Below are 57,671 nucleotides of genomic sequence, written 5' to 3'. Positions count from 1 at the left end.
GCTGGTGCATGAGATTGATGCCTACGCGCCGGACGTGGTCGTGCTGGCGGGCTATATGCGTATTCTGAGCCCGGCCTTCGTCGAACACTTCGCCGGTCGTCTGCTGAATATCCACCCTTCCCTGCTGCCAAAATATCCCGGCCTGCACACCCATCGCCAGGTTCTGGAAAACGGCGATGATGAGCACGGCACCTCCGTGCATTTCGTTACCGACGAGCTGGACGGCGGTCCGGTGATCCTGCAGGCCAAAGTTCCGGTCTTTGACGGCGATAGCGAAGAAGACGTGACCGAACGCGTGCAGACCCAGGAACACGCCATTTACCCGCTGGTGGTCAGCTGGTTTGTCGACGGGCGTCTCGAGATGCGCGACGGCGCAGCCTGGCTGGACGGCGTGAAGTTACCCCCGCAGGGTTATGCGGCGGAAGAGTAGTTTGTTACGTCGGGTGGCGCTGCTGCGCTTACCCGACCTGTTCATTGCATTACCCGATATTCCCTTCTCCAACCTTCTAAAATCCCCAACAAAAAAAATAACTGTCATACTTTTCTGGCACTGTTGGACATATCGTGGAAATGCTCGCCATAATAAGGACGAGACGGATTTACCACGTCCTGTGATTGAACTGGAGTGTGAGCTGTAATGGGTCAGGAAAAGTTATATATTGAGAAAGAGCTAAGCTGGTTAGCATTTAACGAACGTGTACTCCAGGAAGCGGCAGACAAAAGTAACCCGCTTATCGAGCGCATGCGTTTTTTGGGCATTTATTCCAACAACCTGGATGAGTTCTACAAGGTTCGCTTTGCCGAGCTGAAAAGACGCATCATCATCAGCGAAGAACAGGGCTTAAACTCGCACTCGCGGCATCTGCTGGGCAAAATCCAGTCCCGCGTGCTGAAAGCCGATCAGGAATTTGACGGCCTGTATAACGAGCTGCTGCTGGAGATGGCGCGCAATCAAATCTTCCTGATTAACGAACGCCAGCTTTCCGTTAACCAACAAAACTGGCTGCGCCACTACTTCAAACACTACCTGCGCCAGCACATTACCCCGATTCTGATCAACCGCGAAACCGATCTGGTTCAGTTCCTGAAGGATGATTACACCTACCTGGCGGTGGAAATTATTCGCGGTGAGTCTATCCGTTACGCGCTGCTGGAGATCCCGTCCGACAAGGTGCCGCGCTTTGTGAACCTGCCGCCGGAAACCCCGCGCAGACGCAAGCCGATGATCCTGCTGGACAACATCCTGCGCTACTGCCTGGACGACATCTTCAAAGGCTTCTTCGATTACGATGCGTTAAACGCCTACTCGATGAAGATGACCCGTGACGCCGAATATGACCTGGTGCACGAGATGGAAGCCAGCCTGATGGAGCTGATGTCCTCCAGCCTGAAACAGCGCCTGACGGCCGAGCCGGTCCGTTTTGTCTATCAGCGCGATATGCCGGACGCCATGGTGGAGATGCTGCGCGAGAAACTGACCATTTCGCGCTATGACTCCATCGTGCCGGGCGGTCGTTACCACAACTTTAAAGACTTTATTGGCTTCCCGAACGTCGGCAAAGCCAATCTGGTGAACAAGCCGCTGCCGCGCCTGCGCCATCTGTGGTTCGATAAATTCCGCAACGGATTCGACGCCATTCGCGAACGCGACGTGCTGCTTTACTATCCGTATCACACGTTTGAGCACGTGCTCGAACTGCTGCGTCAGGCCTCGTTCGATCCGAGCGTGCTGGCGATCAAAATCAACATTTACCGCGTGGCAAAAGATTCCCGCATCATCGACGCGATGATCCACGCGGCGCACAACGCCAAAAAAGTCACCGTGGTGGTTGAGCTGCAGGCGCGCTTCGACGAAGAGGCCAACATTCACTGGGCGCGCCGTCTGACGGAAGCCGGTGTGCACGTCATCTTCTCCGCGCCGGGGCTGAAAATTCACGCCAAGCTGTTCCTGATTTCCCGTAAAGAGGGCGACGATGTGGTGCGTTATGCCCACATCGGTACCGGGAACTTTAACGAGAAAACGGCGCGAATTTATACCGACTACTCGCTCTTAACCGCCGACGCCCGCATCACTAACGAAGTGCGCCGGGTCTTTAACTTTATCGAAAACCCGTACCGTCCGGTGAGCTTTGACTATCTGCTGGTCTCGCCGCAGAACTCGCGCCGCCTGCTGTACGATATGATCGATAAAGAGATCGCCAATGCCCAGAAAGGGCTGTCGTCCGGCATCACGCTGAAGCTTAACAACCTGGTCGACAAAGGGCTGGTGGACAGGCTGTATGCAGCGTCCAGCTCCGGCGTGCCGGTTAACCTGCTGATCCGCGGCATGTGCTCGCTGATCCCGGAACTGGAAGGCATCAGCGACAATATTCGTGTGATCAGCATTGTTGACCGTTACCTTGAACACGATCGGATCTATATTTTTGATAATGCGGGTGATAAACAGGTCTATCTCTCTTCGGCAGACTGGATGACGCGCAATATTGACTACCGTATTGAAGTCGCGGCACCGCTGCTGGATCCGCGTCTGAAGCAGCAGATCCTCGACATCATCGAGATTCTGTTCAGCGATACCGTGAAAGCACGCTATATCGACAAAGAACTCAGTAACCGCTATGTACCGCGCGGCAACCGCCGCAAAGTGCGGTCGCAACTGGCGATTTACGACTATATCAAATCACTCGAGCAACCCGATTAACCTATGCCGATAAATGATAAGACCCCACGCCCGCAGGAATTCGCCGCGGTCGACCTTGGCTCTAACAGTTTCCACATGGTCATCGCCCGTGAGGTGGATGGCGCGCTGCAGATCATCGGTCGTCTGAAGCAGCGCGTACACCTGGCGGATGGTCTTGATGAACGCAGCATGCTCAGCGAAGAGGCGATGGAGCGCGGGTTAAACTGCCTGTCGCTGTTTGCTGAACGCCTGCAGGGCTTCTCGCCCTCCAGCGTGTGCATCGTGGGCACTCACACCCTGCGCCAGGCCCTGAACGCCCCGGAGTTTCTCAAGCGGGCCGAAAAAGTGATCCCCTACCCGATTGAGATCATCTCCGGCAACGAGGAAGCGCGTCTGATTTTCATGGGCGTTGAGCACACCCAGCCGGAAAAAGGACGCAAGCTGGTTATCGATATCGGCGGTGGCTCAACGGAGCTGGTGATCGGCGAAGACTTTGAGCCGCGTCTGGTGGAAAGCCGCCGTATGGGCTGCGTCAGCTTCGCGCAGATGTATTTCCCGGGCGGCACCATCACCCGCGAGAACTTCCAGCGCGCGCGTATGGCGGCTGTCCAGAAGCTGGAAAATCTGGCCTGGCAGTACCGTATTCAGGGCTGGAACGTGGCGCTGGGCGCGTCGGGCACCATCAAGGCGGCGCATGAAGTGCTGCTGGCGATGGGTGAAAAAGACGGGTTTATCACGCCAGAACGCCTGACGTTGCTGACCGAAGAAGTGCTGAAGCATAAAAGTTTTGACGCCTTAAGCCTGCCGGGTCTTTCCGACGAGCGTAAAGCGGTATTCGTGCCGGGGCTGGCTATTCTCTGCGGCGTGTTTGATGCCCTCGCCATAAAAGAGCTGCGTCTGTCGGACGGCGCGCTGCGTGAAGGCGTGCTGTATGAGATGGAAGGCCGCTTCCGCCATCAGGATATTCGCAGCCGCACCGCGCAAAGCCTGGCCAACCAGTACAACATCGACCGTGAACAGGCGAAGCGCGTGCTGGACACCACGGTGCAGATGTACGAACAGTGGCAGGAGCAGAATCCGAAGCTCGCGCACCCGCAGCTTGCCGCGCTGTTGAAATGGGCCGCGATGCTGCACGAGGTGGGGCTGAACATCAACCACAGCGGGATGCACCGCCATTCGGCCTACATTCTGCAAAACAGCGATCTGCCTGGCTTCAACCAGGAGCAGCAAACCATGATGGCGACCCTGGTGCGTTATCACCGCAAGGCCATCAAGCTCGACGACCTGCCGCGCTTTACGCTGTTCAAGAAAAAACAGTTTCTGCCGCTTATTCAGCTGCTGCGTCTGGGCGTGCTGCTCAATAACCAGCGTCAGGCCACCACCACGCCGCCTACGCTGAAGCTTAAAACCGACGACCATCACTGGACGCTGAGCTTCCCGCACGACTGGTTCAGCCAGAACGCGCTGGTCCTGCTGGACCTGGAAAAAGAGCAGCAGTACTGGGAAGCGGTCACCGGCTGGTTGCTCAAAATTGAAGAAGAGAGCGCCGACGTCGCCGCGTAACGGCTCAGGCGTCCGCGGTGGACGCCTCTGCTTCCAGCAGTGACTCAAGCGGTGCCGGTCTGCCAATCAGATAACCCTGCACATAATCGATGCCTAGCGCGTGAACCGCGCTACGTATCTCTTCGCTTTCGACATACTCCGCCACCACCAGCATCTTTTTCATGCGCGCCAGATGGCAGATAGACGCCACAATCTGATAATCCAGGCTGTTGTTGACGATATTGCGAATAAAGCTGCCGTCAATCTTGAGAATATCCGCGTCCACGCTTTTCAGCCGCGCATAGCTCGCATAGCCGGTGCCAAAATCATCAATTGCAATACGTACCCCCATTTTCTGCAGCTGCCGGAGGATGTGTAGCGCCTGCTCCGCATTGCAAAAGGTGCTGCACTCCGTCACTTCAAAGATCAGCTGCCACGGCTCAATGGCGTATTTCGCCAGCAGGCGATTCACCTCAAGCGGAAACTGCACCCGACACACGGTCGACGGGGCAAGGTTAATGGCAAAGCGCTGGCCGGGCAGTCTTTCGCGATGCGCGGCGAGAAAGCGCAGGGTGTGCTCGAGCACCCACAAATCTACCCGCGAAGAGAGACCAAACTCCTGCGCGACGGGCAGGAACTGGTCGGGGGAGATCAATAGCCCGTTTATATCCGGCATCCGGAGCAGGACTTCGTGATAGCAATCGCCACGCATGCCGCGAACGGGTTGAACCAGCAGGGCGAATTCGTCGTTATCGAGCGCCTTTTGCAGGCGGCTCATCATCGCGACTTTATCCTTCAGGTTGCGCTGCAAATGGACGGCCCCACGCTGCTGAAGGTTTTCCGGATGGTTGGAGGAGAGCGACAGGTCGGCAACCACGCCCAGTTCGCCAAGCACCAGATAAAGATGGTTAACCGGGGACCGGACATAGCAATAGCTCACGCCCACCTGCGGCTGCAGCGGCATGCCGTCCCAGACAAAGCGGAACTGCTTGATGTGCTCGTCCAGGGCTTCAATCCGCTGCTGGTGCGATTCCGCGTTAAGCCGTACCGCCAGGTCATACCCGGTCAGGTGATACACCCGCTCATTGGGCTGGAGAATGCCATTCACCCACTGCGCCAGCTGCTGTTTGTACTGAATCCTCAGCAACACGCCGTAATTTCGGCCCAGAATTTCCAGCTCCGGAATGCGCAGAAGGCAGAGCGCCGACCACGGGTTTTTCGCCAGATCGCGCGACAGCGCCCGCAGGTTAGGCATATGGACGACCGGGTCGAGCAGCGCCAGCCTGCGGGAGCGTTTGTTCGCCGCGCGCTGCCGGGTCGCCAGCATCGACATATAAATCACCACGAACGAGAAGACCAGGTAACTGGAAGAGGTGATCGCCAGCTGTATGTCATACCCCGGATTTACCGGGATATAGCGGTAAAAATAGTGAATAGACACCAGCAGTATCGGCGTCCAGATAAGCGAAATCAGCTTATAGCCAAAACGCATCGCGCCCCAGAGCATCACCGGCATCAGCAGGGAAAGAGTGTAGTTGGTGGTGAAAATGGAGCTGTTCTCATTCATCGGAATCAGCAGCAGCGAAAGCAGCCCGCCAAGCGCGATAGCCCACACCAGCAACTCAACGACCGTCACCTTTTTGTCTATCTCGGAACGGATCTGCGAGAGAAGGCTTTTGATATAACGCGGATGTCGAAGCAGGCGGATCAGCAGATAGCTCAGCGGCACGCCCGTTAGCCCGCTGACCAGCAGCGTCTGATAGTTGATGAGCGTGCGAATATTGAGGGGATTTAATCCCGCAAGGCTCTGACGGCTCTCATACACGCCTAAATACACCGCAAACTGAAACAGCACCAGAAACAGCGTCGCGGGGCAGAACGCCTGCCAGAAGATGCGCTGCGCCATCAGCCGCACGTCGCCGTACGCGGTCATATTCCGTCTGGGCGCAAACACCCGGTAGCCTCCCCAGCTGAGCACTAAAGGGACGACAAAATGGAGGATCCCCGCGACGGTTTCAAACATCCCGACCGACGGGTAATAGCGGATAAACAGCGACAATACGATCCCGGGCAGCGCTTCCAGGCCAAAGAACATCATCAGCGAAAGCAAAAATGAGAGGGGTAAATAATAGAGTGCCGCAATGCCGTCGCCCAGCTGCGTGAATGTATTCGCAATGCTCAGCACAGGAAGTAAAACCACCGGTAAAATAAGCGGTAATGCCCACCAGCGGTTTTCATTTTTTTTCAGGAAAGCCAGAATGTTCATAGATGCCCGGTTAAACCCCTTTCGCTCCAGAGGGAAAATAAAGACAGGCATCCAACCTGACGTACGCGCCGCCCGGCAAGGTAAGGGGCGAACTGTATGGAGGAAGGATTTTAAATATCAGGGCCGGGAAGCCGTTGACTTAAATCAAACTACTTTACGCAAATAACTTTTTGCGGCGTTTTTTTGAAATTATTTTCTTCATATTATCAATATGGTAAATGCATTAATTAATTTCAATAACATTAATCAATGTAAACATTGACGGTTATTTACACACAGCAGAATTGACCCCGCCTTCCCGCTGTGCCTTAATATCCTTGTCGCCCAAAAGGGCTTATCCAGGAAAAACAGAGTGAGTCAGGTCACGCGTATGCGCAAACGACATCAATTTAATACCCGAATGACCCGCATCATACTGCTCATCAGCTTCCTGTTTTTCTTTGGCCGCTTCGTTTACTCTTCAATTGGCGCCTGGTACCACCATCAGGACAAAACCCAGTCGCAGCAATCCAGCCTGACCGTCGACACCGCCGACCGCTAAACTGCCGTAGGATCTTGCACGAGCCGAATAATGGCCGCGATCCCTTTGCTGAGGATTTTATCCTGCCGCATTACCACCGCCAGCTGCCGCTGCAGCATGGGCGTAAGCGACATCACGCATAGCCCTTCGCGATCGGCATCCTGTTCGACCGCCATTCGCGGCACAATACTGTAGCCCAGCCCCGCGCGAACCATGCGTTTGATCGCCTCGATGCTGCCAAGCTGCATCACCGGTGCGATCGCTAATCCATTAGCCGCAAACCAGCCATCGATCAGCGCCCGGGTACCGCTGCCTGATTCAAAGGCAATCAGCGGCTGAGCGTGCAGCGCCTCCGGGGTAAAGTCCCTGAACGCATCCTGCTGCTCCCTCGACGCGATAAAAACAAACTCTTCGTCCATTACCGGCATGACGTCCAGCGCTCTGCCGCTCACCGGCAGCGTCACCAGCCCCATATCGAGCCGGTTCTCTTCGATGGCCCTGACGATGTCGAGGGTGTTGCCCGTCGTCACCCCCACGCTCAGGAGCGGATAGTCTTTGCGCAGCTTCTCCAGCAGCGGCGGCAGAAGATGGATGCAGGCCGTTGCCCCCGTGCCAAGCGTAATGGTGCCGCCCACATCGTGGCTGAATGCGCTCACGGACCGGATGGCGTCATCCACCGCCAGCTGAATACGCTCCCCATGCGCCAGCAACGCATGCCCGGCAGCCGTAGCCTTAATCCCCCGCCCGGTACGCTCCACCAGCCGCGTTTGCAGAAACTGCTCCAGCTGACGTATTTGCAGGCTGACGGCGGGCTGGGAAATACCCAGCGCATCCGCTGCCGCTGAAAAGCTGCCGCGCTGGATCACCAGACGGAAGGTGGCGAGATAGCCCAGATTAAGCGTTGTCATTCAAAGTTTCTCTTATACCGCGCATAAGGTTGCTGCCCTGCCAGCACAATAGCGCGCGAGTTATGCTCAGGACAACTGCATAACGGAATGAAAAACAATGGAAACACCTGCCCTGCCTCGCCGCCTCGCCCTCACGGCGGGATGTAATCAACTCATCAACTGGGGGATCTCGTTTTATATGCCCGGCACCTTTGCAATGGCGATTTCAGCCGACCGGGGATGGTCATCACCGCAGATTTACCTCGGCCTGACGCTGGCGATGCTGGTGATGGCGGCGGTTTCCCCGTTTGTCGCCCGCCTGCTGGCACGCTTTGGCGGTCAGAAGGTAGTGATGAGCGGCACGTTGCTGATCGCCGCAAGCTGCGCAGGGATGGCATTTACCAAGACGCTTTTTGGCTGGTACTGCGCCTGGCTTATCGGCGGCGTAGGGATGCGCCTGTCGCTGTACGACGCGCTGTTCGCCGCGCTGGTAAACCTCTACGGGCAGCAGGCGCGAAGAACAATCTCACGCGTCACGCTGGCGGGCGGGCTGGCCTCCGCCGCTTTCTGGCCGCTGGGCGATGCTCTGCTTCAGGTCATGAGCTGGCAGGAGGCGCTGCGCGTCTACGCGCTCTTCGGGCTGCTGAGCGCGATGCTGATTCGAACGCTTCCCCAGCAGCGGCTGACGGTGACGACAAAGGTCACCGCGCCGCCTCTTAACAACGAGCGGCGTAACGCCTGGCTTTATGCCGCCTTCATTGCCCTCATCACCTTTGTCTCTAACGGCACCTCCACCCATCTGCCGGAGTTTATTGCCCACTTTGGCCTGCCGGTCGCCATCGGCATGCTGTGGGGGATTGGCCAGACGGGTGCCCGCTCGCTGGAAGTGCTGGCGGGTGCCCGCTTAACTCCCTTCAAACTCACGCTTTTTACCGCGCTCGCCATGCCGCTCTGCTTTCTACTGGGGATAAGCAGCTCCCTGTTTATGTGGTGTGCAGCCGGGTTTGTGCTGGGCTACGGCGCCATCAACGGACTGGTCACCATCGTGAAAGCCACCCTGCCGCTGGAGCTGTTTAGCTCCGAAAGCTATGCCCGCCGCACGGGCATGCTGCTTATCCCCGGCCAGCTGATGGCGGCAGCCTCACCGTTTGCCTATGCGTGGCTGAATAAAACGCTGGGGATCGCAGGTGCAATGTGGGTATCAACGGGATTGACGCTGGTGATTGCCGGGCTGGCGATAGCGATTGTGCGTCGTCCAGGCAGGCAAACTGTATCGCACTGTATCCAGAGCGCCACGCTGACAAACGGGTACAAAACGCCGCCTCCGGCAAATATCTCCGATACATAAAAATGGTTTTCTTTCCCTGTCGTCATTCACAACCGATAAGGAGAGAACCCATGATTCGTCGCTATGCACTTTTCCCCCTGCTATTCCTGGCCTCTGTAGCCCATGCCCGGACCACGCCGCTGGATAACCTGAGCGCAGAGGACGTTAACGGCCCCGCCGCCGTTGCGCCGCTGGCGCAGCCGCAGCCGCCTGCCAGGCTGATAGTCGATCCCCCGCTTGCCGGGCCGCTGAGCAAAGGCGCGGTGTTTATCCAGTACCGTGCCGAAAACCTGCGCATCGAGCCGGTATTCGGCCCCGAAGCGCTCAAGGTCACGCCGCGTATCGGGCACATTCACGTGGTGGTGGATGACGCGCCGTGGCACTGGGCTGACGCCAGCGGAGAGCCGGTGATCCTCGTGGGGCTACCCGCCGGTAAACACAAGGTGACGATTATTCTGGCCGACCCGACGCATAAGCCGCTCGACCACAAAACCGTTGAATTCACCGTCCCGCCCCACGCGGCGGTCCACCATTTTTAAGGAGTCAGAAGATGAAAGCACTGTCTGTAGTGACGGCAGGCCTGCTGGCAGTTTCCGCCAGCGCCTTTGCGCAGGGTAAAACCAGCGTCGTGCTGGTGCACGGCGCGTTTGCCGACGGCAGCAGCTGGAATAAGGTGATTACCCTGTTGCAGAAGCAGCACGCCGAGGTCATTGCCGTCCAGCTCCCGCTCACGTCGCTTAAGGATGACGTTGCGGCCACGCGGCGGGCCATCGCCCGCGCCGAGGGTGACGTGGTGCTGGTAGGCCACTCCTGGGGCGGCACCGTGATTAGCGAGGCGGGCAACGATGCGCGGGTAAAATCGCTGGTGTACGTGGCGGCGTTCGCGCCGGATTCCGGCCAGTCGACGGCGGACCTGGCAGGAAGCTATCCTGCCCCGCCGGGCAGCGCGGGCATTGCTAAAACGGCGGACGGCTATTTATACCTGCCGACAGGAGCTGTCAGAAAGGACTTCGCGCCTGACGTGAAGCCAGACATTCAAGATACGATTGCAGCCACGCAGGGGCCGATTAAGGCCGAGGCCTTTGGTGAAAAGGTCGCCCACGCGGCGTGGCATGACAAACCGAGCTGGTATGTGGTCAGCAAGAATGACCGTATGATCAACCCCGATCTTGAACGGGCGATGGCGAAGACGATCCATGCGAAAACCGCCGAGGTGGCGGCAAGCCACGTGTCGATGGTGAGCCAGCCGCAGATCGTTGCCCGGACGATTGAGCAGGCGATTGAAGCAAAATAATATTTTGTAAATTCCAGGCCGGGTAAGCGCAGCGCTACCCGGCAAAAAAATAGCTTCAGCGCCCGCTGTCCGCGGGATAATCCCGATTAATCCACGCGTGGTCCTCTTCCCAGGTGAACATCCATTTACGCACCGGGCCGGCCATCACGTTGAGGTAGTAGCTATCATACCCGGCCATCGTCGCGACCGGGTGGTAGCCCTTCGGCACCATCACCACGTCACGGTTATAGACCGCCATACACTCATCCAGCGTTCTGTCGTCGGTGTAGACGCGCTGCATGCAGAACCCCTGCTCCGGGTTGAGGCGATGGTAGTAGGTCTCCTCCAGATAGGTCTCCTGCGGCGGGTTATCCGTGTCGTGCTTGTGGCTCGGGTACGAGCTGGTGCAGCCTTCATTGGTCCACACCTCCACCACCAGCAGGCTGTCGGCGGGCTTGTCTTCCGGCAAAATATTATGCACGTAGCGCTGGTTGTGACCTTTGCCGCGCGCTTCACCGTCGATATCCTGCGGCGCAATCAGCCGCGTCGGATACGTGCCTTTGCCCGGCGCGGCGCAGACCGCCAGCTCCAGCGTCGTCAGCGCCTTCACCTGCACCGACTCCTGCGGGGCGACGTACACCGCCCACGGCTTAACGCGCTCGAAGGGGCTCATCCGCTCGCCGATGTCGTTAAACTGCGCGGAAGGCGTGCGGATGGAGGCGCGTCCGGCGACCAGCACCAGACAGCGCTCTTCGCTAACGGCGGGCAGCGTCAGCGTCTGCCCCTCCTGCAGCTCATACGCCTCAAAGCCGACGTACCCCCACCCTGCGCTTTCCGGTGTAACACACTGGGTGCGCCCCTCCGCGTTCGGCTGTTGCCAGCGTGATAACAGACGTGACATGTTCCCTCCTCAAATCAGTCCGGCGTCGCGCGCCAGGCGGCTCAGGTTGTTATACCCCAGACGGGCGTAGGTCAGCGGATGGGCAATCGCCGGATCCTGCTCCGCCTCGACCACCAGCCAGCCGTGATAATCCTGCGCCTTCAGCAGCCGCATAATCGGCGGGTAATCGACGCAGCCGTCGCCCGGCACGGTAAACACGCCGCTCAGCACCGCATCGAGGAAGCTGGTTTTGCGGTTTTTCACGTCCGCCAGCACGTCGGCGCGCACGTCTTTGCAGTGAACGTGGTTGATGCGCGACGCCCAGCGCTGCGCCACCGCCAGCGGATCGGCCCCGGCAAAGGTCAGATGGCCGGTATCCAGCAGCAGTCCGACCGCCTCCCCGGTGTGAGTCATCAGGTTGTCCACGTCCTCGGCAGACTCAATCACCGTGCCCATATGGTGATGGTAGGCAATCTGCACGCCCTGCTGCTGGGTGTAGCGGGCAAATTCGGTGAGCTTCTCGCCGTACTCCTTCCAGCGTTCCTGCGGGAAGCGCGGGCGCAGATGCACCGGGGTCTGCTGCTCGCCGTGAATGCAGCCGCTCACTTCCGCAAACACCAGCACCTTCGCCCCCAGCTCGCGCAGCAGCGTCAGGTGGGACTGCACGGCGGCGATCTCCTCCTCCACGCTGCGCTCCAGCAGGCGGCCGGAGTACCAGCCGGAGACCAGCTGCAGGTCGTGACGCTGCAGGATGGGGCCAAGCAGGCGCGCTTCGCGCGGGAATTTATTGCCCAGTTCGAAGCCGGCAAAACCGGCCTCTTTCCCTTCGCTCAGACAGGTTTCCAGCGAGGTTTCCGCGCCGAGAGAAGGCAGATCGTCGTTCGTCCACGTCAGCGGGTTAATGCCTAATTGCACACTCATTGTCGTCTCCATTATGCGTGTCCGCGCTCGCGCCACCAGGCGATAAGCTGCAGGTAGTTGTCCCGGATGCGCGCCACCAGCTGCGCATCGTCAATATCGTGCTTCAGCCACGCGCGGGAGGCATCGCCAAACAGCGTGCGCCCTACGGCGAAGCCTTTCACCAGCGTCTGCCCCGCTGCGGCTTTGAAGTCGGCGCGCAGCTGTTCCGCCGGAGCGTCCAGGCCGAGGATCACCACCCCGCGGCAGTGCGGATCCCGGCGTTCGATAATCTCGCTCAGCGCCGTCCAGCCGTCAGCCGAGAGCGGCGGCAGCTTCCACCAGTCCGGGTAAATGCCCAGGTTGTAGAAGCGGGAGATGGCGCGCAGGTAGAGCTCGTCGCTGCGCGGCATGGTCGCGGGCAGGATCACCTCCAGCAGCAGCTCGTGCCCGGACCGGCAGCAGGCGTGGTACACCTCGGCGATTTTCTGCTCCTGCTCCAGGCGCAGGCCGTGGGCATCTTCCGGGTGGAAGAAGACCAGGCACTTCACCACGTGCTCCTGCGGCCAGCTGATAAGCTGGGTGCCGATGTTACCGTGCTCCATCTCCAGCGGCCGGGAGCCCGGAAGCTCGATGGGGCGACCAATCCACCACCCTTCCCCGGTAATCGCGTTCAGCGCGTCCTGACCAAAGGTGCCGTCGCACAGCAGGCCGGCTTTGCCCTCCAGCCCGGCGCGGCTCGCCGCCTCGCGGCTGGCCTGCAGGATCAGCTGCTTCAGCGCCGGAATGCGCTTAAGCGACGCGCCGCACTGCATCGCCATATCCTCAAGCTGGCTGCGGTGGTCGAAGGCCATCACGCACAGCTCCGGCCATTCGCGGCGGCGGGTGGTCACCCGGTGGAGATGGTTAAGACGCGGGTCGAGATCCGGGCGCGGCACGTTCGCGGCGCGGGAAAGATAGTCATCCAGCTCGATTTTGCTCGGCATCGCCGGGGCGCAGCCGTGGCGCGAGACCACCAGCGCGCCGCAGGCGTTGGCGTAGCGGCACGCCTGCTCCCAGCCCTCGTCGTTCAGGTAGCCGCGCAGCAGGCCGGACATAAACGCGTCCCCCGCTCCGAGGACGTTCAGCACCTCCACGCGCACGCCGGTCACCGTCAGGCCGTCGTCCAGCCGGGGCGGAATGGCGTCGGTATAGACCGAGCAGCCGAGCGCGCCGCGTTTGCAGACCAGCGTAGCGTCACTGACGGCGCGCACCTGCCCCAGCGCCTGGAGGGTATCCGTGCTGCCGCCCGCAATGTGAAACTCCTCTTCGGTGCCGACAATGACGTCGAAGAGGTGCAGAACCTCCTGCAGCTCGCGGGTGACCTTATCGGCGGCGATAAAGCGCGTTTCCCCGTCGCCTAAGGCGGTCAGCCCCCACAGCACCGGACGATAGTCGATGTCCAGCACCGTGCGCACGCCGTGACGGCGGGCATAGCCCAGCGCCGTCAGCACCGCCTCGCGGGTTTGCGGATGAGAAAGGTGAGTCCCGGTGATGGCAAGACAACGTGCGGAGGCAATGTAGCTTTCGTCCACATCGCTGGCGGTAATCGCCATATCCGCGCAGTTATCGCGATAAAAAATCAGTGGAAAGGTGTCCCGGTCTTTAATGCCGAGCAGCACCAGCGCCGTAAGGCGTTGTTTATCGGTAATCAGATGGCTGGTATCGCAGCCCACCTGGTTGAGCTCTTCCCGCAGGAAGCGACCCATATGTTCATCGCCGACGCGCGCCAGCATCGACGAACGTAAACCCTGACGCGCGGTGCCGTACGCCACGTTCCCCGATGACCCGCCGAGATATTTGGCGAAGCTCGACGCGTCTTCCAGACGGGCACCAATCTGCTGACTGTAGAGGTCTACCGCCACGCGGCCCATGCATATCACATCAAACTGCTTTTCCACGTTGATACCTCATCAGACAATGTCGTTCACGTTCAGCCAGCGGCCTTCCCGGTGCGAGAGCGCAATCGCGTCCAGCACGCGAGACACCTTCCAGCCCTCTTCGAAGTCCGGCCACATCGGCGCGTCGGCGGCTATCCCGTCCACCAGGTCGCGCACCTCCACCGTTTTTTGATCGTTAAAGCCAATCCCGTGTCCCGCGCCCATGCAGAACGCGGCGTAGTCCGGGTGTGACGGGCCGACGAGCAGCGTGCGGAACCCCTGGCGGTTCACCGGATCGTCATGCAGATAAAGCTTCAGCTCCGCCATGCGCTCCTGAGTGAAGCTGATGGCGCCTTTCGTTCCGGTGATGACGTACGACAGCCCCATCTTGCGGCCGCAGGCAACGCGGGAGGTTTCAATCACACCCTGCGCCCCGCCCGCAAAACGCACCATCGCGTGGGCCTGATCCTCGTTTTCAACGGCAATCATCTCTGACGATCCGGCCTTCGCCGGGCGCGCCGGAACCACGATCTTCAGATCGCCGCAGACCTGCTCGATATCCCCCACCAGGTACTGGGCCATGTTGACGATATGCGCCGCGAGGTCGCCCAGCGCCCCCAGCCCGGCGGTCTCTTTGAAGCAGTGCCAGTGAATGGGCGAGAGCGGGTCGGCCATATAGTCTTCGTTGTGGGTGCCGTAGAAGTGGATCACCTCGCCAATCTCGCCGCGCGCGATAATCTCCTTCGCCAGCTGCGCCGTCGGGTTTTTCATGTAGTTGAACCCCACCAGCGTTTTCACTCCTGCCCGCTGTGCAGCCTCAACCATTTCACGCGCGTCGTGGGCGTTCAGCGCCAGCGGCTTTTCCGAGTAGACGTGCTTGCCGTGGCGGATCGCCTCCAGCGCCATCTCTTTATGCAGATGGTTGGGAGAGCAAATATCCACCACGTCAATGGCCGGGTCGGCCACCAGCGCCCGCCAGTCTCCGGTGGAGCGGTTGAAGCCAAACGCCTGCGCGCGCGCTGCCGCCAGCTCCGGCGTGACTTCCGCCACCATCTCGCGCACCAGCCTGCCGCGCAGGTTGAAGACCGTCGGGGCCTGGGCATAGGCGATAGCGTGCGCCTTGCCGATATACCCGGTGCCAATTAATCCAATACGAACCTCTTTCATCGTGATCCTCACAGTGCGCCGCGACGGCTTTTGGCATAGGTATCGAATGCCACCGCCAGAACGATAATTAATCCGGTGATAATCTGCTGGTAGTAGGCCGAGACGTTCATCAGCACCAGGCCATTAATCAGAATGCCCATGATGATGGAGCCGATAATGGTGCCGCCGATGCGCCCGTAGCCGCCCATCAGCGAGGTGCCGCCGATCACCACCGAGGCGATGACGCGCAGCTCAAAGGAAATCCCGGCCACCGCCTCGGCGCTCCCCAGACGCGCGCTCAGGATGAAGCCCGCCAGCCCGGCCAGACAGCCGATCAGCACGTAGACGCTGACCAGCACGCGCTTCACGTTGACCCCCGCCAGCCGCGCCGCCTCCGGGTTGCCGCCGATGGCGTAGACGAAGCGGCCCCAGCGGGTTTTATGCAGCGCCAGATAGCCGCCGACGGCGACGATGGCGAAGATCCAGATCGGAATAGAGATGCCGAGCAGCTCCCCGCGTCCCCACCAGCGGTAGCCAGGGTCGAAACCGGCGATCGGCGCGCCGTCGTTAATCACCAGCGTCAGGCCGCGCCAGATGGTCATCCCTCCGAGGGTGACGATGAACGGCGGCAGGCGCAGGCGGGTGACGCCCAGGCCGTGCAGGAAGCCAATCGCCGTACCCATCGCCAGACAAATTCCCAGCCCGATCAGCCAGCTCATGCCGCCCCAGGCGTTCGGGTCGACGGTGGTGAAGTTATCGCCTTTGATCACGTACGCCGCGGTCATGGCGCACACCGCCAGAATGGAGCCCACGGAGAGGTCGATCCCGGCGGTGAGAATGACGAAGGTCATCCCCACGGCCATGATCCCGTAGATGGACACTTCGGTCAGGATGTTGAAAATATTGCGTTCAGAGAAAAAGTTGCTGTTCTGCGACTGGAAGAAGATCAGCAGCAGGATCATGAAAATCAGCACCCCGAAGCGCTCGAAGAAGGCGATGGGATCGATGCGTCCGGCGCGTTTGACCGGGGCCTGCGTTTTAGAAATCATCTGCGTCATGAGAAACTCCGTTATGCCGCGTTCAGGGCGTTGTGGTTGATGGCCATCATCGTCATCAGCCGTTCTTCGTTGGCATCGTCGCCGTGGATCTCGCCGGTCACCCGGCCTTCGCTGAGGGTGATGATCCGGTCGGACACCGCCATCACCTCAGGCAGATCGGAGGAGATCACGATCACCGCCACGCCCTTTTTCGCCATGTCAAACAGCACCTGGTGCACTTCCGATTTGGTCCCCACGTCGATGCCGCGCGTCGGCTCATCGACGATCAGCACCCGCGGGTTGAGCGCCATGCAGCGCGCGAGGATCACCTTTTGCTGGTTGCCGCCGGAGAGCTTGCGCACCTCCTGCGCGCTGTTGACCATTTTGATCTGCAGCGCCTTGCGGTAGGACTCAATCAGATCGTCCTCTTTTCGGGTGTTTACGAACCAGCGCCACTGGAGCAGCGAGGAGAGACAGGAGAGCGACAGGTTGTCACGAATCGACAGCCCCAGCACCGCCCCCTCTTTTTTGCGGTCTTCCGGCACCAGCGCCACGCCCTGATCGAGGGCATACAGCGGGTCGCGCGGCTGGTACGGCACGCCGTCCAGCTCAAAACTCCCCGAGGTAAAGGCGTCTGCGCCAAACAGGCAGCGCGCCACTTCGGTACGTCCCGCGCCCACCAGCCCGGCAATGCCCAGAACTTCCCCGGCATGGACGTGGAAGCTGATGTCGTGCAGGGCGATGCCGTGCGGATCCAGCGGCGGCTTTTCGCGGCTCAGCCCCTTCACCGCCAGGCGGACGGGTTTGTCCTCGTGATGCGTTTCGCTGGGCGGACGACGGTTAAAGGCCACGTCGCGCCCGACCATCAGGCGGATCAGCTGTTCGACGTTGGTCTCCGCCACCGCGCCGGTGCCGGTGAAACGGCCGTCCTGGAAAACGGTGAAGCGATCGCAGAGCTGGAAAACTTCGTGCAGACGGTGGGTAACGTAAATAATGCTCACGCCGCGGTTTTTAAGCTCCCGCACCACGCGGTGCAGGCTTTCCACCTCGCTGTCGCTCAGCGCGGCGGAAGGTTCGTCCATAATGATTAACCGGGCGTTGAGGGTCAGCGCCCGGGCGATCTCCACCATCTGCTGCTGGGCGACGCTCAGGCGGGCGACAGGCGTGGTCGGCGCAACGTTCAGCTGGAGGTAATCGAGAATGACCTGCGCCTCCTGGTTGACCGCCCTTTCGTCGACGATCAGGTTACGCCTGCGCGGCTCGCGGCCGAGAAACATGTTTTCCGCGACGGTCATGTTGGGCAGCAGGTTGAATTCCTGATAGATGGTGATAATGCCCTTGTTCTGCCGTTCCACCGGGGAGTCGTCCACCGGCAGCGTTTCGCCGTTGAACCAGATATCCCCGCGCGTTTGCGGCTGCGCGCCCGCGAGCGCCTTCAGCAGCGTGGATTTTCCCGCCCCGTTTTCCCCCAGCAGGGCGTGAATTTCGCCGCTGCCGACGGTCAGCTGAGCGCTGCTCAGCGCCCAGACGCCGGAAAAGCTTTTTGCCAGGTCGGTCACTTTCAGTAAGGGTTGCGACATCGGTCTGCTCCTCCTCATGATGAGCCGCCAGAGGCGGCTCGGGACATATTAGTTACCGGCCTCACCGATACGCTCAGCCTGCTGCAGGTTCTCTTTGGTGATCAGCGTCGGCGGGTAGTCGGCCCCGGTGATGGCTTTCTTCTCGCGCACGTTGGCCACCAGCTGGCTCATCGCCGTCTGCACCGCAAAGCCCGGACGCTGATCCGCCGTTACCGCCAGCCAGCCGTCGCGCACGCGGGCCAGCGCTTCCGGCACCGCATCAAAGCCGGTTACGAGAATTTCGCCCGGCTTCACGCCCTGGCTCTGCAGCGCTTCAATCGCGCCCAGAGCCATATCGTCGTTGGCGGAGAGGATCACCTGCGGGCGCTTCGGCAGCGAAGGCAGCACGCTTTCAACGATGCGCATTCCTTCCGAACGCATCCAGTTACCGGTCTGATCGGCGACGATCTTGTATTTATCCCCGCCCGCCTTCAGGCTGTCGCGGATCCCTTTGGTGCGTTCAATATTGGAAGAGGAGCCCGGCTGGCCGGTGAGGAGAATGATGTCCGCGCCGTTGGGGAATTTGGTTTTGACGAAGTCGCCAACCGCCTGGCCGCCCTTGTAGTTGTTGGCGCCAAAGTGCGGCACTTTCTTCTGGCTGTCGACGGAGCGGTCAAGGGTGACGATCGGCAGCTTCGCATCCTGAATTTCATCCACCGCGCTGGAGACCGCGTTGACGTCGTTCGGGGAGACGATAAAGCCTTGCGCCCCGCGGGTGATGGCGTTTTCCAGGTCAGCCACCTGCTTCGGCGAGCTGCCCTGTCCGTCCAGCACCTGAAGCTTCACGCCCATCTCTTTTGCGGCTTTCACCGCCGTGCGCTGCATGTGAACTTCAAACGGCATGGCCAGGTTTGGCGTACTGAAAACAATTTGCTCGTTTTCGGCGAGGGCGGCCCCGGACGCCATGGCGATGAGGGCGGCTACGATCAGTTTTTTCATTATTATGTCTCTCTGTGTAGGGTTGTTGTGTTTAGAGGACGATCTCGCGCTGGCTGCGCAGTGACTCCAGCGCTTTATCCGCAAGGTACAGCGCACGTTCACCATCATCGCCGCTGCAGTCAGGCACCGCTTCGCCGCGCAGGACCGCAACAAAGTGTTCCCATTCCGCGGCGTAAGCGGATTTGTAGCGCTGCAGGAAGAAGTGTTCCGGCAGCGCGCTGGTGCAGCCCTGTTTGCCGTAGTGCTGCACCTGGTTTCAAGAATGTTGCCCGCGCACAGCAGCCCTTCGGAGCCGTGCAGCTCCAGGCGCTGGTCGTAGCCGTAAGATGAACGGCGGCTGTTGACGATGGTTGCCATCGCGCCGGAGGCATATTTCAGAACGATAAACGCGGTATCGATATCCCCCGCCTCGCCAATCGCCGGATCCACCAGGTTGCTGCCCTGGGCATACACCGACACCGGCTCTTCGCCCATGATGAAGCGGGCCATGTCAAAGTCATGAATGGTCATATCGCGGAACATACCGCCGGAGACGCGCACGTATTCCGCAGGCGGCGGAGACGGGTCACGAGAGATGATCAGCAGCGATTCCGGTTTGCCGATGCGCCCGGCCTGCACGTCGGTTTTCACGCGGCGGAACTGCGGGTCAAAGCGGCGGTTGAAGCCGATGAACAGCGGCACGTCATACTCTTTGACCACCTTCAGGCAGTCGCGCACGCGGGCGAGGTCAAGGTGGACCGGCTTTTCGCAGAAGATGGCCTTGCCGTGGCGGGCGGCCATTTCAATCAGATCCGCGTGGGTATCGGTGGCGGAGGCGATCAGCACGGCGTGAACGTTAGGGTCGGTCATCGCCTCGTTCAGGCTCTGCTGGCGGGCCTGGTACTGCGCGGCGAGACGGGTGGCAAATTCCTGATTCGGGTCAACCACGGACCAGAGCGTGGTCGCGCCGTGGCTGGCGATGTTAGCTGCATGTACCTGGCCAATTCGGCCAGCGCCCAGTAAAGCAATGTTAAACATAACGGCTCCCGGTGTTGGTGAATGCTGTGAACTAACGACCCTATAAATAAAACATTTATTTCATTTTTATAAATAGTGAAAATTATGTTTTTGAGTGTGGGTTAACACTTTTGAGATGAATGAGATAAATTTTGTTATCAATCTCACAACATGGCGGGAGGGATGCCCCTCCATAACAAAGGGGCGAGGGAGAAAAAACCGCACCGATCCGTCCCCTCTCCCTGAGGGAGAGGGTTAGGGTGAGGGGAAAAATCAAAATGAAATGAAAATTTCGTTACGGCAGGAAATCTCAATACTGGCGGGCTTTTTTCACCTGCGCCTGCGTTTGTTCCGCAGCCTCACGCACGGCAGAAGACTCTGCCACCTGCGCGTCACCGGTTCGCCACCACGAGGCGTAGTCGTGGGTCATTGTCTTCGGCAGCACCTTGATGTCCAGCAGCGTCGGGCCCGGATGCGCCCGTGATGCCTCCAGCGCCGCCAACAGGGTTTGCTCGTCGTTCACCCGCCACGCGCGGCAGCCGTAGCTTTCCGCGTTTTGCGCAAAGTCGACCTTCACCAGCGGCCCGTCAAGGCGCCCGGTTTCCGGGTTGCGATGGCGGTTTTCCGTGCCAAAGCTGCCCATGCCGTGCCCCATCTGCAGGTTGTTAATGCAGCCGAAGCTGGCGTTATCAAACAGCAGAACGGCGATCTTAATGCCCTCCTGAACGGCGGTTTGCAGCTCGGAGTGCAGCATCATGTAGGAGCCATCCCCCACCATGGCGTACACCGGCAGTTCGGGTCTGGCGAGCTTCGCGCCGAGGGCCGCCGCAATCTCGTAGCCCATGCAGGAGTAGCCGTACTCCAGGTGATAGCTGTCCGGCGTTTTGACCTGCCAGAGACGCTGTAAATCGCCCGGCAGCGAACCGGCCGCGCCCACCACAACGGCGCTATCTTCAATATGCTGGTTGATCAGCCCCAGCACCCGCGTTTGGGTCAGGCGGGTGCTGAGCGTCTCGCCGTATTCCGCCAGCTGCGCGTCCAGGTGTCCCGCCACCTCGGGCGCGTCGTCAGGGCGCCACTGGCGATCCCACAGGCGGCGGCACTCGTCGCGCCAGGCGGACTTCGCCTCGGCTATCGCCTCTCCCCAGCCGCTGCGATACTCCTTGAGCAAGTGGGTTAATGCCGTCAGCCCGGTTTGGGCATCGGCAATCAGCGCGGTGGCGTCCAGCTTCAGGGCATCAAACTCGGCCACGTTCAGCAGCAGGAATTCAACGTCCGGGTGGGAAAAGAGCGCCTTGGAGCCGGTAGTAAAATCGGTCAGGCGCGTGCCGACGCCAATCACCAGGTCAGCCTGTGGCGCGAGCTGGTTGGCGGCCATTCCGCCCGTCACCCCTATGCCGCCCAGGTTAAGTGGGTGGTCACTTACCAGCGCCCCCTTTCCGGCCTGGGTTTCGGCAAACGGCAGCCGCAGCGTCTCGACAAATTCGCGAAACGCCTCATGCGCGCCGGAATAGCGCACGCCGCCGCCGCACACCACCAGCGGACGACGCTTGCGGGCGATCAGCGCCCGTGCCCGCGCCAGACGCTGCGAATCGGGCGGACGGCGCTCGATGTGGTGCACGCGACGCGCGAAGAAGCTCAGCGGGTAGTCCCAGGCCTCTCCCTGCACGTCCTGCGGCAGGGAGATGGTCACCGCGCCGGTATTGGCGGGGTCAGTGAGCGTTCGCATCGCGCTTAGCATCGCGCTCATCAGCTGCTCGGGGCGGTTGATGCGGTCCCAGTAGCGGGAGACCGGACGGAAGCAGTCGTTGGTGCTGATGCTGAGATCGTGATACTGCTCGATCTGCTGCAGCACCGGGTCCGGCTGGCGGCTGGCGTAGATATCGCCCGGCAACAGCAGCAGCGGGATGCGGTTCGCCGTAGCGGTGGCCGCCGCCGTGACCATATTGGCGGCGCCCGGCCCGACGGAGGAGGTGACGGCAAAAATGCGCTGACGGCGGTGCTGTTTGGCGAATCCCGTCGCCATATGGGCGATACCCTGCTCGTTGCAGCCCTGCATCACCTGCAGATGGCCCGGGTCCTGCTCCAGCGCCTGGCCGATACCGAGCACGTTGCCGTGCCCAAAGATGGTGGCCACGCCCTCCACGAAGGGCGTTTCGTTGCCGTCCACGCTGACGTACTGTTGATTAAGGAACCGGACCAGCGCCTGGGCCATGGTCATACGTTCGGTTTGCATAAAACCTCCTGTCAGCCCAGCGTTGGCATAGAGAACGCAGCGCCTGTCTCCTGCTGCATTTCCGGCCAGCGCGCGGTGATAGTTTTCATTCGGGTGTAGAAGCGCGCGCCGTCGCTGCCGTGAACGTTGAGTGCGCCAAAAATAGAGCGCTTCCAGCCGCCGAAGCTGTGGAACGCCATCGGTACCGGGATCGGCACGTTGACGCCCACCATACCCGCCTGTACCTCTTCGCAGAAACGGCGCGCATAGCCGCCGTCACGGGTGAAAATGGCCGAGCCATTACCATATTCATGGCGGTTAATCAGGTCCACCGCGCTGGCGTAATCTGCTACGCGCACCACAGAAAGCACCGGGCCGAAAATCTCTTCTTTATAGATGGTCATCTCCGGGGTGACCTTATCGAACAGCGTAGGCCCGACGAAGTAACCCTGCTCGTGGCCCTTCACGCTGAAGCCGCGACCGTCCACGCGAAGTTTCGCTCCCTGCGCTTCCCCGCTATCGATGTAGCCCAGCACCTTGCTACGGTGCACGGAGGAGATGAGCGGCCCCATTTCGTTTTCCGGCGACTGGTCCAGGCCCGGCCCGACGCGCAGCGCGGCAATCTGTTTCTCCAGCCGGGCGCAGAGGTCATCGGCGGTTTTATCCCCCACCGCCAGCACAACCGAGAGCGCCATGCAGCGTTCGCCCGCCGCGCCGTAGGCCGCGCCCATGATGGCGTTAGTAGCCATCTCCATGTCGGCATCCGGCATCAGGATGCAGTGGTTTTTCGCGCCGCCCAGCGCCTGGCAGCGCTTTCCGTGGGCGGACGCGGTCTGGTAAATGTATTCCGCAATCGGCGTGGAGCCGACAAAGCTCACCGCCTGCACGCGCGGGTCTGTCAGGAGCACGTCAACGGACTCCTTATCGCCCTGCACCACGTTGAACACGCCGTCCGGCAGGCCGGCCTCTTTCAGCAGCTGCGCCAGCGCCAGCGCGAGAGAAGGATCTTTTTCCGACGGCTTCAGCACGAAGGTGTTGCCGGTCGCCAGCGCAATCGGGAACATCCACATCGGCACCATCGCCGGGAAGTTAAACGGCGTGATCCCGGCGCAGACGCCGAGCGGCTGCATCAGCGAGTGGCTGTCGACGCCCGTGCCGACGTTCGCAGAGTGTTCACCCTTTTGCAGATGCGGGATGCCGCAGGCAAATTCCACCACCTCCAGGCCGCGGGTCAGTTCGCCCACCGCGTCGGAGAAGACCTTGCCGTGCTCTTCGCTGATGATGCGGGCCAGGCGCTCCATGTTCTCTTCCAGCAGCGCCTTGAAGCGGAACATCACGCGCGCGCGCTTAAGCGGAGCATGGCGCGCCCACGCCGGAAACGCCTGCTGCGCGGCGGCAATCGCCTGCTCCGTTTCCTGCGCCGTACTCATCACCACCTGGCGGATCTGCTCACCGGTGGCCGGGTTGAAGATCGCCTGAACGCGCTGGCCTGAACCGGTGACACATTCGCCGTGAATAAAATTCGCTACCGTCTCCATCCTTAACCTCTCGCTGTTGATACGTGACTGTTACCTGAACACTGTGTACTGAACACTATATATGAAACAAATATTCCATTTTAAGTTGAAATAAAATAAATGATGATTATTGTGATCAAGGATGGATTTTTATGTTAACAGCCAACAACACTGACGCAGCGTGCGCTATTAAGGGATTTCGGGCGAGGAAATGACTGAAGTTTCTGTTTCATTTTTGCTGCCAGATGGATGGCCGACATTTAAAAGACGCGGTTTTGCGTTTAGAATCATAAGACTGTATTTGGGGGATAAGATGACGACAGCAACCAGCCTGAACGAACTGCAGCAGCAAATCCGCGATCGCTACGATAGCCTGAGCAAGAGGCTGCAGCAGGTCTCCCGCTACGTGCTGGATAACACCAACAGCGTGGCCTTTGATACGGTTGCCGTCATTGCCGAGCGCGCCGACGTGCCGCCCTCGACGCTGATCCGCTTTGCCAACGCCTTTGACTTCACCGGCTTCAACGAAATGAAACAGCTGTTTCGCATGAACCTGGTGGAGGAGACCGCCAGCTACAGCGACCGCGCGCGGCTGTTTCGCGAGATGGAGAGCGAGGCCGTGCCGGAAACGCCGCTCGATATCCTGCAGGAGTTCGCCCGCTCGAACGCCCAGGCGCTACAGCAGCTGGCCGCCCGCGCCGAGCCGGAAATGCTGGAGCGCGCGGTGCATCTATTGGCCGACGCCGACACCATCTACATCGCCGGGCTGCGCCGCTCCTTTAGCGTTGCCGCGTATCTGACCTACGCCCTGAGCCACCTGGAGTGTCGCCCTATCCTGCTCGACGGGATGGGCGGGATGCTGCGCGAGCAGATCAGCCGCATTAAGGCGCGCGACATCGTGGTGTCGATCAGCTTCTCGCCGTACGCGGAAGAGACGGTGATGGTCAGCGAAACCGCCGCCAGCGTCAGCGCTCGGCAGATCGTGATTACGGACAGCCAGATAAGCCCGCTGGCGACGTTCAGCGATCTCTGCTTTGTGGTGAAAGAGGCGCAGGTGGATGCGTTCCGGTCACAGTCGGCAACGCTGTGCCTGGTGCAGTCGCTGGTGGTGGCGCTGGCGTATCGGTTGGGAGAGGGGAAGTAAGGCAATAAAAACCCCCCTGCACAGGCAGAGGGTTTGGTTGTTAATTCAGCGGGAAATTACTCCCACACAATTACCAATAACAATAAAAAACATTATAAAACAACACTATGGTAATCACACGCTACTCAACACCATGAAAAATACCCTTGTAGAAATGCATGGCAGCAAGGATAGCATTGTAACGGAGTGTAATCGGGTTTATGGTCAACGCATAGTGTCACGCATCCGCCAACCACGGGAATTCGCATTCAAGGCCTAATGTCCGGGCCAGTCTGATTGCGGTTTTTAAGATTGTTCCACCAGAAGGAAGATATGCGGCGATTCCAGTCGTTTGCGAATGTCGGCTTACTGGAAGTCATTCTATACAACAGTCACCGGACGTTCGTACACTTCACGTTTGCCGCAATAGAGGTGCATTAAAGCTAACCTTATCTGATACAGCCCTGTGCTAATTGCATGGCAACAAGCTTGGCCCGTTTACATTTATCAAATGACGTCGTACGGCACACATAACATAATATGTCAGCCACTGTTCGATGACTCAACAATTCTGAAAAAGGGAGGCGCATGAATCGCCATTTCAAAAGGGACTTTGACGACCGTGTCAAATTGCCACAAAGTGTATTTGGGCGGGTAGACCATGTCGTTACGTCAGGGCCTCCGGCCAACATTGTGCTAATTGCAGTTGATGCAATTGACGTCAAGTGGCTGAACGACCAGGCAAAACAAGACCCGCGATTTGACATCAATAGTCCTATAAAAGCAGCTGGGGCTTGGAAGAGCCAAGGCTTCCCAACACCCGGAACTCCGAGCATCTTTGAAAGCGCCCCACTATTTCGCATTGAAGTAGAATTAGATGCCAGAACAAATCCATTTGAACTGCCATTCTTGCCTGACTATGACGGACTAAATACGAACAAGGGTACGCAGGCTTTAGAGGGCGCATGGTTTAAGTTCGAGGTGTCTGCAACCCACCGTAAAGGGTTCACGCCTGCGCTAATCTATCCAGGCTTGTTCGCCACGCCAATTTCTGCGTTTGTTCAGGGAACAATGCCGACACCTGTTCACGCCAATGCTCTGGCAGGAATATTTTCGTTGCAGCATTTCCCAAAAATATCAGAAGCTTGTCTTCAAGCTACTCTCAACGAAACTCGCGCAGACAAGCTCGCTGTCTACGATGTTGGACAGGGAAACGCAAACGCTTTACTCAATGCGAATTCACCCATCACTTGTCATCCGCTGCCGTCGCTATACTTTGACCTTGGTGCTGGGGTATATCGTAACAAGCACACAACGCCGACTCCCCTGCTTTTCTGCTTTACACTCTGCCCGCCAATTATACTGTCACACTGGGATGCAGATCATTGGGCTGGAGCGTACGCGACTGGAGTCAGTACTCCGCCAACCTACCCCGCACTTCTGCGCACATGGATTGCGCCACTACAAACCGTCGGACCACTGCACATTGCCTTTGCAAATGACATCATTGCCCAAGGTGGCAAACTATACATCTACAACCCGCCCCCGGGAAAGATTAATAAGGTCGCACTCTCTAAGAGGACTGAACTCCGATTGGCGCTCGGAACCGGGAATGGCAGAAACGACACTGGAATTGTTGCGGTAGTGGAGAACAGAAATCTAAGTCCTAGTAGAACCTGGCTTCTAACTGGCGACTGCAACTATACGCACATCGAGCCCTCATTAGCACCTAAAAACCCTATAGCTGTGGTAGTCCCTCATCATGGAGCAAACCTAAATGGAGGAACCGCTGCACCAAAACCATTCCGCGGTGTAAACGAGTACTGCCGCCTGCTCTATTCGTTCGGCCCCGACAATGCACACGGGGCAACAGGTGTCCGCCACCCGACGCTCAACACGGCGACACTAAATATAGGGGCTGGGTGGGATCATGGAGCATGGCACTTACCCGCTCCGGCTGATAAGGACCCTAACTCCGTCGATGACGTCAGAGCGACCGCACGACATACTGTTGCTGGAGCCGCCGGCGCAAATCTTGGTGGTATCCTGGTGGGCTGGAACGGCCTTCCCGCATTATTCAAGCCCCCATGCGGGGGGGGTATAAGCATCCAGTGCACCACAACACCAGTACTGAGCTAGATGCAGCCCGAATATGTGTGTCTATCGACGTACACGGTCTGGAATCTTGCTTGCTTCTCTGAGTGTAAATTGCATATACGGAGTAGTGGGTGCAGGTCAGGAGTTCACTTGCCGTGCACTGGATCAATGTGCCTTTGAGTGTGGTGTTGAGTTGCGCTTAATCCAGCCGGGCAAGCCAACGCAGAACGGATTTGTTGAGAGCTTTAACGGACGATTTCGCGATGAATGTCTGAATGAGCACTGGTTCAGCGATATGGGAAATCATTAATAACTGGTAGCGGGATTATAACGAGTGCCATCCACATTCAATACTGAATTATCAGACGCCATCAGAGTTTGCAGCACGGTGGCGAAATGGAAAATGTTAAGGTAAACAAACTGCCCCTACTAACTGACGATTGTGTCTAATACTAGGGGCAGATCAATCAGTCCCACAACGATCCCTAGCGGATTTTTACCACTCTAGTCTTTTGAACAATTCCCTTGATGTATAAATGTTAAGCAAAGTATAATTACTGGACGTGGAAAAATAATTGATATGCTATGGATACAATGAATATTGGATTAACTGAAATATTATCATTTGCTGCATTAATTGTATCGGTATTCAGTATGCTGTATGCAAAAAAGCAAAGTGATTTTGCAAAGAGAAATCATTTTAATGACTATCGATCTCATTTATCTCAATCTCATCTGGCATATAGAAAAGCACTAATTAAAACACAAAACAAACATAAAAATGATCTTCTTGAATTAAGTAGACTTGCTGGGGAAACATTAGTAAAAATAGTTAACCATTTCGACCAATATGACACCAATCAACATGCAGAGAGATATCTAAGACATTTACTGCATGAAAGTTCAGAAATGGTTTTCCGTACATTCCAGGGGCAACTTGCCTGGCAAACTGCAGAAAACATATCACATAGATTTCACCAAATATCTTTTATTGAGGATAATCTCAATCCAGTTAAAAATATATTTGGAGATTGCTCTTTCAGGGAGGAAATCAATTTAAAGTATCATTTAGAACCAAATGCATATCTAGAGGCGGATTTAGTGAATGATACTTACTTTTGCAATCTGGTTCTAGAGATGAAAGCAAGACTTGATCAATCTAAACTAAAAGAGTTGATGAGCAACATTCAAAAAGAAATTATTAACTTCAATACGTTGCACAACAATCTAAAAGCCAATCTTTCCATAAGTGCTAATTACCTTGACGATTTAATCCATCAGGGAAATAAAGAGCACTTCAAACTGAGAGAATCCCCACAACTTTACTCTGAAATGAAAAGAACAAAAACACAATTGAGAACATTAGGTTATATAAACATGCCTGAGGGCTTAGATAAGTCTTTAAGTGGGAAGGTTTATTTCTCAATATCCAAAAGTATCCATTTATGTGCTCTCCTTCATGCAATACAATGTTTATATTCATGGGGCTGGGACTATGAATAATAAAGTATTCTTAATTTAATACGGGAATTTAAATCTTTCATATTATTAAAAAGAACACCAATAGATAAAATTTATTGGTGTTCTTTTATCAAGTCAGGCAATTAAAAAGTCACCCACTCACTCCCACTCAATCGTAGCCGGTGGCTTACCGCTGATGTCATATACGACCCGCGATATACCATTGACTTCATTAATTATTCTGTTAGACACGCGGCCTAAGAAGTCATACGGCAGGTGCGCCCAGTGCGCGGTCATGAAGTCGATGGTTTCCACCGCACGCAGGGAAACAACCCAGTCGTACTTACGGCCATCGCCCATCACGCCGACGGAGCGAACCGGCAGGAACACGGTGAACGCCTGGCTTACCTTGTTGTACAGGTCAGCTTTGTGCAGCTCTTCGATGAAGATCGCGTCCGCGCGACGCAGCAGGTCGCAGTACTCTTTCTTCACTTCGCCCAGCACGCGCACGCCCAGACCCGGACCCGGGAACGGGTGACGGTAGAGCATGTCGTACGGCAGACCCAGTTCCAGACCGATCTTACGCACTTCGTCTTTGAACAGCTCGCGCAGCGGTTCAACCAGGCCCATCTTCATCTCTTTCGGCAGGCCGCCCACGTTGTGGTGAGATTTGATGACGTGTGCTTTACCGGTTGCGGAGGCAGCAGACTCGATCACGTCAGGGTAGATAGTGCCCTGCGCCAGCCACTTCACGTCTTCCAGCTTCAGCGCCTCTTCGTCGAATACTTCCACGAACACGCGGCCGATGATCTTACGTTTCGCTTCCGGATCGTTCTCGCCTTTCAGCGCGTCCAGGAAGCGCTGCTCGCCTTCCACGTGAATGATGTTCAGACCGAAGTGGTCGCCGAACATGTCCATGACCTGCTGGGCTTCGTTCAGACGCAGCAGACCGTTGTCCACGAAGACGCAGGTCAGGTTTTTGCCGATGGCGCGGTGCAGCAGCATCGCGGTCACGGAGGAGTCCACGCCGCCGGAGAGGCCGAGGATCACTTTGTCATCGCCAACCTGCTGGCGGATACGCTCAACGGCGTCGTCGATGATTTTTGCCGGGGTCCACAGGGCTTCACACTGGCAGATGTCGCGCACGAAGCGCTCCAGCATGCGCATACCCTGACGGGTGTGGGTCACTTCCGGGTGGAACTGCACGCCGTAGAAGCGTTTTTCTTCGTTCGCCATGATGGCGAACGGGCAGCTTTCGGTGCTGGCAACGGTCACGAAGTCAGACGGGATGGCGGTCACTTTGTCGCCGTGGCTCATCCACACGTCCAGCAGCGGTTTGCCGTCTGCGGTCAGGGAGTCTTCGATACCGCGCACCAGCGCGCTGTCGGTGACGACTTCTACCTGTGCGTAGCCAAACTCGCGCTCGTTAGAGCCTTCTACGTGGCCGCCCAGCTGCATTGCCATGGTCTGCATACCGTAGCAAACGCCGAATACCGGCACGCCAGCTTCGAACACGTACTGCGGCGCGCGCGGGCTGTTCTCTTCGGTGGTACTTTCCGGGCCGCCGGACAGGATGATGCCGCTTGGATTGAATTCGCGAATCTGTGCTTCCGTGACATCCCACGCCCACAGCTCACAGTAAACGCCCAGTTCACGTACGCGACGCGCCACCAGCTGAGTGTACTGAGAACCGAAGTCCAGGATGAGAATGCGATGTTTATGAATGTTTTCCGTCATTGACGCTAATTCCGAGGCAAGTGAAACAAAAACAGAGCGCCCGGCAGAAGCCGGGCGCGGAAACTTATCAGGAGCCCAGACGGTAGTTCGGGGACTCTTTGGTGATCGTCACGTCGTGAACGTGGCTCTCCTGGATACCCGCACCGCTGATGCGTACGAATTCCGCTTTAGTACGCAGCAGGTCAATGGTACCACAGCCGGTCAGCCCCATACAGGAGCGCAGGCCGCCCATCTGCTGGTGAATGATCTCTTTCAGACGGCCTTTATAGGCAACGCGACCTTCGATACCTTCCGGTACCAGTTTGTCAGCGGCGTTATCGGTCTGGAAGTAACGGTCAGAGGAGCCTTTGGACATCGCGCCCAGGGAGCCCATACCGCGGTAAGATTTGTAAGAACGGCCCTGGTAGAGTTCGATTTCACCCGGGGATTCTTCGGTACCGGCCAGCATGGAGCCTACCATTACGGCAGCTGCGCCCGCGGCGATCGCTTTGGCGATGTCGCCTGAGAAGCGGATACCGCCGTCAGCGATAACCGGAATACCGGTGCCTTCCAGCGCTTCAACCGCGTCAGACACGGCGGTGATCTGCGGAACGCCCACGCCGGTGACGATACGGGTAGTACAGATGGAGCCAGGGCCGATACCCACTTTCACCGCGCTGCAACCAGCGTCGGCCAGCGCGCGAGCGCCTGCGCCGGTGGCCACGTTACCGCCGATGATCTGCAGGTCAGGGTATTTAGCACGGGTATCACGAATACGCTGCAGAACGCCTTCGGAGTGGCCGTGCGAGGAGTCAATCAGCAGGACGTCAACGCCCGCAGCAACCAGCGCGTCAACGCGCTCTTCGTTACCGGCGCCAGCGCCAACCGCAGCGCCAACGCGCAGACGGCCATGCTCGTCTTTACAGGCGTTAGGCTTACGTTCTGCTTTCTGGAAATCTTTAACGGTGATCATGCCGCGCAGGTGGAAGCTGCTGTCAACAACCAGCGCTTTTTCAACGCGTTTTTCGTGCATTTTTGCCAGCACCACGTCGCGGGTTTCACCTTCGCGAACGGTGACCAGACGCTCTTTTGGCGTCATGTAGACGCTAACAGGCTGGTTCAGGTCAGTCACGAAACGCACGTCACGACCGGTGATAATACCGACCAGTTCGTTCTCTTCGGTCACAACCGGGTAACCGGCGAAGCCATTACGTTCGGTCAGGGCTTTCACTTCGTGCAGCGTGGTGGTTGGCAGAACGGTCTGTGGGTCAGACACGATGCCGGATTCATGCTTCTTCACGCGGCGAACTTCTTCCGCCTGACGTTCGATAGACATGTTTTTGTGAATAAAGCCAATGCCACCTTCCTGTGCCAGGGCGATAGCCAGGCGCGCTTCAGTCACGGTGTCCATTGCCGCAGAGAGCATAGGAATGTTCAGGCGAATGGTTTTCGTCAACTGCGTGCTGAGATCGGCAGTATTCGGCAGAACAGTGGAGTGAGCGGGAACGAGGAGGACGTCGTCAAACGTCAGTGCTTCTTTAGCGATACGTAGCATGGGCAATATCTCTGACCTGGGTGGTTAAATATTGCCGTGGCATTATACAGAGCGTAACCGATTGCATCTACACTTTTTATAAAAAGCTTGCGATTGCCTCTCAGCAGGTTACTATCGACTGAATAACTTGCTGATTTAGAATTTGATCCCGCTCACATGTTATCCTCTCAATCCCCCTCAATTTATACCGTCAGCCGCCTGAATCAGACGGTGCGTTTGCTGCTTGAGCAGGAAATGGGGCAGGTCTGGATCAGCGGTGAGATCTCTAACTTCACGCAGCCGTCCTCCGGTCACTGGTACTTTACCTTAAAAGACGACACCGCCCAGGTGCGCTGCGCGATGTTCCGCAACAGCAACCGCCGCGTGACGTTCCGCCCTCAGCACGGCCAGCAGGTTCTGGTTCGCGCCAATATCACCCTGTATGAGCCGCGCGGCGATTATCAGATTATCGTCGAGAGCATGCAGCCCGCGGGCGAAGGCCTGCTGCAGCAGAAGTATGAACAGTTAAAAGCCCGCCTCTCTGCCGAAGGGCTGTTCGACCAGCAGTACAAAAAGACGCTGCCCTCACCTGCCCACTGCGTTGGGGTCATCACCTCGAAAACCGGTGCGGCACTGCACGATATTTTGCACGTGCTGAAGCGTCGCGACCCTTCCCTGCCCGTCATCATCTACCCGACCGCCGTTCAGGGTGACGATGCGCCGGGCCAGATAGTTCGCGCCATTGAACTGGCGAACGCGCGTCAGGAGTGCGACGTATTAATCGTCGGGCGCGGCGGCGGCTCGCTGGAAGACTTGTGGAGCTTTAACGACGAGCGCGTGGCGCGGGCAATCTTTGCAAGCCTTATCCCCGTGGTGAGCGCCGTCGGCCACGAAACTGACGTAACGATAGCCGATTTTGTCGCGGACCTGCGCGCCCCTACGCCGTCTGCGGCGGCGGAAGTGGTCAGCCGCAACCAGCTGGAGCTGCTGCGTCAGATTCAGAACGGCCAGCAGCGTCTTGAGATGGCGATGGACTACTTCCTTGCCAACCGTACCCGCCGCTTTACCCAGCTTCATCATCGTCTTCAGCAGCAGCACCCGCAGCTGCGTCTGGCGCGTCAGCAGACCGTGCTGGAGCGCCTGCGTCAGCGCATGAATTTCGCGCTGGATAGTCAGCTTAAGCGCGCGGTATCGCGCCAGCAGCGCGTGACGCAGCGCCTGAACCAGCAGAACCCGCAGCCAAAAATTTATCGCGCGAAAACGCGGATCCAGCAGCTGGAGTATCGTCTGGCGGAGAGCGTCCGGGCGCGTCTGAGCACCACCCGCGAACGTTTTGGCAATGCGGTGACCCATCTTGAAGCGGTCAGCCCCCTCTCCACGCTGGCGCGCGGCTATAGCGTGACGACGGCGACGGACGGCAAAGTGCTGAAGCAGACCAAACAGGTGAACGCTGGTGATGTGCTGACGACGCGTCTTTCCGACGGCTGGGTAGAAAGCGAAGTGAAATCAATTAAACCGGTGAAAAAGACGCGTCAGCGTAAAACCGGATAATTCTTCGCCGGTTACTTACTATACTGCTGCTATTCCCTTTTTTAATAAGGAGAGCAGCATGCCCCATCTTCATAGCGTTATTCCCCCTTATATTCTTCGTCGTATTATCGAAAGCGGTTCCGAGCCGCAGCAGCGCTGTGCCCGTCAGACCTTAACCCATGTCCAGACGCTGATGGCCCATATGCCGGGCAAACCCGCCGCGCCGCACGTGAATAAAGCCGGACAGCTGGAGCGCGATATTTACGACGCGAAGCAAACCCAGGAGCTGCCGGGTACGCAGGTGCGTTACGAAGGCCAGCCGTCGAACGGCGATGTGGCGGTGGATGAAGCCTATAACTATTTAGGTATTACCCATGATTTCTTCTGGAAAGAATATCAGCGTGATTCGCTCGATAATAAAGGGCTTATTTTGACCGGCACCGTGCATTACGGCCGGGAATATCAGAACGCCTTCTGGAACGGTCAGCAGATGGTATTTGGCGACGGCGACGGGGAAATATTTAACCGCTTTACCATCGCTATCGACGTGGTGGCGCACGAGCTGAGCCACGGTGTGACCGAGACCGAAGCCGGGCTTATCTATTTTGAGCAGTCGGGCGCGCTGAACGAGTCTCTGTCGGACGTGTTTGGCTCACTGGTCAAACAGTACCATCTGAAGCAAACCGCCGATAAAGCTGACTGGCTCATTGGCGAAGGGCTGCTGGCGAAAGGGATTAACGGTAAAGGGCTGCGCTCGATGTCTGAACCCGGCACCGCCTATGACGATCCCCTGCTCGGCAAAGACCCGCAGCCTGCGCACATGAAAGATTTCATTAAAACGCGCGAGGATAACGGCGGCGTGCATCTGAACTCCGGCATCCCCAACCGGGCATTTTATCTGGCCGCGACGGCGATCGGCGGCTACGCCTGGGAAAAAGCGGGTTATGCCTGGTACGACACGGTTTGCGATCGCAATCTGGCGCAGGATGCGGATTTTGAGGCCTTCGCAAAACTGACGATCGCGCACGGAGAGAAACGCTCCGGCGCCGACGCTGGTGCGGCCATTAAACAAGCCTGGGAACAGGTGGGAGTGTTGTAAATGCAGGTTCCGGAACTGACGGATGACGCCGTGGTTGAGCTGGCCCGGGAAGGCGGCGTCGCTTTTATTCCCAAGCTGAGCGGACAGCGCACCATCGCGCTCTCCTCGCTCAATGAGGCCCAGCGCCAGCGTCTGGTGAGCATCCTGGAGCAGGCTTTTCCACGCGGCCAGCCGCCCGGGCAAGCCTCTTCACCCGGCAGCGGCGACCAGCGCTATTTCCGCATCCAGATTATCTGGACCGGGCAAAATCAGGCGCACTACGCCGATATCATCGTGCTGGTGCCCGAGCAGGAAGCCCCCGAGTCGCTGGTCGAGCTGTGGCAGAAAGGCGAAGGCTGCGTGTGCGATTAACCTTCGGCCCGAACAAACTCCACGCGTTTTTTAGAGATAAGGCCGTGGCCGTTCTGGCAGAAATAGTCCACCGCCCCGCAGGCTTTTAATACCTGGAGTGGCTGATGGCACTCCGGGCAGCGGGCTTCAAGCGCAATATCTTTATTACAGCTGTCGCAGTGCGCTACCCCGTTCTGGGGCTCCAGCGGTGACTGGCATTCCGGGCAGGTAATCGACATATTCTCTCCTGTTGGGTTTTACCGGGGCATAACGCCGCCCCGGCAAGTCCGAGGTTTACGAGGCGTTAGCCGCCGGTTTAGTCTGCGCATTTTCCAGCATGCGGCGTACCGGCACAATGAGGACGATCAGTACCGCGGCACAAATCAGCAGCGCGACGGAGCAGCGCGCAAAGAGATCCGGCAGCATATCCAGCTGGTCGGCCTTCACGTGGCCGCCAATCAGGCCCGCCGCCAGGTTACCCAACGCGCTCGCACAGAACCACAGCCCCATCATCTGGCCGCGCATTCTTTCCGGCGCAAGCAGCGTCATGGTCGCCAGGCCAATCGGACTCAGGCACAGTTCGCCGAGCGTCAGCATCAGGATGCTGCCCACCAGCCAGAACGGCGATACGCCCGCTCCACCGCTGCTCAGCACGTTCTGTGCCGCCAGCATCATCAGGCCAAAGCCTGCCGCCGCGCACAAAATACCAATAACGAACTTGGTGATGCTGCTCGGGCGAATGTTTTTGCTCGCGAGCTTCGGCCATGCCCAGCTAAACACCGGAGCCAGCAGAATGATGAACAGGGCGTTGATTGACTGGAACCACACCGCCGGGATTTCGAAATCACCAATCATGCGGTTAGTGTAGTCGTTGGCAAACAGGTTAAACGAGGTTGGCTTCTGCTCAAAGGCGGACCAGAAGAACGCCGCGGAGATCAGCAGAATAAAGCAGACCAACAGCCTGGCGCGCTCTTTACGGTTCAGCCCCGCAAAGACAAACAGATAAATAAAGTAGAGGGCAACGGATGCCGCAATCACGTAGACCAGCACGCTGGCTACCGCGACCGGGTTAATCACAATCACGCCCTGCGCAATCAGCGTCACGATCGTTGCCACGCCTGCCGCCAGCGCCAGCAGCCAAACGCCCACGCCGTTACGCTTCACCACCGGGCTGTTCCATGTAGAGTCGAGGCCGACTTCGCCGTCATAGCGTTTCATCGCCGGAACGGCAAACACGCGGAAGATAATCAGCGCCACCAGCATCCCGATGCCGCCAATACCAAAGCCCCAGTGCCAGCCGTGGGTTTTAATCAGCCAGCCGGAAATCAGCGGCGCGATGAACGAGCCCATGTTGATGCCCATATAGAACAGCGAGAAACCGCCGTCACGACGCGCGTCGCCTTTTTTATACAGGGTGCCGACCATCACCGAGATACAGGTCTTAAACAGCCCGGAGCCAAGCACGATGAACATCAGGCCGATAAAGAACAGGTTGTTCCCCATCACCGCTGAGAGCGCGATCGACAGGTGTCCGAGCGCAATCAGGATCGAGCCGTACCAGACGGCTCTCTGCTGACCGAGCCAGTTATCGGCCAGCCAGCCGCCCGGCAGCGCGGCCAGGTACATGGTACCGGCAAAGATACCGACAATCGCCGAGGCGTTTTCACGCGCCAGGCCCATCCCGCCGTCATAGACGGTGGCGGCCATAAACAGGATCAGTAACGGACGAATGCCGTAAAACGAGAAGCGCTCCCACATCTCGGTGAAGAACAGGGAACCGAGCGGATACGGATGGCCGAAGAACGTTCGGCTCTCTTTTTGATTAACAGTGGATTGCATAATTCTCCCGAAAGGTATGTCGTCGTGCTTGTAAACACCAGCAGGTACGCCGGCCAGTTACGTATCTGGCCGATTTTTTACATGCGGCGAAAAGTTAGTTAACCATTTGATAACCAGGCGCTAGTTTTGTCTAGTACCGGACCCTGGACTTTAAGATGAAAATTCGACGATTGTCTACTTTCTTAGATTTAAACTTGGTTAAAAGTGAATAGTGATTGACTTCACACAGAGAAAACCGGCGGTATGATTTGGCAAAAAAAAGCCCGCGATAAACGCGGGCTTTCGTGAAGCAGGTAAAGCTTATTTGCTTTTCTTAATGTGCTTAATCAAGCGCTTACGCTTACGCATCTGGTTTGGTGTCAGAGTGTTGCGCTTGTTGGCAAACGGGTTTTCCCCTTCCTTGAACTGGATACGGATAGGCGTGCCCATTACGTCCAACGATTTACGGAAGTAGTTCATCAGATAGCGCTTGTAGGAATCCGGCAGGTCTTTCACCTGGTTGCCGTGAATTACTACGATTGGCGGGTTATAACCACCGGCGTGGGCATATTTCAGCTTCACGCGACGGCCGCGCACCAGCGGCGGCTGATGGTCTTCAGCAGCCATATTCATGATGCGGGTCAGCATCGCGGTGCTCTGACGACGGGTGGAGCTATCGTACGCTTCACGCACGGATTCGAACAGGTTACCCACACCGCTGCCGTGCAGCGCCGAGATAAAGTGCACGCGGGCGAAGTCGATAAAGCCCAGACGGAAGTCGAGGGTCTCTTTCACCTGCTCGCGCACTTCATTGCTCAGGCCATCCCACTTGTTGACCACGATAACCAGTGAGCGCCCACTATTGAGGATAAAGCCGAGCAGAGAGAGGTCCTGATCGGAGATACCTTCGCGTGCGTCGATGACCAGCAGCACTACGTTGGCATCTTCGATCGCCTGCAGGGTTTTGATAACGGAGAATTTTTCCACCACATCGGTGATTTTCCCGCGCTTACGCACCCCGGCGGTGTCGATGAGGACATACTCGCGCTCGTCGCGCTGCATAGGGATGTAGATACTGTCACGGGTGGTGCCAGGCATGTCGTAAACGACCACGCGCTCTTCACCCAGAATACGGTTAGTAAGCGTAGACTTACCTACGTTTGGACGACCCACGATGGCCAGCTTGATCGGCAGGTCCTGCGGGTTGAAGTCGTCTTCAGGCTCTTCTTCGCCCTCTTCTCCGTCTTCGAACTGCGCCCAGTATTCAGCGTCTTCGTCCACCTCTTCCGGCGGGTTTACTTCGTCAACCCACGGCAGCAGAACGGTTTCCAACAGGCTGGTGACGCCACGGCCATGCGATGCCGCAATCGGGTAGATTTCACCCAGGCCCAGAGACCAGAAATCCGCGACGGCCTGATCGGCATCGATGCCGTCAGTTTTGTTCGCCACCAGGAAGGTCGGCTTTTCGCGTGAACGCAGGTGTTTGGCAATAGCGGAGTCTGCCGGCATCAGGCCAGCGCGCGCATCCACCATAAACAGCACCACATCCGCTTCTTCAATCGCCAGCAGCGACTGTTCCGCCATGCGGGTTTCAACGCCGTCTTCTGTGCCGTCAATACCACCGGTATCAATACAGATGAACTCACGTCCTTCCACCTCTGCACGACCGTACTTACGGTCACGCGTCAGCCCCGGGAAATCCGCAACCAGCGCATCACGGGTGCGTGTTAAACGGTTAAAAAGAGTGGATTTTCCAACGTTAGGGCGCCCGACAAGCGCGACCACAGGTACCATGTTTGAAGCCTCATAAAATTCAAAATAACGTCGCTTTCGCGGCGTTTTTAAAAATGTCAAAACGGCTCCTGAGTGAACAGGAGCCGTTTAGTATACTACAACCGCCGGGTAATTAACGCGTGATCGCGTACAGCGTGCCGTCTTTTGCCTGAATCAGCAGTTTGCCGTCGGCCACAACCGGATCGGTCAGGAAACCAGAACTGTCGACTTTTTGCTGTGCAACAAAGCGGCCGTTATCCGGATCGATCCAGTGCATATACCCTTCGCTGTCGCCAACCACCAGGCTACCGTTGTACAGTGCCGGAGCAGTCAGCAGACGGTGCAGCAGATCGCTTTGCGTCCACAGCGTTACGCCGCCTTCGGTGCTCAGCGCCAGCAGACGGTCGTTCTGATCGACCATATAGATGCGGTTGCCCTCAACGATGAAATCGTTCACAGAGCCCAGCTCACGTTTCCACATGATCTGGCCGCTGCGCAGATCCAGCGCGGTCAGGTTGCCGTTATAGGCCAGCGCGTAAACCACACCGTTAACGATGACCGGCGTTGTATCTACGTCGCTCAGACGGTCAATTTCCGTTGAGCCAGTAGCCTGAGAGATACGCTGCTGCCAGATCATCTGGCCCTGCTGCATCAGCACTGCGCTCACGCGACCGTTGTCACCGCCCACAATGGCAGCACCAAATGCGGTAGCCGGTGCGGATTCGCCGCGCAGAGAGAGCGCAGGCATATCCAGGTTAACGGTCCATTTCACCAGACCGTCAGCTTCGTTCAGCGCCTGCAGCTGGCCGTTGCTGGTATGAATCAGCACCAGGCCGTCGCTCACCACCGGACGAGACAGGGATTCACCCGCCACGGTTGTTTGCCAGGCAATCGAGCCGTCGCTGCTGTTCAGCGCATAAACCTGCGCTTTTTCGCTGCCCACGTAAACATGGCCACCGGCAACGGTCAGACCGCCAGAGAGCAGTGCAGGTTTACGGGAGAACCAGCCGTCTTTTTCCGCCAGGTTAACGGACCATACTTCTTTCCCGTCATCGGCGTTCACCGCTTTCACGGTACCTTTGCGGTCAGCGGCATAGACAACGCTGTCTGCAAACGCAGGATGAAGGTTGGAATAGAAATCACCAATTCCATTGCCCACGGAGACATCCCACGCGGTGGATGGGGTAAACTGGTTTTCAACCGTCGGCAGTGGGGACATTTTCACAACGTCTTCTTCGCCACTGAACAGTGAACAACCACTCAATAACGTAACAGAAAGCAGTCCTGGCAGAAGTAATTTACGCAATTGCATCGGGTCCCTCTCAGACGGACAAATTATTTATTTTCATCTGCATCATTTCGCTCAGCGCAGGTGAAGCATTGCTCTCTACGCCAGCTTGCCACGCTTTACGCGCGCCCGCTTTGTCACCTTTGCTCAGCAGTGCTTCACCGCGCAGATCGGCAACGATGGCAGCAAAACCTTCGCCTTTGATGGTATCGAGCGTTTTCAGCGCATCGTCAGCTTTTTTCTGCTGAACCTGAATACGTGCCAGGCGCAGATTGATCACCGCTTTCAGGTTCTCATCGCTGGCCGCAGCAAGGCTCTGCGAGAGCTGTGCAGCGGCTTTATCCAGTTCGTTCTTATCAACGTACTGCTGAGCCACTTCCAGCGCAGCCAGTGCACCGTAGGTGTTTTTGTTGTCAGCCGCAAATTTTTCTGCCGCAGTCAGCGTTTGCGGCTGATCGGCACGAATTGCGCTCACGGTATTTTCATAGGACAGAGACGCGCCGCGCGCGGAATCTGCCTGATGATTGTTCCAGTAACGCCAGCCCACCAGCGCACCGATACCTAAAACAACCCCAACAACCAGCGCTTTGCCGTTTTCAACAAAGAAGCGCTTAATCGCGTCGACCTGATCGTGTTCGTTCTCGTAAATTTCCACGCAGTCCTTCTCCTTAGCCCAATAGAGTGCGCAAGTGCGCCGCAACGCCGTCCTGCGTTACCGTTGTCTGCTCACCAGAGCGCAGGTCCTTCACCACCACTTCGCCGTTAGCCACTTCGGACTCGCCCAGCACCAGTGCAATACATGCGCCCCACTTATCGGCACGAGCAAACTGTTTTTTGAAGTTGCCGCCGCCATGGTTGGTCATCAGCTTAACGCCCGGCAGCGCATCGCGCACGCGTTCGGCAAGCTGCATCGCCGCAGGCTGCGTTTCCGCGCCTGAAGCCACCAGGTATATATCGACAACGGAATCTGCTTTAAATTCCGGATTAACTGCCTGAACCAGCAAAACAAGTCGCTCAAGGCCCATCGCGAAGCCAACAGCCGGGGCTGCGCGACCGCCAAGTTGCTCAACCAGACCGTCATAACGGCCGCCCGCACATACGGTGCCCTGAGAACCGAGGCTGGTAGTCACCCACTCAAACACGGTACGGTTGTAGTAGTCCAGACCGCGCACCAGGCGCTGATTCACGGTATAGGCGATGCCTGCCGCTTCAAGCAGCTTGCACAGGCCCGCGAAGTGTTCGCGAGATTCTTCATCCAGGTAGTCACCCAGCGCAGGCGCATCGTTCAGCAGTGCCTGAACATCCGCGTTTTTGGAATCCAGAACGCGCAGCGGGTTACTGTACATGCGACGTTTGCAGTCTTCGTCCAGCTTCTCTTTATGCTGTTCCAGGAACGCCACCAGCGCATCGCGGTAGTTAGCGCGTGCTTCCAGAGAACCGATAGAGTTCAGCTCAAGAGAAACGTGATCGGCGATACCGAGGGCGCGCCACCAGCGGGCGGTCAGCATAATCAGTTCAGCGTCGATGTCCGGGCCCTGCAGGCCAAAGACTTCTACACCCAGCTGATTGAACTGACGATAACGACCTTTCTGAGGACGTTCGTGGCGGAACATCGGGCCGATATACCACAGGCGCTGCTCCTGATTGTACAGAAGACCATGTTCGATGCCGGCGCGTACGCAGCCCGCCGTACCTTCCGGACGCAGGGTCAGGCTGTCGCCGTTACGGTCCTCAAAGGTGTACATCTCTTTTTCAACCACGTCGGTGACTTCACCAATCGCGCGTTTGAATAACGGGGTCTGCTCTACAATCGGCAAACGGATTTCGCTGTAACCGTAGCTGCCGAGCACCTGCTTCAGTGTGCCTTCAATGCGCTGCCAGATGGCGGTTTCGCCAGGCAGATAATCGTTCATGCCGCGGATGGCTTGAATGTTTTTTGCCACGTTTATTCTCTTTCTATATACAAAAAAAACCCAAAGAATGGGTTCAATCATACATGGGAAGCGGCACGCTTCCCATCACGTTATTTTTCAACCTGCTGAACGCTGATACGCTGTGTTTCGTCCATCATGGCGGCTTTGGCGCGGATGCGGGCTTCAAGCTGGTCGATCATGTCGCTATTATCCAGACGATCTTTACGAACGCCATCTTCATAGAGACCACTTTTCTTATTACCGCCGGTTACACCCAGGGTTGACACCAGCGCTTCACCCGGACCGTTTACCACGCAGCCGATGATGGAGACGTCCATCGGGGTGATAATGTCTTCCAGACGCTGCTCCAGGGCATTCACCGTGCCGATCACATCAAACTCCTGACGTGAACAGGTTGGGCAGGCAATGAAGTTGATCCCGCGCGCGCGAATGCGCAGTGACTTCAGGATATCGAAACCGACTTTGATCTCTTCGACCGGATCGGCCGCCAGCGAGACGCGCAGGGTGTCGCCGATCCCTTCAGAGAGCAGCAGCCCAAGACCGATCGCGGATTTTACAGAACCGCTGCGCAGGCCGCCCGCTTCGGTGATCCCGAGGTGCAGAGGCTGGTCGATCTGCTTTGCCAGCAGACGATAAGACTCTACCGCCAGGAACACGTCTGACGCTTTTACGCTGACTTTGAACTGGTCAAAGTTAAGACGATCCAGATGATCCACATGGCGCATCGCGGATTCGAGCAGCGCCTGTGGCGTCGGCTCGCCGTATTTTTCCTGGAGGTCTTTTTCCAGGGAACCGGCGTTAACGCCGATACGGATAGGAATATTTTTATCGCGGGCGCAGTCCACGACCATGCGGATACGCTCTTCGTTACCGATGTTGCCCGGGTTAATACGCAGGCAATCGACGCCGTATTCGGCCACTTTCAGTGCGATGCGGTAGTCGAAGTGGATATCAGCCACCAGCGGAACGCTGACCTGCTGTTTGATCAGTTTGAACGCCTCAGCGGCATCCATGGTCGGGACGGAGACGCGAACAATGTCCGCGCCTACACGTTCTAATGCTTTGATTTGATTGACCGTCGCTTCCACATCGGTGGTGCGCGTGTTGGTCATCGACTGAACGGCGATAGGTGCCCCATCGCCGATTGGCACATTCCCAACGTAAATCCGTTTCGATTTTCTACGTTGAATCGGAGCCTGGTTATGCATGAAAAATCTCCCGCGTTGCCCGTCTGTTACTGTGCTGCTGATTGTTCGGCATTAACGGTAAGACGTGCAACCTGGTTAGTTCTGATAAAGCGGCTCAGATCGACAGGTTTTCCTTGATACTGGATCTGTACCGCTGCCGGTGCGCCGATTTTAAGTTTATAGGGAGCCTGGCCGGTTAGGTTTAACGTGCCATCTTTACGCTGCAGGCCGCTGAACAGTTTTTTACCTGTCGCGTCAGTCACTTCCAGCCAGCAGTCGGCGCTGAAGTTCATCACCAGGGCGTTGGGATCGGCTGCTGTTGCCGTACCCGCCGGGCTGGTTGGCAGAGACGCTGCGCTATTGTCTGCAGGCTGAGTAGCAGCAGGCGCGTTCGCCGCAGTATCAACATTCGCCTGAGAAGGGGCAACAACCGCGTTTTGATCCTGAGCCTGCGGCGCAGCGGTGTTAGCCGTTGCTACCGGAGCCTGTGCAGCACCGGTCGCCGACGCGTCTGGCGCTGCGGTCTGTGGCTCGCTGGAGGAAGCTGCGCCGTCGGTATTCAGCGGCACGTTCTGGGCATTCTCACTTCCGGCCTGGTTGAGTTCGGCGGAGGATTGATCGGCCATGGTGGTGATCTCTTCCTGCTGGGCCTTGTGGTTTTGCCACCACCATGCGCCGGTCAGACCGATCACCACAAACAGCACCAGCCAGGTAAAGCTCATCAGCCAGCCATCGCGTTTTTTACGACGTTTCCCCAGGGAGAAGGTCTGCATCGGCGCAACTTTTGCTGCACGGACCGGTGCCTGCTTCTCCATCATTGGCAGTAATTCGTTTTCGGGGATATGGACCAGTTTTGCGTAAGAGCGGATATAACCGCGCAAGAATGTTGAAGCCAGATCGGCAGGTGCCTTATCTTCTTCAATATCGCGAACCGTGGAAACCTTCAGGCACAAGCGTTCCGCAACGGCTTGCTGGCTGAGTCCGAGTTGTTCACGGGCGTTGCGAAGACGAACGCCAGTGGAGAGTGCTTCATGTTGGTCGTGAGTGGCTTCAGTATTCATTCGCTACAACTACTGGTACGTGAAAAATAAGGGTTCAGGTGCCGGTGAGTCACAATGCCACCCGCACCGCGAAACTTCTGGTCAGTTAACCTTGAACAGAGAGTATAAGACTGTCAGCCCGGAGATGACAGTACAGCCCTGCCCGTACGGCTAAACTGTTGTTACGTCGTTACATACTGCCCGAAAGTCGGATGAAACGCACCGTAATTATTGTTCAGTCATCACGAATCTGACTGATTATTCAGTAAGAGTATGCTTCACGGCGCAGATAATGCGCCGTGAGTGCATAATAATCAAACAGCTTTAACCGCGATCGTCTCGCCCTGCATGCGTTTACGCAGGGTACGTTTGGTACGGTCAATGACATCACCCGCCAGCTGTCCGCATGCTGCATCAATGTCATCACCACGGGTTTTACGCACGATAGTGGTGAAACCATACTCCATCAGCACCTTGGAAAAACGGTCGATGCGGCTGTTCGAGCTACGGCCATACGGCGCGCCCGGGAACGGGTTCCATGGGATCAGGTTGATTTTGCATGGCGTATCTTTCAGCAATTCGGCCAGCTGATGCGCATGTTCGGTACCGTCGTTGACGTGGTCAAGCATCACGTACTCGATGGTGACGCGGCCCTGGTTGGCGTTGGATTTCTCCAGATAGCGACGCACCGCAGCGAGGAAGGTTTCGATATTGTACTTTTTGTTGATCGGCACAATTTCGTCACGAATTTCGTCATTTGGCGCGTGCAGGGAGATCGCCAGCGCAACGTCAATCATGTCGCCAAGCTTGTCCAGCGCAGGCACAACGCCTGAGGTAGACAGCGTGACGCGACGCTTGGACAGACCAAAACCGAAGTCATCCAGCATGATTTCCATCGCCGGAACAACGTTGGTCAGGTTCAGTAGCGGCTCACCCATTCCCATCATCACCACGTTGGTGATAGGACGCGTACCGGTTACTTTTGCCGCACCCACGATTTTCGCGGCACGCCAGACCTGGCCGATAATTTCTGACACGCGCAGGTTACGGTTAAAGCCTTGCTGCGCGGTAGAGCAGAATTTGCACTCCAGCGCACAGCCTACCTGAGAGGAGACACACAGCGTGGCGCGGTCTTCTTCCGGGATGTAGACGGTCTCAACACGCTGATCGCCTACCGCAATCGCCCATTTGATGGTGCCATCCGCTGAGCGCTGCTCTTCCACCACTTCCGGTGCGCGGATTTCGGCCACTTCCTTAAGCTTGTTGCGCAGGACCTTGTTGATGTCAGTCATGTCATCAAAATTGTCGCTGCAGTAATGGTACATCCACTTCATGACCTGATCGGCACGAAACGGCTTTTCGCCCATCTCTTTAAAGAACTCGCGCATCTGCTGACGGTTCAGATCCAGCAGGTTGATTTTTCCATTTTTATTGGGAACCGCAGGAATGGCGACTTCGGAGGTATTCACTAATTCAGACATAATATTTTCCGGCCTCGTTGTTACACGTTATGGCCCATGGAGGGTTGAATAGAAACGCCCCGGAAAGCAGTCTGCTCGTCCGGGGCGTTGCATTGTACAAAGTCTGGCGCAGGGATGCCACGTCTGGACGCGGCATTTACGAAAATAATGTGTAAACGAAACCGTTAAATTAACGGGTGCGTGGACACACTTCGCCTTCTGCGAAGAAGAAAGCGATTTCGCGTGCAGCAGATTCAACAGAGTCAGAACCGTGGGTACCGTTCTCGGTGAAGCTGTCTGCGTAGTCAGCGCGCAGAGTACCTGCCAGCGCGTTGTCCGGGTTGGTTGCGCCCAGCAGGTCACGGTGACGCTGTACTGCGTTTTCGCCTTCCAGCACGGATACCACGATTGGACCGGAGGTCATGAACTCAACCAGGCCGTCAAAGAATGGGCGACCTTCGTGCTCAGCGTAGAAACCGCGAGCCTGCTCAACGGTCAGGTGCAGCATTTTGGTGCCAACAATTTTGAACCCTGCAGATTCAAAGCGAGCGAAGATGCTGCCAATAACGTTTTTTGCCACCGCGTTTGGTTTGATGATGGAAAAAGTACGTTCAATAGCCATGATAACCTCTGTCAATGTTCTGTTGTTTTGCATACCTGAGTATGGTGTGGCGCGGATTATAATGAGCAATAGCGCCATTGCCTATGGATTCAGGTAACATTTTTTTAAAATAAGACGAGTTTTAGCAACAGCTCACATCTGAAAGCTGTTTTCAGGTCACTGCAGCGTAAAATTCACCGTCGCGACCTGACCGGTCTCATCCATAACGAGTAACTGATAATCGCCCGATTTATCAAGCTGTAATGTGTAAACTCTTCCCTTCACATTCAGCGGTTCACCGTTCAAAAACCACCAGCGCTCGCCGCTATTGCCGGTCGCCTGAAGCGGCAGCGAAACGCGGGATTCCCCCGGCAGACGTTTGATGACGTCCCCTTCACGCACGCCTGTCAGGATGAGTGGCGCAGGTGCGTCCTGCGACAGCGGAGGACAGGTGGTTGAGGAAGGAGGGACCCGTACCGCGCGACGCTCGGTCGCCGGCAGCCACGGCTCCAGCGGCAGCGGCCAGACATCCAGGACTTTTTCAGTTGCATCAGGGCAATCTGCTGCCACGCGTTTACCCGTTTTATCCAGCCAGACCGGGAAGCGGATGCCGCGTATGCCTTCCTGTTCGGGCAATAGCAGCGTGGGCGGTTCACTCCCTTCCAGCAGCCAGGTCGACAGGCGACGCCGACAGTTTTCGCTTCCTTCCGGCAGCGACTGGCCGCCCGGCCAGCAGATCACGCCCCGCCCGACGCTCTCCGGACGCGGGTCGCGCGGCAGGCGGGCTTCGTCTACCGTTGAGCGCGACTGAAGCAGGTTATTGACCTGATTTAACAGTGGAACTGCGCTGGCGAAACCAAACTGCCCCGCTACGGGCGTACCGTCCGGTCGTCCTGTCCAGATGCCTATTACGTAGCGGGCATTAAGACCAATGGCCCATGCATCACGGTAGCCGTAGCTGGTGCCGGTTTTCCACGCCAGCGGCGCGATCTGCGGTAGCGCATTATCCGGTAGCGGCTGCGCTTCATTGGCCAGAATACGGCGAATAATCCACGCCGAGCCTTGCGACAGCAGCGGACGTTCAATGAGCGGATCGCCCGGCTGTAACCGCAGCCTTCCCGCCTTACCGTGTCGGGCAAACGCGCTGTAGGCCGCGGCGATATCGCCCAGCCGGGCGCCTGCCCCGCCGAGGATCAGAGACAGATTCGGCTGCGCCCCCGCAGGCAGGATCAGCGGCAAGCCTGCGTTGCTCAGCATCCCGGCAAAACGTTTTGGCCCGTACGCTTCCAGTACCTGTACCGCAGGCAGGTTAAGGGAGCGCACCAGCGCTTCACTCATGCTGACCGGCCCGTGGAACCCACTGTCAAAATTCCCGGGGCGATAATCACCGGTTTTTCTGGGAACGTCCTGGAGAAGAGAGGCGGGATGGATCAGGCCATCGTCCAGCGCCATACCGTAAATAAAGGGCTTTAATACCGATCCAGGGGATCGGATCGCATTGACCATATCCACGTGGCTGAAACGCGTGTCATCGTTAATATCCACCGATCCGACCCAGCCGCGCACTTTCATATCGGTGTGATCCACGACGATCATCGCCAGCGAGCTGCGTGCCGGCAGGCGAGATTTCCAGTTCATCGCCAGCTCTTCCAGCTGCCGCTGCAGTCCGGCATCCAGCGTGGTGACAATTTTTGCGTCGCGACTTTTGCCGAGCATCATGCGCGCAAAGAGCGGTGCCAGCTGCGGCATCTGTCGGGGCGCCAGCCATACCGATTCTTCCCGTGATTCTTTAACCTGCTTCGCGGACCAGACGCCCTGCGTTACCATGCGGTCGAGCACTTTGTTGCGCGCCGCTTCGGCCCGGTCAGGCCAGCGGTCCGGACGCAAGCGGCTGGGTGCCTGCGGCAGCACAGCCAGCAGCGCCGCTTCGGAATAGCTGAGCTGCGACGGCGGTTTGCCAAGATAGGTCCAGCTTGCCGCCCCGACGCCCTGCAGCGTGCCGCCAAACGGAGCGCGGTTGAGGTAAAGGGTGAGAATGTCGCGTTTGGAAAGATGCCACTCCAGCTGCATCGCCCGCCAGAGCTGACGAACTTTACCGCCAAAGGTGCGCGGATGTGGGTCCAGCAGGCGTGCCACCTGCATGGTCAGCGTGCTTCCGCCAGAGACGACTTTGCCAGAACTGAGATCCTGCCAGGCAGCGCGCAGGACAGAGAGCGGGTTTACGCCTGGGTGATCCCAGAACCAGCGATCTTCATACTGGATCAGCGCCTCAAGGTAGCGGGGAGAGACCTCTTCAATGGTAACCGGGTAGCGCCAGATCCCGTCGCTATCGGCAAAACGCCAGAGCGGCGTGCCCTTCTCATCTACCACCACCCGGGCGGGATTAACCTCTTTCAGAGGTAACGGCCACAGGCGGTCGGCGGCGACAATCAGCCCCCATAAAACGAGAAGCGCTCCCGCCAGCCATAGCCAGCGGGAGCGTGTCAGACGTGCTATTCGCATATTACGGAACAACAATCAGCGGGCCGCTGGCCGCCCCCGTTGCCCGCCACTGCGGAACGTACATAGACTCCACCATCGGGACCGGCACCTGATAGGTTCCCGGCGTCACGGCACGGGCCAGATAGACCAGCGTGACCGGCTGACCTTCGTTTACCGGTACGGCAGCCACAAAGCGGTCGTCGCGGAATTCCATATGCTGAATGTCCGCCTGCTGCATCTGGCTGAGCAGGTTCTGTACCTCACTGCCGCTGTCCTGCAGGCTGGCGCTGCTGCTCGCCAGGTTCTGGTTTTCCAGCTCCAGACCCGCAGGGAGCAGATCCACCACCAGCGCATCCGGCACGTTCTGGCTGGCTTTAACGTCCAGCCACACCAGCACCAGCTCACCGCTCTTCAGCGAGGAGAGCGATTTACTGCTGCCGTCGGTTGCCAGGATATGACGTTCCACCTGCAGCACGTTCGCGCTCGGCTGAGGGGCATATTCCGGATAACCGGTGCTGTCCAGGCGTACCCACAGCGGTGTTGTCCCGGTATTGGTCACCTGCAGCGCGCCAAGCTGGTCGCCGCTCACGTTTTGCACCAGTGACTTATCGCCGCCTGATGCGGTCTCAGACAGCGAAGTTTTCGCCTGCCACGTACCAGACAGGGTTTGCAGCGAGCGTCCGGCCAGGAACAGCGCATTGCTCTCCTGCGTTGACAGCCAGCGCTGGCTGAAGGCCTGTTCAGACAGAGCATTCAGCAGCGTATTTTGCGCATCCGGCAGCAGCTTGTACTCCTCCAGAAGAGAGAGCATCAGCGCGTTATCGCGAAGCTGGCTGCCGTAATCGGCCATCCAGTTTTTGCTGTCGTTGCGCGGGGTTTTGAGCGCCAGATCCAGCGCCTGCTGGCTGCGCGGTGCATCGCCCATCAGTTTGAGCGCCATGCCCAGCTGCATCAGCGGAAGCCCGGAAGCCGCCTGCCCGTGGCGATCCCAGATTTCACGCAGCGCGCCCAGCGGCGCTTTTTGCTGACGTGCCAGCACCAGCGCGGCATAGGCCTGCACGGCAAACTTGCTGGCCTGAGTATCGTCGCTGTAGCGAATGGACATCATGCCCGGATCCTGCAGGTAGCGCAGCAGGCGGTTATTGGCGTTATTCACTGCATCGGCAGGTACGCTGTAACCCTGCTCGCCCGCGCGCACCAGGAAGTCGGTCACGTAGGCCGTCAGCCAGTACTCTTCCGGACCGTTTTTATCCCACAGCGCAAAACCACCGTCTTCACGCTGCATCTGCAGCAGACGGGAGATGCCAATATCAATCGCTGCGCGGCGCTTGTCATCGGTGTCGCCCTTGATGCCAAGTGCAGTCAGCTGCGCCGCGTTGGTGTAGAGCGACGGGAACAGGCCACTGGTGGTCTGCTCCAGGCAGCCATACGGATACGCCTGCAGCTCGCGAATATAGCGCGCCAGGTTAAGCGGTGGTTTGCCGCTCAGCAGCAGTTGTCCCTGCAGGGTAGCAGGAGAGAAACCGTTACTATGCTGCGCCGGTGCGGTCCAGGACTCGCCGGGGTTCAGCATGGCACCAGTATTCACCGTCTGCGCCGGGAACGCCGGACGCACGCCGATTTTCCAGCTCTTTTGCTGCGGTGCGAAAGACTCGCCCGGAAGCTGCAGGCCGGTCACCTGAGCAGTCACCTCGCCATCACCATAACCGTCCAGCGCACGCACCGGAATAAACAGGGTACTGCGCGCGCCAGGAGACAACTGAACCGGCTGCGGCTGCGAGCCTTCCAGCGACAGTTTTCCTGTCGCGGTCAGGGCGACATTCAGCGTTTGCGGCTTGTCCGTCAGGTTGGTGAGATCCAGAGTCAGCCGTGAGGTGTCCCCGCTTGCCAGGAAGCGCGGCGTGTTAAGCTCGGTAATGACCGGCGCAGCCACCACGACCTTGCTTTCGCTGCTGCCGAAATCGTCTTCCGTCCAGGCCTGCGCCATCAGACGCAGCTCGCCGTTGAAATCACCAATCGGCAGCGTAATTGTGCCTTCTCCGTTGGCATCCAGCGTAACCGGCTGTGCCTGCTGGGCAATAATGGTGACGTGGTTCACCGGCGGCTTACCGCCGCGCTTCAGCTCATCACCGTCACCACCAAAGCGCAGCGCGGCCAGGCGGCCCTGCCCTTCGATGACCTGGCCGTAGATATCGTAGATATCCGCACCATAGCGCTTCTGGCCGAAGAAAGCCTGCCACGGATCGGGCGTAACGTAATCGGTAATATTCAGCACGCCGCTGTCCACCGCCGAGACCAGCACGTTCACTTTCTGCGGAACCGCACCCTCTTTCACGCTGGCTTTCACCTTCACAGAGAGCGTCTGGTTTGGACGCATTTTCTGCGGGTTATCGAGCGCAATGTTCAGACGACGATTTTCATCGCCCATCGGCAGATGCAGCAGGCCGACCGCGCGTTTCGGCGTGGCGGATTTCGATTTATCCCCAGGACGAACCACCAGCGTACTCAGGTAGAGATCGTGACGTTTCCAGGCTTTGTCGACCGGGATAGCGAGATCAAGCCCGTTTGCCGGTACGTCGATCTCTTTCCACCACAGCGGCCCTTCGCTGGACTCGATCATCGCATAGCCCTTACCTGCTGCTGGCGCTGCAATGTGCAGGTTAATGGTATCGCCTGGCTGATAGGCTGGCTTATCCAGTTTCAGCGTCACGCGGTCAGGACGTGCAGCCCCGGTGCCGTCGCTGTTATCCTGCCAGCTGTAGCCTGCCCAGAAGCGCACGCTGCTGACCATCTCATCAGGCGCTTTAACTTCCAGACGGTATGAGCCCCACTCCACCGGGAAGGTGACTTTACCCGTCTCGTCGGCCTTGAGAGTCAGCTCCTGCTCGCCTTCAACCAGATCTTTTTGATCGAACTGAGACTGCCAGCCTTCGCTCTCAGACCAGTTCCAGAAGTAGTCGCGGCGCTCGCGGATCAGGCGTACCTGCAAACCGGAAACCGCTTTTTTCGCTCCGCTGGCATCGGCGTAAACGATGTCGAAGCTGGCGTTGCCGTTCTCGTCAACAATCGGCTGGTTGACGGTGGTATCGGTGCGGTAGTCGTAAACGGCTTTACTGGCGAACTGAGGGCGGATACCCGGCAGATCAGCCGCCGGCCAGATGGCCTGCTCAGCGCGACGCGTCACCGGACGACCGCCGGACTCGAGCAGGCTGGCCTGCAGGATCAATTGCAGTGGAGAGTGGACCTCTTTCCACTGGCTTTCGGTGCTGACCTGTCCACGCCCCTGCTCGTCGAGCGTAAGCTGTACTTCATCCAGGCTGCGGCTCAGGTTCTCCTCAGCGATATCGCCAAACTGGAAGCCCGGCAGCGTAGCCACCGCGTCACGCAGCGGACGCAGGAAAAGCTGGCCCTGCAAAGAATTACCGTTGGCCGGTGCGCCATACAGGTAATAGCCCACCACGTTAAAGTCCACGTTATCCTGCGGTGAAACCGGCGATTTTTGTCCGCTCAGGTTCAATGCCATACGCTCGGGCATGAAGTCTTCGACGTGGAAGTCCCACAGGCGCTGCAGGTTATCGCCCGTGTTGGCGCGGATATGCCACATACCGGTCTGCGCCCCACTGTCCAGCGGATAGTTAAAGCGATAGAGCCCGTTCTCTGGCTTGACGACAATCGTACGCGCGACCTGTCCATCCGGGCGCAGCACGTCAAGCTTCACGGGCTGATCGGGAAGCGGCTTACCGTCACTGTCGCGCAGTAAGCCGTTGAGGATCACCGTTTCACCCGGACGATAGAGATCGCGCGGGCCAAACATAAAGAATTGCTTGCTGTAGCCGGGGCTACCGGCAATATCGAACTCCGCCAGATCCAGCGCCGGAAGCTTGAGGTCAAGCAGCGTGGTCTGGCCGTCTTTGCTCGCCAGAATCAGCGCGGCTTCTTTGTCCGTTTCAAGCTTCGCATGACCGTCGGCATCGCTCTTCGCCTCGGCGAGAGTCTGGCCTTTATCGTTCAGCAGCGTGACGGTCACGCCGGACTGCGCCGCACCGTTTTCCAGACTCTGAGTGAAAATATCCAGGCGGTTATGGTAACGGTGAGCGGACAGGCCAATATCGCTTAGGGTAAAGAGCGTTGCGGCATTGCTGTAGTTATAGTGCCCAGCCTGGTTCATGACCGCGATATAAACGCCAGACTGCTGGAGCGGTTTAATATCCTTCAGGGGCAACAGCAATTTTTCGCGCGTGTTGCGCGCCGGATTAAGATCGAATCGACCGGTGTAAACCAGCTCCGCCATCTTCAGCAGGTTATCGGATTCCCAGTTGGTCAGCGAGTTACGGTACTCCCACTGGCTGACAAGGGAGGCCAGCGATTCCGGCTTCACGCGGTAAAAGTTGACATCAACATTGTTGACGTTGAGCGCCATCACCGGCAGACCTTCCACCACCTTGCCCGGCAGCAGCGAGCCGCGGCTGGCAAAACCAACGGTAGGTTCAATGTCCCGGGTGGTCAGGGCTTTTTCATAATCAATGCCGAACGTCGCCTTGTTCAGCGCCTGCAGGTCACGTTCAACGGTGACGACCAGGTTGCGGTTAGGCTCCAGATGGCGCAGGCGAAGCTCTTTCAGGTTAGGCGCTAGTTCCCACGCCCCGTCAACCTTGCCGCTTTTCTTATCCACGACGTGCACCGTTTTCGCGAAATCCTGATCGGGATTCAGCGGAACAGAAAAGGTCAGCACCAGCGTGGCGGCACCGTCGAGCTGAACTTCTGAGGTATCCAGCAGCGTCAGCGCTTTTCCCTGACTTTGAGCGGCCAGCTTAGCCAGCGTTTCAGCACTGGGCTTTTCTGCAGCTTTCGGTGTGGATGCGGTGGATGCCGCGGGAGCCGCAGCCTGAGATTTATCGTCGCTGTTATCACAGCCGACAAGCGTAAACGTGGTGAGCAGCGCAAGAGAGAGCGCGGCTAAGCGAAACGGTTTCATCCTTTGTCCCTGGCCCATGGAGCCTGTTGGTCGTCGTCCGGATAAGTATTATCCGCAAGTTTCATTAATTCAAAAAGGCCAATTTTAAAATCTGGAAAGCGTCTCGCAGAACGGCATCACGCCTCTATGCCGTGATGGAACCGCGATCACAGCACATAACGTCACATGTTACCTTTCAAGTCATTTGTTTTTAAAACAAGAAGATAGCTGGCTAAGCTCGCCCGAAGGCTGCTAGTTTTATGACCATGACGCACCCCGAGTGCGCGGTTCAAAAAGAGAGAAAGCCATGAAACGAGCCGTGAACGCCCTACAAAATTTCGGAAAATCATTGTATGGACCGGTACTTATCTTACCGATCGTCGGTCTGTTTATCGCCTTTGGTAACGTGCTGGGTAACGGTAATCTCGCTGAATACCTGCCGTTTCTGGGCCATCCGCTGATTCAGCACCTTGGTCAGCTTATCGCGAAATCTGCCGTGTCGGTGCTGGTCAACCTGGCGCTGGTGTTTGCCGTCGGGATCCCGATTGGTCTGGCGATGCGTGATAAAGGCTATGCCGCGCTGATTGGTCTGGTGACCTTTGTCGTGTTCATCAACGCCATGAACGTCACGCTACAGCTGCAGGGCGCGCTGGCGCCAGCGGCCCAGATGAAAGCGGCCGGGCAGACCATGGTGCTGGGCGTGCAGGTGCTGGAGATGGGCGTTTTTGCCGGGATCCTGACCGGGGCGCTCTCCGGATATCTGTACAACAAATACTCCGGCGTACAGTTTAATGGCGCGATGGCAATTTACTCCGGCCACTGTTTTGTCGCCATCGTCATGCTCCCCGTCTCCATGCTGCTCGGCGTGGTGATGAGTGAACTGTGGCCGTATGCCCAGCACGGCATTAGCGCCCTGGCGCTGGCCATCAAAGGCTCCGGGCCGTTTGGCGTGGCAATCTACGGTTTCCTGGAACGTATTCTGGTCCCCACCGGCCTGCACCATCTGGTTTATACCCCGTTCCTCTATACCGAGCTGGGCGGCACGCAGGAGGTGTGCGGCGCAACCTATCAGGGCGCACGCAATATCTATTTCGCCGAGATGGCCTGCCCGGACGTGAAGCAGCTCAGCAGCACCGTGGTGTGGGACGCGCGCGGCATCAGCAAGATGTTCGGCCTGCCTGCCGCAGCCCTGGCGATGTATATGACCGCAAAGCCGGAGCGTAAAGCCATTGCGAAAGCCATTCTGATCCCGGCGGCGCTGACCTCGCTGCTGGTCGGCGTGACCGAGCCGATTGAGTTCTCCTTCCTGTTCGTCGCTCCGCTGCTCTTCGTGGTGCACGCGGTGCTGACCGGCATCGGCATGATGCTGTTCTCGCTGCTGGGCGTTCACGCCATCGGCGCCAACGGGTTTATCGACTTCATCCTCTACAACCTGCCGCTCGGCACGGAGAAGTCCAACTGGCCGATGTACATCGTGGTCGGGCTGATCATGTTTGCCCTCTACTTCGTGGTGTTCCGCTTCCTGATCCTGCGCTTCAACATGAAAACGCCGGGCCGTGAAGATGAAGATCAGGAGACGCGCCTCTACAGCAAGCAGGAGTACCAGGCGAAGGGCAATAACGACGGGCTGGGCGAATCCATCGTGACGGGTCTGGGCGGCCGGGAAAACATTGAGGTTGTGGACAACTGCTACACCCGCTTACGCGTCACGGTGAAGGACGTCGCCATTATCGATGAGCCGCGACTCAAGGCGACCGGCGCGAAAGGGATTATCAAACAAGGTAACAACGTTCAGGTGGTCTACGGGCTGCACGTCAAAAAAATGCGAGAAGCCGTTGAGACGTTTCTCTGAAAGGAGCTAAAGATGTTTACACCCCCATTTATTCTGTCGATTGCCGGCGGCGGCAGCACCTACACGCCGGGCATTGTGAAAAGCCTGATGGTGCGCCTGCAGGATTTCCCGCTGGCCGAAATCCGCCTTTATGACATCGACGAGGCGCGTCAGAACACCATTGCACCCGTCGTCGAAAAGGTCATTCGCGACCACAGTCAGAGCATCAAATTTACCGTCACCAGCGACCCGGAAGTGGCGTTCAGCGGCGCGCATTTCGTCTTCGCCCAGATGCGCGTCGGCCAGTACAAGATGCGCGAGCAGGACGAGAAGATCCCGCTGCGTCACGGCGTGGTCGGCCAGGAAACGTGCGGACCCGGCGGCCTGGCATACGGACTGCGCACGATCCTGCCGATGGTGGAGCTTATCGATCTGGTGGATCGCTACGCGCACGAGAAAGCCTGGATCGTGAACTACTCCAATCCGGCGGCGATTGTCGCGGAGGGCGTGCGCCGGCTGCGGCCAAATGCGCGGGTGCTGAACATCTGCGATATGCCTGTCGCCGCGATGCGCAATATGGGGGCGATTCTGGGTGTCGATCGCCGCAGGCTGGAGGTGGACTACTTCGGCCTGAACCACTTCGGCTGGTTTACCCGCGTGCTGGTGGACGGCGAAGACAAGCTTCCCGAACTGCGTAAACATATCGCGAAGTTTGGCCTGCTGACGGAAGATGCGGCTAAAACCGATCCGCAGCATTCCGATCCATCATGGGTCAAAACCTGGCGCAACATTAAGCCGATCATGGACAACTTCCCGGAGTATCTGCCGAACCCGTATCTGCAGTACTACCTGATGCCGAACCAGATCGTGGAGCATCAGAACCCGGACTATACCCGCGCCAATGAAGTGATGGACGGGCGCGAGAAAAAGCTGTTCGCCGCTGCCGAAGAATACAAGCGCACCGGGATCCTGCCGGACGCCTTCCACGTAGGCGTCCACGGCGAGTTTATCGTCGATGTCGCCTGCTCGCTGGCCTTTAACCTACGGAGCCGCCATCTGGTGATGGTGGAAAACCGCGGGGCGATTACCAACCTGCCTTACGATGCCGTGGTGGAAGTGCCCGCTTATATCACCTCCGAAGGCCCGGAACCGATTCGCGTCGGTCAGGTGCCGCTGTTCCATCAGACCCTTTTGCAACAGCAGCTCGCCTCTGAACAACTGCTGGTGGAGGCCACCATCGAGGGCAGCTATGAGAAAGCCCTGCAGGCGTTCACCCTCAACCGCACCGTGCCGACCATGGAACACGCGAAAGCGATTCTGGATGAGATGATCGAGGCCAACCGCGACTACTGGCCTGCGCTGCAAAAAGCCTGGCAGGACGGCGAAACGGTGAAAAAATAGGGGCTTGCTCGCGAGTTGAACGTGGTTTGCTTGTCGGTGTCAGAAAAAACACCGACAATCCTTTTTTACGGAAAAGAATGGAGGCAACCCATGTCCACCTCATATTTTGTCGCCGCCGACTGGCTGATTGAGCACGGTGACGATCCGGAAGTTCAGATTATTGACGCGCGTATGGCCCGGCCGGGCAGGAACACCTTCGCGATATGGTCGCGGAATACCGTGCCGGACATCTGCCTGGCGCGGTATTTTTTGATATCGAAGCCCTCTCCGATCGCAACTCTCCCCTGCCGCACATGCTGCCGCGCCCGGAAGCGTTTTCTGTGGCGATGCGCGAGCTGGGCGTCAGCAAAGACAAACACCTCGTTGTTTATGATGAAGGTAACCTCTTCTCCGCCCCGCGCGCGTGGTGGATGCTGAAGAACTTCGGCGTGGAAAAAGTCTCTATTCTGGCGGGCGGGCTGGCGGGCTGGAAGCGCGACGAGCTGCCGCTCCAGCAGGGTGACGTGACGCTGCCGGAAGGCGAGTTCGACGCCACGTTCGACGCGCACGTGGTGAAACGCCTGACCGACGTGCTGGTCGTGAGTCATGAAAAAACGGCGCAAATCGTCGATGCCCGTCCTGCTCCGCGATTCAATGCCGAAGCGGATGAACCGCGTCCGGGGCTGAAGCGCGGACATATTCCGGGGGCGCTGAACGTGCCGTGGGGCGAGCTGGTGTTTGAGGGCGAGCTGAAAACCACCGACGAGCTGCGGGCCATTTTTGACCGTGCTGGCGTGGATTTACATCGTCCGATTATTGCCAGCTGCGGCTCCGGCGTAACGGCCTGCGTGGTGATCCTGGCGCTCGCCACGCTCGGCGCGAACGACGTCACGCTCTACGACGGCGCCTGGAGCGAATGGGGTGCGCGAGACGATCTGCCTGTCGAACCCGCGAAATAATGGATAACCGCCTGGCCACGCTGTTAACGCGCGGGGCGTCGCTGACCCGCGCGGAGTATCGCGTCCTCGCCCACCTCACGGAGCACCCGCTGCTGGTGGGCAACATCACGGTACGCGAGCTGGCGCAGGCGACGTTTGTTTCTACCGCCACCATCATGCGGCTGTGTCAGAAGCTGGGGTTCAGCGGCTTTAGCGAGTTTATCTGGCACTGCAAGCAGCTGCTCTCCGACACGCCGCATATTGCCGCCCAGGGGCAGTCGCTTCCTGAACTCCCGGCGCTGTTTAATCAGTTTATCGCCAACTATCAGCACACCTTCCAGTGGGTCACGCAGGAGAAGCGCCAGCAGTTTGCCGACCTGCTGCGCCAGAAAGAGAGCTTCTTTCTCTACGGGGCCGGGTTTTCCTATCTGTTTGCGGA

General features: G+C 57.9%; 41 protein-coding genes and 3 pseudogenes (2 of these 44 running past the window's edge). 18 read left to right on the top strand and 26 right to left on the bottom strand.

Features of this window, described 5'->3' with window-relative positions; all coding sequences use genetic code 11:
• The 3 genes from purN to ppx form a co-directional block, all read left to right on the top strand.
• Nucleotides 1-430: the 3' portion of a phosphoribosylglycinamide formyltransferase gene (gene purN, locus ACZ6J2_RS05750; protein ID WP_471725136.1), read on the top strand. It extends 212 nt beyond the left edge of the window; the window shows 430 of its 642 coding nt (coding positions 213-642); its start codon lies beyond the left edge, outside the window; the stop codon is at nucleotides 428-430.
• Nucleotides 431-637: 207 nt separating this feature from the next.
• The gene (gene ppk1 / locus ACZ6J2_RS05745) at nucleotides 638-2,698 is read left to right on the top strand and encodes a polyphosphate kinase 1 (protein WP_033146179.1); all 2,061 of its coding nucleotides are present in this window, start codon (nucleotides 638-640) and stop codon (nucleotides 2,696-2,698) included.
• Between the two features lie 3 nt (nucleotides 2,699-2,701).
• A complete protein-coding gene (gene ppx, locus ACZ6J2_RS05740) occupies nucleotides 2,702-4,240 on the top strand; it encodes an exopolyphosphatase (protein WP_023308773.1) in 1,539 nt (512 codons plus the stop codon).
• Between the two features lie 4 nt (nucleotides 4,241-4,244).
• Here the strand turns inward: ppx and ACZ6J2_RS05735 are convergent, their stop codons facing one another.
• A complete protein-coding gene (locus ACZ6J2_RS05735; RefSeq protein WP_471725135.1) occupies nucleotides 4,245-6,485 on the bottom strand; it encodes a bifunctional diguanylate cyclase/phosphodiesterase in 2,241 nt (746 codons plus the stop codon).
• Between the two features lie 352 nt (nucleotides 6,486-6,837).
• Here ACZ6J2_RS05735 and ACZ6J2_RS05730 point away from each other — a divergent pair, with 352 nt between their 5' ends.
• On the top strand, nucleotides 6,838-7,026 hold the full coding sequence (locus ACZ6J2_RS05730; protein WP_029739958.1) for a YfgG family protein: 189 nt from the start codon (nucleotides 6,838-6,840) through the stop codon (nucleotides 7,024-7,026).
• Here the strand turns inward: ACZ6J2_RS05730 and ACZ6J2_RS05725 are convergent.
• On the bottom strand, nucleotides 7,023-7,913 hold the full coding sequence (locus ACZ6J2_RS05725; RefSeq protein WP_471725133.1) for a LysR family transcriptional regulator: 891 nt from the start codon (nucleotides 7,911-7,913) through the stop codon (nucleotides 7,023-7,025). The genes ACZ6J2_RS05730 and ACZ6J2_RS05725 overlap by 4 nt on opposite strands.
• 97 nt (nucleotides 7,914-8,010) lie before the next feature.
• On the opposite strand from ACZ6J2_RS05725, the gene ACZ6J2_RS05720 reads away from it, so the two are divergent.
• From ACZ6J2_RS05720 to ACZ6J2_RS05710, 3 genes are read left to right on the top strand one after another with little or no spacing between them, the layout of a single operon-like run.
• A complete protein-coding gene (locus ACZ6J2_RS05720) occupies nucleotides 8,011-9,240 on the top strand; it encodes an MFS transporter (protein WP_471725132.1) in 1,230 nt (409 codons plus the stop codon).
• A gap of 50 nt (nucleotides 9,241-9,290) precedes the next feature.
• A complete protein-coding gene (locus tag ACZ6J2_RS05715; protein WP_471725131.1) occupies nucleotides 9,291-9,758 on the top strand; it encodes a DUF6130 family protein in 468 nt (155 codons plus the stop codon).
• An 11-nt stretch (nucleotides 9,759-9,769) separates the two neighbouring features.
• A complete protein-coding gene (locus ACZ6J2_RS05710; protein WP_471725129.1) occupies nucleotides 9,770-10,513 on the top strand; it encodes an alpha/beta fold hydrolase in 744 nt (247 codons plus the stop codon).
• Between the two features lie 55 nt (nucleotides 10,514-10,568).
• Here the strand turns inward: ACZ6J2_RS05710 and iolB are convergent, their stop codons facing one another.
• The 10 genes and pseudogenes from iolB to ACZ6J2_RS05660 all read right to left on the bottom strand — a co-directional run bounded on the left by iolB (nucleotide 10,569) and on the right by ACZ6J2_RS05660 (nucleotide 23,678).
• The gene (gene iolB, locus ACZ6J2_RS05705) at nucleotides 10,569-11,393 is read right to left on the bottom strand and encodes a 5-deoxy-glucuronate isomerase (RefSeq protein WP_471725127.1); all 825 of its coding nucleotides are present in this window, start codon (nucleotides 11,391-11,393) and stop codon (nucleotides 10,569-10,571) included.
• A 9-nt stretch (nucleotides 11,394-11,402) separates the two neighbouring features.
• Nucleotides 11,403-12,293 (bottom strand): myo-inosose-2 dehydratase, encoded by an 891-nt coding sequence (gene iolE / locus ACZ6J2_RS05700; RefSeq protein WP_047652661.1) that lies wholly within the window; start codon nucleotides 12,291-12,293, stop codon nucleotides 11,403-11,405.
• 11 nt (nucleotides 12,294-12,304) lie between these two features.
• Nucleotides 12,305-14,209, bottom strand: coding sequence for a bifunctional 5-dehydro-2-deoxygluconokinase/5-dehydro-2-deoxyphosphogluconate aldolase (locus ACZ6J2_RS05695; RefSeq protein ID WP_471725126.1), 1,905 nt, complete (start codon nucleotides 14,207-14,209; stop codon nucleotides 12,305-12,307).
• 12 nt (nucleotides 14,210-14,221) lie between these two features.
• Nucleotides 14,222-15,355: a Gfo/Idh/MocA family protein gene (locus ACZ6J2_RS05690; RefSeq protein ID WP_471725125.1), complete on the bottom strand. Its 1,134-nt coding sequence runs from the start codon at nucleotides 15,353-15,355 to the stop codon at nucleotides 14,222-14,224.
• 8 nt (nucleotides 15,356-15,363) lie between these two features.
• Nucleotides 15,364-16,392 (bottom strand): ABC transporter permease, encoded by a 1,029-nt coding sequence (locus ACZ6J2_RS05685; RefSeq protein WP_028014045.1) that lies wholly within the window; start codon nucleotides 16,390-16,392, stop codon nucleotides 15,364-15,366.
• 11 nt (nucleotides 16,393-16,403) lie between these two features.
• Nucleotides 16,404-17,951 (bottom strand): sugar ABC transporter ATP-binding protein, encoded by a 1,548-nt coding sequence (locus tag ACZ6J2_RS05680; protein ID WP_471725123.1) that lies wholly within the window; start codon nucleotides 17,949-17,951, stop codon nucleotides 16,404-16,406.
• 48 nt (nucleotides 17,952-17,999) lie between these two features.
• Nucleotides 18,000-18,929: a substrate-binding domain-containing protein gene (locus ACZ6J2_RS05675; protein ID WP_471725121.1), complete on the bottom strand. Its 930-nt coding sequence runs from the start codon at nucleotides 18,927-18,929 to the stop codon at nucleotides 18,000-18,002.
• A gap of 31 nt (nucleotides 18,930-18,960) precedes the next feature.
• A pseudogene (gene iolG / locus ACZ6J2_RS05670) lies at nucleotides 18,961-19,946 on the bottom strand (inositol 2-dehydrogenase).
• A gap of 289 nt (nucleotides 19,947-20,235) precedes the next feature.
• Entirely contained in the window at nucleotides 20,236-22,161 is a 1,926-nt protein-coding gene (gene iolD, locus ACZ6J2_RS05665; protein ID WP_471725119.1) for a 3D-(3,5/4)-trihydroxycyclohexane-1,2-dione acylhydrolase (decyclizing), read from the bottom strand.
• 11 nt (nucleotides 22,162-22,172) lie between these two features.
• Complete coding sequence (locus ACZ6J2_RS05660; RefSeq protein WP_471725118.1) at nucleotides 22,173-23,678, bottom strand: CoA-acylating methylmalonate-semialdehyde dehydrogenase; 1,506 nt, start codon at nucleotides 23,676-23,678, stop codon at nucleotides 22,173-22,175.
• A gap of 292 nt (nucleotides 23,679-23,970) precedes the next feature.
• Here ACZ6J2_RS05660 and ACZ6J2_RS05655 point away from each other — a divergent pair, with 292 nt between their 5' ends.
• The 4 genes and pseudogenes from ACZ6J2_RS05655 to ACZ6J2_RS05640 all read left to right on the top strand — a co-directional run bounded on the left by ACZ6J2_RS05655 (nucleotide 23,971) and on the right by ACZ6J2_RS05640 (nucleotide 28,380).
• Nucleotides 23,971-24,801, top strand: a complete 831-nt coding sequence (locus tag ACZ6J2_RS05655; RefSeq protein ID WP_471725116.1) for a MurR/RpiR family transcriptional regulator — start codon at nucleotides 23,971-23,973, stop codon at nucleotides 24,799-24,801.
• A 567-nt stretch (nucleotides 24,802-25,368) separates the two neighbouring features.
• Entirely contained in the window at nucleotides 25,369-26,919 is a 1,551-nt protein-coding gene (locus ACZ6J2_RS05650) for a ComEC/Rec2 family competence protein (protein WP_471725114.1), read from the top strand.
• Nucleotides 26,920-27,013: 94 nt separating this feature from the next.
• Nucleotides 27,014-27,287 (top strand): annotated as a pseudogene (locus ACZ6J2_RS05645) (integrase core domain-containing protein); the annotation flags it as partial.
• A gap of 184 nt (nucleotides 27,288-27,471) precedes the next feature.
• Nucleotides 27,472-28,380, top strand: a complete 909-nt coding sequence (locus tag ACZ6J2_RS05640) for a hypothetical protein (RefSeq protein WP_471725112.1) — start codon at nucleotides 27,472-27,474, stop codon at nucleotides 28,378-28,380.
• A 117-nt stretch (nucleotides 28,381-28,497) separates the two neighbouring features.
• On the opposite strand, the gene guaA is transcribed toward ACZ6J2_RS05640, so the two are convergent.
• Both guaA and guaB read right to left on the bottom strand, forming a co-directional pair.
• Nucleotides 28,498-30,075, bottom strand: coding sequence for a glutamine-hydrolyzing GMP synthase (guaA, locus tag ACZ6J2_RS05635; protein ID WP_033146195.1), 1,578 nt, complete (start codon nucleotides 30,073-30,075; stop codon nucleotides 28,498-28,500).
• 67 nt (nucleotides 30,076-30,142) lie between these two features.
• Entirely contained in the window at nucleotides 30,143-31,609 is a 1,467-nt protein-coding gene (gene guaB, locus ACZ6J2_RS05630) for an IMP dehydrogenase (protein ID WP_023333022.1), read from the bottom strand.
• 156 nt (nucleotides 31,610-31,765) lie between these two features.
• Between guaB and xseA the strand changes: the two genes are divergently transcribed.
• The 3 genes from xseA to ACZ6J2_RS05615 are packed head-to-tail and all read left to right on the top strand — an operon-like array spanning nucleotide 31,766 to nucleotide 34,568.
• Nucleotides 31,766-33,139, top strand: coding sequence for an exodeoxyribonuclease VII large subunit (gene xseA / locus ACZ6J2_RS05625; protein ID WP_471725110.1), 1,374 nt, complete (start codon nucleotides 31,766-31,768; stop codon nucleotides 33,137-33,139).
• 58 nt (nucleotides 33,140-33,197) lie between these two features.
• Nucleotides 33,198-34,217, top strand: a complete 1,020-nt coding sequence (locus tag ACZ6J2_RS05620) for a M4 family metallopeptidase (RefSeq protein ID WP_471725108.1) — start codon at nucleotides 33,198-33,200, stop codon at nucleotides 34,215-34,217.
• A complete protein-coding gene (locus ACZ6J2_RS05615) occupies nucleotides 34,218-34,568 on the top strand; it encodes a protealysin inhibitor emfourin (protein WP_006811517.1) in 351 nt (116 codons plus the stop codon). It abuts the gene before it with no gap.
• Here ACZ6J2_RS05615 and ACZ6J2_RS05610 read toward each other — a convergent pair.
• The 12 genes from ACZ6J2_RS05610 to ACZ6J2_RS05555 form a co-directional block, all read right to left on the bottom strand.
• Nucleotides 34,565-34,786: a zinc ribbon domain-containing protein gene (locus tag ACZ6J2_RS05610; RefSeq protein ID WP_202770550.1), complete on the bottom strand. Its 222-nt coding sequence runs from the start codon at nucleotides 34,784-34,786 to the stop codon at nucleotides 34,565-34,567. The genes ACZ6J2_RS05615 and ACZ6J2_RS05610 overlap by 4 nt on opposite strands.
• Before the next feature lie 55 nt (nucleotides 34,787-34,841).
• Nucleotides 34,842-36,386, bottom strand: a complete 1,545-nt coding sequence (locus ACZ6J2_RS05605; RefSeq protein WP_032659418.1) for a peptide MFS transporter — start codon at nucleotides 36,384-36,386, stop codon at nucleotides 34,842-34,844.
• A gap of 300 nt (nucleotides 36,387-36,686) precedes the next feature.
• On the bottom strand, nucleotides 36,687-38,159 hold the full coding sequence (gene der, locus ACZ6J2_RS05600) for a ribosome biogenesis GTPase Der (RefSeq protein WP_023308811.1): 1,473 nt from the start codon (nucleotides 38,157-38,159) through the stop codon (nucleotides 36,687-36,689).
• Between the two features lie 112 nt (nucleotides 38,160-38,271).
• Entirely contained in the window at nucleotides 38,272-39,450 is a 1,179-nt protein-coding gene (gene bamB, locus ACZ6J2_RS05595; protein WP_471725105.1) for an outer membrane protein assembly factor BamB, read from the bottom strand.
• Between the two features lie 10 nt (nucleotides 39,451-39,460).
• Nucleotides 39,461-40,081: a YfgM family protein gene (locus tag ACZ6J2_RS05590; RefSeq protein ID WP_039263736.1), complete on the bottom strand. Its 621-nt coding sequence runs from the start codon at nucleotides 40,079-40,081 to the stop codon at nucleotides 39,461-39,463.
• Between the two features lie 13 nt (nucleotides 40,082-40,094).
• Nucleotides 40,095-41,369, bottom strand: a complete 1,275-nt coding sequence (hisS, locus tag ACZ6J2_RS05585; protein ID WP_471725104.1) for a histidine--tRNA ligase — start codon at nucleotides 41,367-41,369, stop codon at nucleotides 40,095-40,097.
• Between the two features lie 80 nt (nucleotides 41,370-41,449).
• Complete coding sequence (ispG, locus tag ACZ6J2_RS05580) at nucleotides 41,450-42,568, bottom strand: flavodoxin-dependent (E)-4-hydroxy-3-methylbut-2-enyl-diphosphate synthase (RefSeq protein WP_023308814.1); 1,119 nt, start codon at nucleotides 42,566-42,568, stop codon at nucleotides 41,450-41,452.
• 26 nt (nucleotides 42,569-42,594) lie between these two features.
• Nucleotides 42,595-43,608, bottom strand: a complete 1,014-nt coding sequence (rodZ, locus tag ACZ6J2_RS05575) for a cytoskeleton protein RodZ (RefSeq protein WP_471725102.1) — start codon at nucleotides 43,606-43,608, stop codon at nucleotides 42,595-42,597.
• A gap of 293 nt (nucleotides 43,609-43,901) precedes the next feature.
• Entirely contained in the window at nucleotides 43,902-45,068 is a 1,167-nt protein-coding gene (rlmN, locus tag ACZ6J2_RS05570; protein WP_014171168.1) for a dual-specificity RNA methyltransferase RlmN, read from the bottom strand.
• A gap of 169 nt (nucleotides 45,069-45,237) precedes the next feature.
• The gene (gene ndk / locus ACZ6J2_RS05565; protein ID WP_003860625.1) at nucleotides 45,238-45,669 is read right to left on the bottom strand and encodes a nucleoside-diphosphate kinase; all 432 of its coding nucleotides are present in this window, start codon (nucleotides 45,667-45,669) and stop codon (nucleotides 45,238-45,240) included.
• A 156-nt stretch (nucleotides 45,670-45,825) separates the two neighbouring features.
• The gene (gene pbpC, locus ACZ6J2_RS05560) at nucleotides 45,826-48,150 is read right to left on the bottom strand and encodes a peptidoglycan glycosyltransferase PbpC (protein WP_471725101.1); all 2,325 of its coding nucleotides are present in this window, start codon (nucleotides 48,148-48,150) and stop codon (nucleotides 45,826-45,828) included.
• A 1-nt stretch (nucleotide 48,151) separates the two neighbouring features.
• On the bottom strand, nucleotides 48,152-53,104 hold the full coding sequence (locus ACZ6J2_RS05555) for an alpha-2-macroglobulin family protein (RefSeq protein ID WP_471725099.1): 4,953 nt from the start codon (nucleotides 53,102-53,104) through the stop codon (nucleotides 48,152-48,154).
• A gap of 286 nt (nucleotides 53,105-53,390) precedes the next feature.
• Between ACZ6J2_RS05555 and ACZ6J2_RS05550 the strand changes: the two genes are divergently transcribed.
• The 4 genes and pseudogenes from ACZ6J2_RS05550 to ACZ6J2_RS05535 all read left to right on the top strand — a co-directional run.
• Nucleotides 53,391-54,935: a PTS transporter subunit EIIC gene (locus ACZ6J2_RS05550; RefSeq protein ID WP_471725098.1), complete on the top strand. Its 1,545-nt coding sequence runs from the start codon at nucleotides 53,391-53,393 to the stop codon at nucleotides 54,933-54,935.
• Nucleotides 54,936-54,947: 12 nt separating this feature from the next.
• Nucleotides 54,948-56,315, top strand: coding sequence for a 6-phospho-alpha-glucosidase (locus ACZ6J2_RS05545; protein ID WP_045888293.1), 1,368 nt, complete (start codon nucleotides 54,948-54,950; stop codon nucleotides 56,313-56,315).
• A gap of 90 nt (nucleotides 56,316-56,405) precedes the next feature.
• Nucleotides 56,406-57,253: pseudogene (gene sseA, locus ACZ6J2_RS05540) on the top strand (3-mercaptopyruvate sulfurtransferase).
• Nucleotides 57,253-57,671 carry the 5' portion of a MurR/RpiR family transcriptional regulator gene (locus ACZ6J2_RS05535; protein ID WP_047652683.1) on the top strand. 352 nt of this gene lie beyond the right edge of the window, so 419 of the gene's 771 nt are visible here — the first part of the coding sequence; its start codon is at nucleotides 57,253-57,255; its stop codon lies beyond the right edge, outside the window. Before sseA ends, ACZ6J2_RS05535 begins: the two are co-directional and overlap by 1 nt.

Source organism: Enterobacter sp. E14S (genome assembly GCF_055666685.1).
The sequence above is the reverse complement of the archived record's forward strand: the minus strand, read 5'-3'. Positions and strand labels throughout refer to the sequence as shown.

Bases quoted from the DNA above. Each gene is read 5' to 3' on its own strand.
- ACZ6J2_RS05655 (WP_471725116.1), top strand. From the start codon at position 23,971: ATGACGACAGCAACCAGCCTGAACGAACTGCAGCAGCAAATCCGCGAT.
- ACZ6J2_RS05650 (WP_471725114.1), top strand. From the start codon at position 25,369: ATGAATCGCCATTTCAAAAGGGACTTTGACGACCGTGTCAAATTGCCA.
- ACZ6J2_RS05550 (WP_471725098.1), top strand. From the start codon at position 53,391: ATGAAACGAGCCGTGAACGCCCTACAAAATTTCGGAAAATCATTGTAT.
- ACZ6J2_RS05640 (WP_471725112.1), top strand. From the start codon at position 27,472: ATGAATATTGGATTAACTGAAATATTATCATTTGCTGCATTAATTGTA.
- ACZ6J2_RS05715 (WP_471725131.1), top strand. From the start codon at position 9,291: ATGATTCGTCGCTATGCACTTTTCCCCCTGCTATTCCTGGCCTCTGTA.
- ACZ6J2_RS05680 (WP_471725123.1), bottom strand. From the start codon at position 17,951: ATGTCGCAACCCTTACTGAAAGTGACCGACCTGGCAAAAAGCTTTTCC.
- ACZ6J2_RS05710 (WP_471725129.1), top strand. From the start codon at position 9,770: ATGAAAGCACTGTCTGTAGTGACGGCAGGCCTGCTGGCAGTTTCCGCC.
- iolD (WP_471725119.1), bottom strand. From the start codon at position 22,161: ATGCAAACCGAACGTATGACCATGGCCCAGGCGCTGGTCCGGTTCCTT.
- ACZ6J2_RS05675 (WP_471725121.1), bottom strand. From the start codon at position 18,929: ATGAAAAAACTGATCGTAGCCGCCCTCATCGCCATGGCGTCCGGGGCC.
- ACZ6J2_RS05555 (WP_471725099.1), bottom strand. From the start codon at position 53,104: ATGAAACCGTTTCGCTTAGCCGCGCTCTCTCTTGCGCTGCTCACCACG.
- ACZ6J2_RS05725 (WP_471725133.1), bottom strand. From the start codon at position 7,913: ATGACAACGCTTAATCTGGGCTATCTCGCCACCTTCCGTCTGGTGATC.
- ndk (WP_003860625.1), bottom strand. From the start codon at position 45,669: ATGGCTATTGAACGTACTTTTTCCATCATCAAACCAAACGCGGTGGCA.
- iolB (WP_471725127.1), bottom strand. From the start codon at position 11,393: ATGTCACGTCTGTTATCACGCTGGCAACAGCCGAACGCGGAGGGGCGC.
- ACZ6J2_RS05610 (WP_202770550.1), bottom strand. From the start codon at position 34,786: ATGTCGATTACCTGCCCGGAATGCCAGTCACCGCTGGAGCCCCAGAAC.
- rlmN (WP_014171168.1), bottom strand. From the start codon at position 45,068: ATGTCTGAATTAGTGAATACCTCCGAAGTCGCCATTCCTGCGGTTCCC.
- ACZ6J2_RS05620 (WP_471725108.1), top strand. From the start codon at position 33,198: ATGCCCCATCTTCATAGCGTTATTCCCCCTTATATTCTTCGTCGTATT.
- guaA (WP_033146195.1), bottom strand. From the start codon at position 30,075: ATGACGGAAAACATTCATAAACATCGCATTCTCATCCTGGACTTCGGT.
- rodZ (WP_471725102.1), bottom strand. From the start codon at position 43,608: ATGAATACTGAAGCCACTCACGACCAACATGAAGCACTCTCCACTGGC.
- ACZ6J2_RS05735 (WP_471725135.1), bottom strand. From the start codon at position 6,485: ATGAACATTCTGGCTTTCCTGAAAAAAAATGAAAACCGCTGGTGGGCA.
- ppk1 (WP_033146179.1), top strand. From the start codon at position 638: ATGGGTCAGGAAAAGTTATATATTGAGAAAGAGCTAAGCTGGTTAGCA.
- ACZ6J2_RS05660 (WP_471725118.1), bottom strand. From the start codon at position 23,678: ATGGAGACGGTAGCGAATTTTATTCACGGCGAATGTGTCACCGGTTCA.
- guaB (WP_023333022.1), bottom strand. From the start codon at position 31,609: ATGCTACGTATCGCTAAAGAAGCACTGACGTTTGACGACGTCCTCCTC.
- ACZ6J2_RS05605 (WP_032659418.1), bottom strand. From the start codon at position 36,386: ATGCAATCCACTGTTAATCAAAAAGAGAGCCGAACGTTCTTCGGCCAT.
- ACZ6J2_RS05545 (WP_045888293.1), top strand. From the start codon at position 54,948: ATGTTTACACCCCCATTTATTCTGTCGATTGCCGGCGGCGGCAGCACC.
- ppx (WP_023308773.1), top strand. From the start codon at position 2,702: ATGCCGATAAATGATAAGACCCCACGCCCGCAGGAATTCGCCGCGGTC.
- ACZ6J2_RS05685 (WP_028014045.1), bottom strand. From the start codon at position 16,392: ATGACGCAGATGATTTCTAAAACGCAGGCCCCGGTCAAACGCGCCGGA.
- der (WP_023308811.1), bottom strand. From the start codon at position 38,159: ATGGTACCTGTGGTCGCGCTTGTCGGGCGCCCTAACGTTGGAAAATCC.
- pbpC (WP_471725101.1), bottom strand. From the start codon at position 48,150: ATGCGAATAGCACGTCTGACACGCTCCCGCTGGCTATGGCTGGCGGGA.
- ACZ6J2_RS05720 (WP_471725132.1), top strand. From the start codon at position 8,011: ATGGAAACACCTGCCCTGCCTCGCCGCCTCGCCCTCACGGCGGGATGT.
- bamB (WP_471725105.1), bottom strand. From the start codon at position 39,450: ATGCAATTGCGTAAATTACTTCTGCCAGGACTGCTTTCTGTTACGTTA.
- ACZ6J2_RS05615 (WP_006811517.1), top strand. From the start codon at position 34,218: ATGCAGGTTCCGGAACTGACGGATGACGCCGTGGTTGAGCTGGCCCGG.
- ACZ6J2_RS05690 (WP_471725125.1), bottom strand. From the start codon at position 15,355: ATGAAAGAGGTTCGTATTGGATTAATTGGCACCGGGTATATCGGCAAG.
- ispG (WP_023308814.1), bottom strand. From the start codon at position 42,568: ATGCATAACCAGGCTCCGATTCAACGTAGAAAATCGAAACGGATTTAC.
- iolE (WP_047652661.1), bottom strand. From the start codon at position 12,293: ATGAGTGTGCAATTAGGCATTAACCCGCTGACGTGGACGAACGACGAT.
- xseA (WP_471725110.1), top strand. From the start codon at position 31,766: ATGTTATCCTCTCAATCCCCCTCAATTTATACCGTCAGCCGCCTGAAT.